This window comes from Polaribacter sp. BAL334 (assembly GCF_015767435.1).
Taxonomy (GTDB): Bacteria; Bacteroidota; Bacteroidia; order Flavobacteriales; family Flavobacteriaceae; genus Polaribacter.
Genome location: NZ_JADWOV010000271.1, coordinates 57,672 through 115,342 on the forward strand (window position 1 = coordinate 57,672; position 57,671 = coordinate 115,342).

At 31.5% G+C, this 57,671-nt stretch carries 59 protein-coding genes (2 of these 59 cut by a window edge); 31 read left to right on the plus strand and 28 right to left on the minus strand.

The window, feature by feature from the left end; genetic code table 11:
- Positions 1–21, plus strand: partial view of an aminotransferase class V-fold PLP-dependent enzyme gene (locus IU405_RS06665; protein ID WP_197437831.1) — the final stretch only. It extends 1,194 nt beyond the left edge of the window; 21 of the gene's 1,215 nt are visible here — the last part of the coding sequence; the start codon falls outside the window, past its left edge; its stop codon occupies positions 19–21.
- A 75-nt stretch (positions 22–96) separates the two neighbouring features.
- Here the strand turns inward: IU405_RS06665 and IU405_RS06670 are convergent, their stop codons facing one another.
- Both IU405_RS06670 and IU405_RS06675 read right to left on the minus strand, forming a co-directional pair.
- The gene (locus tag IU405_RS06670; protein ID WP_197437832.1) at positions 97–1,635 is read right to left on the minus strand and encodes a G-D-S-L family lipolytic protein; all 1,539 of its coding nucleotides are present in this window, start codon (positions 1,633–1,635) and stop codon (positions 97–99) included.
- 18 nt (positions 1,636–1,653) lie between these two features.
- Positions 1,654–4,452 carry a TonB-dependent receptor gene (locus IU405_RS06675; protein WP_197437833.1) on the minus strand — a complete coding sequence of 933 codons (2,799 nt, stop codon included), beginning with the start codon at positions 4,450–4,452 and terminating at the stop codon, positions 1,654–1,656.
- A 187-nt stretch (positions 4,453–4,639) separates the two neighbouring features.
- Here IU405_RS06675 and IU405_RS06680 point away from each other — a divergent pair, with 187 nt between their 5' ends.
- Together IU405_RS06680 and serS are read left to right on the plus strand one after the other, a co-directional pair.
- Positions 4,640–5,572: a bifunctional riboflavin kinase/FAD synthetase gene (locus tag IU405_RS06680; RefSeq protein ID WP_197437834.1), complete on the plus strand. Its 933-nt coding sequence runs from the start codon at positions 4,640–4,642 to the stop codon at positions 5,570–5,572.
- 57 nt (positions 5,573–5,629) lie between these two features.
- On the plus strand, positions 5,630–6,901 hold the full coding sequence (serS, locus tag IU405_RS06685; RefSeq protein ID WP_197437835.1) for a serine--tRNA ligase: 1,272 nt from the start codon (positions 5,630–5,632) through the stop codon (positions 6,899–6,901).
- Positions 6,902–7,024: 123 nt separating this feature from the next.
- Here serS and IU405_RS06690 read toward each other — a convergent pair whose 3' ends face one another.
- Positions 7,025–7,168, minus strand: a complete 144-nt coding sequence (locus tag IU405_RS06690; RefSeq protein WP_197437836.1) for a hypothetical protein — start codon at positions 7,166–7,168, stop codon at positions 7,025–7,027.
- Between the two features lie 121 nt (positions 7,169–7,289).
- Here IU405_RS06690 and IU405_RS06695 point away from each other — a divergent pair, with 121 nt between their 5' ends.
- From IU405_RS06695 to mgtE, 4 genes are all read left to right on the plus strand, one after another.
- The gene (locus tag IU405_RS06695) at positions 7,290–9,098 is read left to right on the plus strand and encodes a tetratricopeptide repeat protein (RefSeq protein WP_197437837.1); all 1,809 of its coding nucleotides are present in this window, start codon (positions 7,290–7,292) and stop codon (positions 9,096–9,098) included.
- Positions 9,099–9,194: 96 nt separating this feature from the next.
- On the plus strand, positions 9,195–9,521 hold the full coding sequence (locus tag IU405_RS06700; RefSeq protein ID WP_197437838.1) for a DUF4286 family protein: 327 nt from the start codon (positions 9,195–9,197) through the stop codon (positions 9,519–9,521).
- 3 nt (positions 9,522–9,524) lie between these two features.
- A complete protein-coding gene (rsmA, locus tag IU405_RS06705; RefSeq protein WP_197437839.1) occupies positions 9,525–10,328 on the plus strand; it encodes a 16S rRNA (adenine(1518)-N(6)/adenine(1519)-N(6))-dimethyltransferase RsmA in 804 nt (267 codons plus the stop codon).
- A complete protein-coding gene (mgtE, locus tag IU405_RS06710) occupies positions 10,318–11,667 on the plus strand; it encodes a magnesium transporter (RefSeq protein ID WP_197437840.1) in 1,350 nt (449 codons plus the stop codon). The genes rsmA and mgtE overlap by 11 nt, the downstream gene beginning before the upstream one ends.
- Here the strand turns inward: mgtE and IU405_RS06715 are convergent.
- Positions 11,656–12,186, minus strand: a complete 531-nt coding sequence (locus IU405_RS06715) for an RNA methyltransferase (protein WP_197437841.1) — start codon at positions 12,184–12,186, stop codon at positions 11,656–11,658. The genes mgtE and IU405_RS06715 overlap by 12 nt on opposite strands.
- 139 nt (positions 12,187–12,325) lie before the next feature.
- Between IU405_RS06715 and mutS the strand changes: the two genes are divergently transcribed.
- Positions 12,326–14,899 (plus strand): DNA mismatch repair protein MutS, encoded by a 2,574-nt coding sequence (mutS, locus tag IU405_RS06720; RefSeq protein ID WP_197438019.1) that lies wholly within the window; start codon positions 12,326–12,328, stop codon positions 14,897–14,899.
- 1 nt (position 14,900) lies between these two features.
- Here mutS and IU405_RS06725 read toward each other — a convergent pair whose 3' ends face one another.
- Together IU405_RS06725 and IU405_RS06730 are read right to left on the minus strand one after the other, a co-directional pair.
- Positions 14,901–15,122, minus strand: a complete 222-nt coding sequence (locus IU405_RS06725; RefSeq protein ID WP_197437842.1) for a PLDc N-terminal domain-containing protein — start codon at positions 15,120–15,122, stop codon at positions 14,901–14,903.
- Between the two features lie 97 nt (positions 15,123–15,219).
- Complete coding sequence (locus tag IU405_RS06730; RefSeq protein WP_197437843.1) at positions 15,220–15,711, minus strand: hypothetical protein; 492 nt, start codon at positions 15,709–15,711, stop codon at positions 15,220–15,222.
- A gap of 254 nt (positions 15,712–15,965) precedes the next feature.
- On the opposite strand from IU405_RS06730, the gene IU405_RS06735 reads away from it, so the two are divergent.
- A complete protein-coding gene (locus tag IU405_RS06735) occupies positions 15,966–16,247 on the plus strand; it encodes a twin-arginine translocase TatA/TatE family subunit (protein ID WP_197437844.1) in 282 nt (93 codons plus the stop codon).
- A 10-nt stretch (positions 16,248–16,257) separates the two neighbouring features.
- On the opposite strand, the gene IU405_RS06740 is transcribed toward IU405_RS06735, so the two are convergent.
- Genes IU405_RS06740 through IU405_RS06755 form a run of 4 tightly spaced genes read right to left on the minus strand, consistent with a single transcriptional unit; the run spans position 16,258 to position 18,265 of the window.
- Positions 16,258–16,899, minus strand: coding sequence for an O-methyltransferase (locus IU405_RS06740; RefSeq protein WP_197437845.1), 642 nt, complete (start codon positions 16,897–16,899; stop codon positions 16,258–16,260).
- A gap of 16 nt (positions 16,900–16,915) precedes the next feature.
- Complete coding sequence (locus IU405_RS06745; protein WP_197437846.1) at positions 16,916–17,188, minus strand: hypothetical protein; 273 nt, start codon at positions 17,186–17,188, stop codon at positions 16,916–16,918.
- 3 nt (positions 17,189–17,191) lie between these two features.
- Complete coding sequence (locus IU405_RS06750) at positions 17,192–17,758, minus strand: sigma-70 family RNA polymerase sigma factor (RefSeq protein WP_197437847.1); 567 nt, start codon at positions 17,756–17,758, stop codon at positions 17,192–17,194.
- Positions 17,759–17,791: 33 nt separating this feature from the next.
- A complete protein-coding gene (locus IU405_RS06755; RefSeq protein ID WP_197437848.1) occupies positions 17,792–18,265 on the minus strand; it encodes a nuclear transport factor 2 family protein in 474 nt (157 codons plus the stop codon).
- A 136-nt stretch (positions 18,266–18,401) separates the two neighbouring features.
- Here IU405_RS06755 and panB point away from each other — a divergent pair, with 136 nt between their 5' ends.
- From panB to IU405_RS06785, 6 genes are read left to right on the plus strand one after another with little or no spacing between them, the layout of a single operon-like run.
- Positions 18,402–19,220 (plus strand): 3-methyl-2-oxobutanoate hydroxymethyltransferase, encoded by an 819-nt coding sequence (panB, locus tag IU405_RS06760; protein WP_197437849.1) that lies wholly within the window; start codon positions 18,402–18,404, stop codon positions 19,218–19,220.
- A gap of 39 nt (positions 19,221–19,259) precedes the next feature.
- A complete protein-coding gene (locus tag IU405_RS06765; RefSeq protein ID WP_197437850.1) occupies positions 19,260–19,451 on the plus strand; it encodes a hypothetical protein in 192 nt (63 codons plus the stop codon).
- A 36-nt stretch (positions 19,452–19,487) separates the two neighbouring features.
- Complete coding sequence (locus IU405_RS06770) at positions 19,488–20,432, plus strand: 2-hydroxyacid dehydrogenase (protein ID WP_197437851.1); 945 nt, start codon at positions 19,488–19,490, stop codon at positions 20,430–20,432.
- Between the two features lie 13 nt (positions 20,433–20,445).
- A complete protein-coding gene (locus IU405_RS06775; RefSeq protein ID WP_197437852.1) occupies positions 20,446–20,901 on the plus strand; it encodes a DUF1801 domain-containing protein in 456 nt (151 codons plus the stop codon).
- 3 nt (positions 20,902–20,904) lie between these two features.
- Positions 20,905–21,291 (plus strand): VOC family protein, encoded by a 387-nt coding sequence (locus tag IU405_RS06780; protein ID WP_197437853.1) that lies wholly within the window; start codon positions 20,905–20,907, stop codon positions 21,289–21,291.
- Between the two features lie 16 nt (positions 21,292–21,307).
- Entirely contained in the window at positions 21,308–21,706 is a 399-nt protein-coding gene (locus IU405_RS06785) for a DoxX family membrane protein (RefSeq protein ID WP_197437854.1), read from the plus strand.
- Between the two features lie 142 nt (positions 21,707–21,848).
- Here IU405_RS06785 and IU405_RS06790 read toward each other — a convergent pair whose 3' ends face one another.
- Genes IU405_RS06790 through IU405_RS06805 form a run of 4 tightly spaced genes read right to left on the minus strand, consistent with a single transcriptional unit; the run spans position 21,849 to position 28,414 of the window.
- Positions 21,849–22,706, minus strand: coding sequence for a class I SAM-dependent methyltransferase (locus IU405_RS06790; protein WP_197437855.1), 858 nt, complete (start codon positions 22,704–22,706; stop codon positions 21,849–21,851).
- Between the two features lie 46 nt (positions 22,707–22,752).
- Entirely contained in the window at positions 22,753–24,630 is a 1,878-nt protein-coding gene (gene mnmG / locus IU405_RS06795; RefSeq protein WP_197437856.1) for a tRNA uridine-5-carboxymethylaminomethyl(34) synthesis enzyme MnmG, read from the minus strand.
- 44 nt (positions 24,631–24,674) lie between these two features.
- Positions 24,675–25,088, minus strand: coding sequence for an rRNA maturation RNase YbeY (gene ybeY, locus IU405_RS06800; RefSeq protein ID WP_197437857.1), 414 nt, complete (start codon positions 25,086–25,088; stop codon positions 24,675–24,677).
- Positions 25,089–25,090: 2 nt separating this feature from the next.
- On the minus strand, positions 25,091–28,414 hold the full coding sequence (locus IU405_RS06805; RefSeq protein ID WP_197437858.1) for a DUF4175 family protein: 3,324 nt from the start codon (positions 28,412–28,414) through the stop codon (positions 25,091–25,093).
- A gap of 128 nt (positions 28,415–28,542) precedes the next feature.
- On the opposite strand from IU405_RS06805, the gene gltX reads away from it, so the two are divergent.
- From gltX to IU405_RS06820, 3 genes are all read left to right on the plus strand, one after another.
- Positions 28,543–30,063: a glutamate--tRNA ligase gene (gene gltX / locus IU405_RS06810; protein ID WP_197437859.1), complete on the plus strand. Its 1,521-nt coding sequence runs from the start codon at positions 28,543–28,545 to the stop codon at positions 30,061–30,063.
- A gap of 3 nt (positions 30,064–30,066) precedes the next feature.
- Positions 30,067–30,603: a hypothetical protein gene (locus IU405_RS06815; protein ID WP_197437860.1), complete on the plus strand. Its 537-nt coding sequence runs from the start codon at positions 30,067–30,069 to the stop codon at positions 30,601–30,603.
- Positions 30,604–30,729: 126 nt separating this feature from the next.
- On the plus strand, positions 30,730–31,647 hold the full coding sequence (locus tag IU405_RS06820; RefSeq protein WP_197437861.1) for an SPFH domain-containing protein: 918 nt from the start codon (positions 30,730–30,732) through the stop codon (positions 31,645–31,647).
- 60 nt (positions 31,648–31,707) lie between these two features.
- Here the strand turns inward: IU405_RS06820 and tatA are convergent, their stop codons facing one another.
- The 3 genes from tatA to rnr all read right to left on the minus strand — a co-directional run bounded on the left by tatA (position 31,708) and on the right by rnr (position 34,907).
- Positions 31,708–31,896: a twin-arginine translocase TatA/TatE family subunit gene (tatA, locus tag IU405_RS06825; RefSeq protein ID WP_197437862.1), complete on the minus strand. Its 189-nt coding sequence runs from the start codon at positions 31,894–31,896 to the stop codon at positions 31,708–31,710.
- A 41-nt stretch (positions 31,897–31,937) separates the two neighbouring features.
- Positions 31,938–32,627: a head GIN domain-containing protein gene (locus IU405_RS06830; RefSeq protein ID WP_197437863.1), complete on the minus strand. Its 690-nt coding sequence runs from the start codon at positions 32,625–32,627 to the stop codon at positions 31,938–31,940.
- A gap of 84 nt (positions 32,628–32,711) precedes the next feature.
- A complete protein-coding gene (gene rnr / locus IU405_RS06835; RefSeq protein ID WP_197437864.1) occupies positions 32,712–34,907 on the minus strand; it encodes a ribonuclease R in 2,196 nt (731 codons plus the stop codon).
- A 187-nt stretch (positions 34,908–35,094) separates the two neighbouring features.
- Between rnr and IU405_RS06840 the strand changes: the two genes are divergently transcribed.
- From IU405_RS06840 to IU405_RS06850, 3 genes are all read left to right on the plus strand, one after another.
- Positions 35,095–35,268: a hypothetical protein gene (locus tag IU405_RS06840; protein ID WP_197437865.1), complete on the plus strand. Its 174-nt coding sequence runs from the start codon at positions 35,095–35,097 to the stop codon at positions 35,266–35,268.
- 541 nt (positions 35,269–35,809) lie between these two features.
- On the plus strand, positions 35,810–36,244 hold the full coding sequence (gene rpiB, locus IU405_RS06845) for a ribose 5-phosphate isomerase B (RefSeq protein WP_197437866.1): 435 nt from the start codon (positions 35,810–35,812) through the stop codon (positions 36,242–36,244).
- The gene (locus tag IU405_RS06850; protein WP_197437867.1) at positions 36,244–36,684 is read left to right on the plus strand and encodes a GNAT family N-acetyltransferase; all 441 of its coding nucleotides are present in this window, start codon (positions 36,244–36,246) and stop codon (positions 36,682–36,684) included. The genes rpiB and IU405_RS06850 overlap by 1 nt, the downstream gene beginning before the upstream one ends.
- 106 nt (positions 36,685–36,790) lie before the next feature.
- Here IU405_RS06850 and IU405_RS06855 read toward each other — a convergent pair whose 3' ends face one another.
- Positions 36,791–37,576, minus strand: coding sequence for an aldose 1-epimerase (locus IU405_RS06855; RefSeq protein ID WP_197437868.1), 786 nt, complete (start codon positions 37,574–37,576; stop codon positions 36,791–36,793).
- 115 nt (positions 37,577–37,691) lie between these two features.
- Between IU405_RS06855 and recA the strand changes: the two genes are divergently transcribed.
- Positions 37,692–38,696: a recombinase RecA gene (gene recA, locus IU405_RS06860; protein ID WP_197437869.1), complete on the plus strand. Its 1,005-nt coding sequence runs from the start codon at positions 37,692–37,694 to the stop codon at positions 38,694–38,696.
- A gap of 18 nt (positions 38,697–38,714) precedes the next feature.
- Here the strand turns inward: recA and IU405_RS06865 are convergent, their stop codons facing one another.
- The 5 genes from IU405_RS06865 to IU405_RS06885 all read right to left on the minus strand — a co-directional run bounded on the left by IU405_RS06865 (position 38,715) and on the right by IU405_RS06885 (position 42,677).
- A complete protein-coding gene (locus tag IU405_RS06865; protein ID WP_197437870.1) occupies positions 38,715–39,311 on the minus strand; it encodes a YceI family protein in 597 nt (198 codons plus the stop codon).
- An 87-nt stretch (positions 39,312–39,398) separates the two neighbouring features.
- Positions 39,399–40,667 (minus strand): hypothetical protein, encoded by a 1,269-nt coding sequence (locus tag IU405_RS06870; protein WP_197437871.1) that lies wholly within the window; start codon positions 40,665–40,667, stop codon positions 39,399–39,401.
- A gap of 42 nt (positions 40,668–40,709) precedes the next feature.
- Positions 40,710–41,288, minus strand: coding sequence for a YceI family protein (locus tag IU405_RS06875; RefSeq protein WP_197437872.1), 579 nt, complete (start codon positions 41,286–41,288; stop codon positions 40,710–40,712).
- 104 nt (positions 41,289–41,392) lie between these two features.
- Complete coding sequence (dut, locus tag IU405_RS06880; protein ID WP_197437873.1) at positions 41,393–41,827, minus strand: dUTP diphosphatase; 435 nt, start codon at positions 41,825–41,827, stop codon at positions 41,393–41,395.
- A gap of 4 nt (positions 41,828–41,831) precedes the next feature.
- Positions 41,832–42,677 carry an alpha/beta hydrolase gene (locus tag IU405_RS06885; protein ID WP_231749583.1) on the minus strand — a complete coding sequence of 282 codons (846 nt, stop codon included), beginning with the start codon at positions 42,675–42,677 and terminating at the stop codon, positions 41,832–41,834.
- Between the two features lie 92 nt (positions 42,678–42,769).
- On the opposite strand from IU405_RS06885, the gene IU405_RS06890 reads away from it, so the two are divergent.
- Genes IU405_RS06890 through IU405_RS06900 form a run of 3 tightly spaced genes read left to right on the plus strand, consistent with a single transcriptional unit; the run spans position 42,770 to position 45,740 of the window.
- On the plus strand, positions 42,770–43,765 hold the full coding sequence (locus tag IU405_RS06890) for an NAD(P)H-dependent glycerol-3-phosphate dehydrogenase (protein ID WP_197437874.1): 996 nt from the start codon (positions 42,770–42,772) through the stop codon (positions 43,763–43,765).
- Positions 43,766–43,808: 43 nt separating this feature from the next.
- On the plus strand, positions 43,809–44,468 hold the full coding sequence (locus IU405_RS06895) for a hypothetical protein (RefSeq protein WP_197437875.1): 660 nt from the start codon (positions 43,809–43,811) through the stop codon (positions 44,466–44,468).
- A 3-nt stretch (positions 44,469–44,471) separates the two neighbouring features.
- Complete coding sequence (locus tag IU405_RS06900; protein ID WP_197437876.1) at positions 44,472–45,740, plus strand: MFS transporter; 1,269 nt, start codon at positions 44,472–44,474, stop codon at positions 45,738–45,740.
- A gap of 1 nt (position 45,741) precedes the next feature.
- Here IU405_RS06900 and IU405_RS06905 read toward each other — a convergent pair whose 3' ends face one another.
- Positions 45,742–46,458, minus strand: a complete 717-nt coding sequence (locus IU405_RS06905; protein ID WP_231749585.1) for a DUF547 domain-containing protein — start codon at positions 46,456–46,458, stop codon at positions 45,742–45,744.
- 67 nt (positions 46,459–46,525) lie between these two features.
- Here IU405_RS06905 and IU405_RS06910 point away from each other — a divergent pair, with 67 nt between their 5' ends.
- Positions 46,526–47,230, plus strand: a complete 705-nt coding sequence (locus tag IU405_RS06910) for a TIGR04283 family arsenosugar biosynthesis glycosyltransferase (RefSeq protein WP_197437878.1) — start codon at positions 46,526–46,528, stop codon at positions 47,228–47,230.
- Here the strand turns inward: IU405_RS06910 and IU405_RS06915 are convergent.
- Together IU405_RS06915 and glpK are read right to left on the minus strand one after the other, a co-directional pair.
- Entirely contained in the window at positions 47,227–48,873 is a 1,647-nt protein-coding gene (locus tag IU405_RS06915) for a glycerol-3-phosphate dehydrogenase/oxidase (protein ID WP_197438021.1), read from the minus strand. The genes IU405_RS06910 and IU405_RS06915 overlap by 4 nt on opposite strands.
- A 25-nt stretch (positions 48,874–48,898) precedes the next feature.
- Entirely contained in the window at positions 48,899–50,383 is a 1,485-nt protein-coding gene (glpK, locus tag IU405_RS06920; RefSeq protein ID WP_197437879.1) for a glycerol kinase GlpK, read from the minus strand.
- 87 nt (positions 50,384–50,470) lie between these two features.
- On the opposite strand from glpK, the gene IU405_RS06925 reads away from it, so the two are divergent.
- Positions 50,471–51,946 (plus strand): Na+/H+ antiporter NhaC family protein, encoded by a 1,476-nt coding sequence (locus tag IU405_RS06925; protein ID WP_197437880.1) that lies wholly within the window; start codon positions 50,471–50,473, stop codon positions 51,944–51,946.
- 92 nt (positions 51,947–52,038) lie between these two features.
- On the opposite strand, the gene IU405_RS06930 is transcribed toward IU405_RS06925, so the two are convergent.
- Together IU405_RS06930 and pheS are read right to left on the minus strand one after the other, a co-directional pair.
- Positions 52,039–52,431 (minus strand): hypothetical protein, encoded by a 393-nt coding sequence (locus tag IU405_RS06930; RefSeq protein WP_197437881.1) that lies wholly within the window; start codon positions 52,429–52,431, stop codon positions 52,039–52,041.
- A gap of 114 nt (positions 52,432–52,545) precedes the next feature.
- Positions 52,546–53,580, minus strand: coding sequence for a phenylalanine--tRNA ligase subunit alpha (gene pheS, locus IU405_RS06935; RefSeq protein ID WP_197437882.1), 1,035 nt, complete (start codon positions 53,578–53,580; stop codon positions 52,546–52,548).
- Positions 53,581–53,788: 208 nt separating this feature from the next.
- Here pheS and gdhA point away from each other — a divergent pair, with 208 nt between their 5' ends.
- The 4 genes from gdhA to IU405_RS06955 form a co-directional block, all read left to right on the plus strand.
- On the plus strand, positions 53,789–55,132 hold the full coding sequence (gdhA, locus tag IU405_RS06940) for an NADP-specific glutamate dehydrogenase (RefSeq protein WP_197437883.1): 1,344 nt from the start codon (positions 53,789–53,791) through the stop codon (positions 55,130–55,132).
- 65 nt (positions 55,133–55,197) lie between these two features.
- Complete coding sequence (locus tag IU405_RS06945) at positions 55,198–56,040, plus strand: alpha/beta hydrolase family protein (protein ID WP_197437884.1); 843 nt, start codon at positions 55,198–55,200, stop codon at positions 56,038–56,040.
- A 33-nt stretch (positions 56,041–56,073) separates the two neighbouring features.
- Positions 56,074–57,156: a DNA polymerase IV gene (gene dinB / locus IU405_RS06950; protein WP_197437885.1), complete on the plus strand. Its 1,083-nt coding sequence runs from the start codon at positions 56,074–56,076 to the stop codon at positions 57,154–57,156.
- A 135-nt stretch (positions 57,157–57,291) separates the two neighbouring features.
- Positions 57,292–57,671 carry the beginning of an NAD(P)/FAD-dependent oxidoreductase gene (locus tag IU405_RS06955; RefSeq protein WP_197437886.1) on the plus strand. Its footprint extends 748 nt past the window's final position, so the window shows 380 of its 1,128 coding nt (coding positions 1–380); its start codon is at positions 57,292–57,294; the stop codon falls past the right edge of the window.

The following is a 57,671-nucleotide window of genomic DNA, read 5'->3' on the forward strand; positions in this document are numbered from 1 at the left end:
GCGGTGATGATGCTTTCTTAGTTTTTAAAATTATATCTCATAAAAAAAGGTTGAGAAAATTCTCAACCTTTTTTGTTATCATTTATTTCCTTAAAATTATCTCAATGCTGGTGAGTAATTTGTTGGATAATCTCCTGCTTTTGCCAAACCATTGGTTGCTGTAGTAAAGTTTGTACCAAATTTAGCATCCATAGCAGCTAGAATTTTATTTGCCATCAACGCATATCCTCTTGCCGTTAAATGCACACCATCCAAACTGATTAAACCACCAACTACAAGTTTTGTAGTCATAGTATAACCATCAAATTTGATTCCTGTTGAGGCTTCTTCTAAAACTGCTTTAAAATCAACCAAAGCTACATTTGGATTAGAATTTGCAATGGCAGTAATTGTTGTATTATAAGCATCAGTAGCCGTTTTGATGGCTGCTTGTTCTTGTGGTGTAATTACCCAACTGTCAGCTAATGGATATGTTACGCCAATTGTATTAAATGGTGCTGGCGCTTCGTTTGTTGATGTTCCTATAACACTAGATACTGGTAAAACAAATAAATCCGAAGGTGTTGCATGTCTTGCTTGTCCATATAGATTTCCCATTAATTGTGCTTGAGGAGCTGGAACTCCAGCTTGTTGCAAAGCTCCACTAATTTGAGCAGAGAAATTAACTAAATCTTCGTCTCTAATAAGTAATTTATTATTTGACGCTGCTTGCAATAAAGTAATTCTATTAGGCTGGCCTAAAGCTGTTAAAATTTGAATCACTGGCCCTAATAATTGTGTATTAAGTTGGGTTGCAGTTGCAGCATCCAAAGGAACAGGATTGTAAGGAACTGATGTAAAATGTGCTAAATTGGTAATGTAAGGAACTGTTGCAACAACACCTTTTGCACCTCCAGATGTTAATGTAGTTACCATACTGCTAAATACTTGAGCAAATACGTTTGGATCTGTAATATCACTACCTCCATAAGTGGCAGGGTTTAAATTTCCTGTTTGATCAACACCTGATCCACCAGAAAGCGCATATCCTAACACATCATTTCCACCAATTTCAGATAAAGTGAAAAAAGTAGGTGCTTGCGCAATGGCATCTCCCAAAACAGTTGCGTTGGCACTTGATGACATTCTTGCAAAATATGGATTTGCCAATCCTAATGGAACTCCTGCAGGATTTCCATAGCCTGGTGCAACTAAATGAAAACTTTTTGCACCTGGAATACCAAAATTGTGCAATGCTCCTGTCACTTTAGTTGTCACTTCAGTTGTTGGAGTTGCTGCTAAAGTAGCAGGTCCTGAACCATTAAAAAACAACCTTGGTCCTTGTATTACATTTCCTGCAAAAAGCAACCCACCAATGTTATCATTCATCATTGGTTGATTAAAATCTGTACCAAATTTGCTTGCTAAAATATTTGGAAATGAATTTTGTTGAGCTGCAATAAACAATGCATTATCGGTAAAACCAGCTGTAAAAGAGGCACCAATTGCAACGTATTTAGAAAAATTCAATCCATTTGTATTTAATTCAACTTCTGGTACAACCACTGCTGGGATATCATCTAAATCATTGTTTACATCACATGAAATGATGGCTAATGACGCTAGAAATAATCCTATATATTTATAATTTTTCATGAATAAAATGTTTTTTAATTAGTTATTAATTGTCCAAGAAATATAGTATTGTGAACCTATAGCACCAACTCCAGGGGCACTAAAATACTCTTGTCCACCAATATTTGCACCACCGATTTTAAATACCGATTTAAGTTTTGGCACACTATAATTGATTTGAGCGTCAATAACAGTTCGTCCGTCAACAGTAGCATCTAAAAAAGTTGATTCCCAAACAAAAGCATTTTGCCATCTTAAGTTTACATTGAATCCAAAGTTTTTAAATAATTCTGTATTCCCAAATTGTACTTTTACTTTGTGCTCTGGCGTATTAAATCCTGCTTCAAAATCAGGATCAGACGCTTGATCAAAATCAAACTTAGCATAAGTATAATTTAATCCAAAGTCAAAATTGTTGAATATTTTTGTGTTCAAACCAATAGAAGCCCCGTAAGAACTGATGTCAGCAGCTGAATTTGTATATGTTTGAAAAACAGCAATATCACTATTTTGTAAAGCCGCTAAAGAAAGTGAATTGTCTCCAACAGTACCATAGAAAGGAACAATTACATTTTTACCAGCGATAAAATCTTGGTAGCTATTGTAGTAACCACTTAAATCGATGGTGATATTTTTTTCTCCTGCTTTTACCAAACCTCTATAACCAAGTTCATAAGCTGTTACTTTTTCTGGTTTTACCAGAGCTACATCTGCTTTTGTTGGAGCTCCATTTGTAACTGATTCTGCTGAAAACGCATTTTCGTAAGCTGCTCTTCCTGAAACTCTTGTGGTTGGTGTGCCTAAAATTCCTTGTCCAAAACCACTAACAATTAACGGCTGAGTAAAATATCTATCTAAATTGTCTGGTGCTGAACCTACCAAATATGCCGCTCCTGCATTCAAACCAATGTATTGATCTTGAGTTGTTGGATTTCTAAATCCAGTTTGGAAAGAAGCTCTAAAATTTTGGTTTTTTCCTTCACCTGCTGCATATGCTAAAGATACTCTTGGAGAATAATTTCCTTGAAAGTTTTGAGCTTTGTCATAACGTAAAGAAGCTGTTAATTTTAAACGATCTTCTTCTAAAAATTTCTTTTGCATTTGAGTGTAAACACCATATTCATCATAATCAATTGGACCATCATAATCTGTAAAAATACTTCCATTCGAATTCAAAGAATACAATCTATATGAACCTCCAATTTGAAATTCAGCCCAATCAATGACATCTTGAAAATTGTAATTTGCATCTACGTGATATAATTTTGTATTGTCTTGGAATTTAGATCCTGTAACCAAATCTGGATCTGACGTAATTCTATCAAAAGCTTCTTGAAACTCTGTAGTTCCTGGTAAAAATCTTCCTGTTTCAGCAGTTTGTCTTGCAATTGCATGAGCTTGGTCTGAAGTTAAACCTCCTAAAGTTCCTTGAAAGTAAGCTCCAACATATTGTCCAAACCAAGTATTGTCATCTTTCCATGCTCTGTTAATATTGATTGCTGCAAAACGCGTATCATATGAGTTTCCTGCATCTTCATTGGTCATATAACCTCTTACAAAGAAATTTTTTCCTCTGAACTCCAATTTATGTTGCTCCATAAAGAAGTCTTTGATATTGTATCTATTGGTTCCTTGATAGATAGTATTTCCTACACCATATTTTGAATTCCAAATAATTTCTAAACGATCATCACCAAAAGGACGATAATTTAATAATCCTGAAAACTTAACACTTTTAGCTTCATAAGTCATTAAATCTCTTTCGTCATATCCGGTTCTACTGATATTTTCACTAGGTACTAAAGCTGCAGCTCCATTTGGTAAAATTCCCAATCTTTCTAATGATTGTGCTACTCCTCTAATGTTTGTTGAAACCTCATCACCATAAACATTTAACCCGTTATAATTTCTGTCAGAATTTCTATCTCCTGAAGTATAAGTTCCGTTTCTAGTATTTCTATAATCAGTTGCAAACCATTCTGTTCCATCTAAATAAGACAAGGTTGCTTTTGCAGCAAATTTATCAGAAAAAGCATATGCCATTCTGATGTTAAAATCGTTGTATGCATTATCGCCTGCAGCATCTTGACTCGTAATTCCTGTTTTTAAAGAAACACTAATTCCTTGATCTTTAAAAGGGCTTTTGCTAGTCATGAACATAATTCCATTAAAAGCATTTGCTCCATATAAAGCTGATGAAGCTCCAGGAAGTAATTCTACAGTTTCAACATCTAATTCAGACATTCCAAGTAAATTACCCAAAGCAAAGTTTAGTGCTGGTGAAGAGTTGTCCATTCCGTCAACCAATTGCATAAAACGAGTATTTGCAAAAGTGGCAAATCCACGAGTGTTTACAGACTTAAAAGTTAAACTGTTTGTGTTCACATCTACACCTTTTAGGTTCTCTAAACCGTCATAAAACGACGGAGAAGAGGTGTTTTTTATCTCTCTGATATCCATTCTTTCAACGGTTACTGGAGATTCCATGATACGTTCTGGAGTTCTTGAAGCAGATACTACAATCTCGTCTAGCGAAGTTTCGTTTTCTGATAAACTAACTTCTACTTTTTGATTTTTTTTAGTAATTTGAACTTCTTCCGTTTTGTATCCAATCATGGAAATTTCTATTGTAAATGGCGGATTATCAGTGGTTTTAAGTTCAAATCTCCCGTCGAAATCAGTACTTGTTCCAACAGATTTTCTTGAAACTTTTACATTCGCACCAGGAAGAAACTCCCCTGATTTTGCGTCTTTTACAGTCCCTGAAATCGTAGTTTGAGCCACCATAGACAAACTACCAAAAGCTATAAAAGCAATGAATAAAATCTTTTTTATCATAATTTGAATTATTAGTTAAGTAGCATGCAAAGTACAAAAAAATTTGAATTTCTGAATAGTTCTATAAAAAATTTATCATATTGTCAAAAACAACACTATTTAATTGGCAAATAGGCATATTAAAAAAGTGTTTTTCACTGAATTTAAAGCATAGAAATTGTACATTTGCACTTTGAAATTTTGCTTTTTGAAGACTATAAATAATACCTCAAATTTTATTTCTGACGAAGAAACATTCGTGACTATTGGCACTTTTGATGGTGTGCATTTTGGGCATCAAAAAATTATTGAAAAGCTGGTTTTTGAAGCAAAAAAAGCAGAAAAAAAATCAGTAGTCCTCACTTTTTTTCCTCATCCAAGAATGGTTTTGCAAAAAGATGCTTCTGTAAAACTTATCAATTCTATTGATGAACGCGCACAATTACTTGAAAAAACAGGATTGGATTATTTAATTATTCATCCATTTTCTGTAGAATTTTCAAGGATGACAGCCTTGGAGTTTGTCAAAGATATTTTAGTAAATCAACTAAACATATCTAAATTAATTATTGGCTATGATCATCATTTTGGCAAAAATAGAGAAGGAAATATTACGCAATTGACTGAATACAGTCATGTTTACGGTTTTGAAGTGGAAGAAATTCCTGCGCAAGATATTGATGAAGTTGCTGTAAGCTCTACAAAAATTAGACGTGCTTTAGAATCAGGAAATTTAAAAACAGCCAATCGTTATTTAGGATATCATTTCATGCTAAATGGAATCGTTGTTACTGGAAAAAAATTGGGGGGAAAAATTGGATATCCTACAGCAAATATTCACATTGAAGAATCGTATAAATTAATTCCAAAAACAGGTGTTTATATCGTAAAATCAGTCAATGAAAATGCTGTTGTTTTTGGAATGATGAACATCGGAAATAGACCCACTGTTGATGGAAATTACCAAACGATTGAAGTTCATTTTTTTGATTTTAATCAAGATTTGTATGACAAAAAAATCACTGTTGAATTGCTTTATTTTTTGCGAGATGAACAAAAGTTTGACTCGGTTGATTTGTTGGTAAATCAATTAAAAAAAGATGAAGAAAACACGAAAATGTATCTAAAAAACAATCTATAATTCTGCATTGCTTAAGTCTAAGGCTTCCACTATATTTGCGGAGTAAAACAACCCAAAATGTTACAAGTAAACTTTATCAGAGAAAATAAAAAAACGGTTTTAGATGGATTGGCAAAACGAAATTATGCAAATGCCGAAAACATTATAAATCAAGTAATTACTGCTGACGAAAATAGACGTGCTACTCAAGTGATTTTAGACAATACGTTGGCTGAAGCAAATGCCATTTCAAGAGAAATTGGTCAGTTTTTCAAATCTGGTGAAGTTCAAAAAGCGAATATCTTAAAACAAAAAACCGTTTTGTTGAAAGAACAAACCAAAGAACTTTCTGACAAACTTACGTTATATGCTGAAGAATTAGAATCCCTTTTATATTTGATTCCAAACATTCCACATGAATCTGTAAAAGCTGGAAAATCAGCTGATGATAATGAAGAAATTTTTTCTGACGGTATCATTCCTAATTTAGGCGAAAATGCCCTTCCTCATTGGGAATTGGCAAAAAAATATGATATTATTGATTTTGATTTAGGCGCAAAAATCACTGGTGCAGGTTTTCCTGTGTATAAAGGAAAAGGAGCCAAATTGCAACGTGCTTTAATCAGTTATTTTTTGGATAAAAATACAGCTGCAGGTTATCAAGAAGTGCAAGTGCCACATTTGGTAAACGAAGCTTCTGGTTTTGGAACGGGTCAATTGCCTGACAAAGAAGGTCAAATGTATTTTGTAACTGAGGACAATTTGTATTTAATTCCAACTGCTGAAGTGCCAATAACCAATTTATTCCGTGGAAATTTATTACAAGAAACTGAGTTGCCAATTGCAATGACAGGCTACACACCTTGTTTTAGAAGAGAAGCAGGAAGTTATGGTGCTCATGTTCGTGGATTGAACAGATTGCATCAATTTGACAAAGTAGAAATTGTGCGCATTGAACATCCCTCAAAATCGTATGAAGTTTTGGAACAAATGGTGGAACATATAAAAAACATTTTAAACGAATTGAAATTACCTTACAGAATTTTACGTTTGTGTGGAGGAGATATGGGTTTTACATCCTCTTTAACGTACGATTTTGAACTGTTTTCAACAGCGCAAAACAGATGGTTAGAAATCAGTTCTGTATCTAATTTTGAAACTTTTCAAGCAAATAGATTGAAATTACGTTTCAAAAATGGTGAAGGAAAAAATGAATTGGTTCACACGTTGAATGGAAGCTCATTGGCTTTGCCTCGTGTTTTAGCAGGAATTTTAGAAAATTATCAAACCGCAGAAGGAATTCAAATTCCGGAAGTTTTGATTCCTTATTGTGGATTTGATAGGATTTAGTTTGGAGTTCAAAGTTCAGGGTTCAATATTCAGAGTTTAAAATTCAATGTTTAGAATTCAAACTTTTTTTATAAAGATATTTTCTGAAAACTGAAATTGACCACTGAGACTGAAAACTGAATACTAATTCGCAATTACTGCATTCATCAATCTTTTGTATTTATTCATTTCTAAAAGTGCATTTACATAAGCACTTATTTGTCCGTTTTTCATGAAATCGTTCGCATTTTGTCTAGCAATTTCATATTGGTTTGATAGTTGGTTCATGATGTAATAATGTTAATTATTTCTCTTAAGACAATTTCTGTGCCAAAACGTTACAAGAAGTGTTTCAAAATTTAAATCGTTTCACATAATTTTAACATCATTCTTGCTATATTTGAGGATTATGAAGCAGTTTTTCACTCTTTTACTTTTTTTATCTACCAGTTTTTTGGCTTGTCAAGAAATTTCTGAGAATGAATTTTTCTTAGCAGAAAATTATTTTAGAGAAGGTGAATATGAAAAAGCGACGCTGATTTATAAAAAATTATACGAACAAAGTCCTTTCAATAGTTCTTATTTATACAGATTAATCACTTGTTATCAGCAAACGTCATCCTTTGAAACTGTTGAAAATTTATTGATTCAACGTCTTCAAAAAGATGCTTCACAAACCTATTTACATGTTTTTTTAGGATACAATTACAGCAAAATTCAAAAAGAAAATTTGGCTGAAATAGAATATCAAAAAGCATTACAATCCATAGAAAAAAATAGCCCTTACACCATTACAATTGCTCGTGCATTTAGTGATTACAATTTACTAGATTATGCCATTTTAGCTTATGAAAAAGCTATGAAAGTAAATCCGAATGCTAATTTTGGATTTCAAATTGCCCAGATTTATGGGGAAAAAGGAGCATATCAAAAAATGTTTGAATCGTATATTGATTTGCTTGATGCTAATGAACGCTATTTGAATTTGGTTCAACGTTCTGTAAGCAAATACATTACAGATGATGCTGAAAATGAAGCAAATGTTTTATTCCGAAAAACAGTTTTGCAAAAATCAGTAAAAAACCCAAAAAACGAATGGAATATTCTATTGAGTTGGCTATTTATCCAACAAAAAGAATATGAAAAAGCATTGGTTCAAGAAAAAGCATTGTTCAATCGAAATCCAACAGATATTTCCATGATTTTTGAATTGGGACAAATCGCTTTTGAAGATAAAAACTATGAAACTGCTCAAAATTGTTTTGTTTTTATCATTGAAAAATCATCTCAAACTGAAGAAAAAATTGAAGCAAATTTATACCTCATCAAGATTGCCATCGCAACAAAAAATCCAGAAACCTTCACCATTTTTGAAAAACTATTTACTGAATTTGGCATCAATGCTGCCACCATAAATCTGCAAGTTGCGTATGCTGATTTTTTAACGTTTCAAAAAAATGAACCAGAAAACGCGATTGCTATTTTAGAAAAAGCAATGACATTTTCAAATTCAAAATTTGAAGAAGCACGCATCAAATTAAAATTGGGTGATGTTTTTGTTTTTACGGGAAATTTCAACAAAGCGTTGATTTATTTTTCTCAAATTCAAACGCAATTAAAAAATCATGAATTGGGTCAAGAAGCGCAATTTAAAGTAGCGCAAACGAGTTATTTTAAAGGTGATTTTGATTGGGCAAAAGCACAATTGAAAGTGCTAAAAAGCGCCACATCACAATTAATTGCGAATGATGCTGTGGAATTATATTTAAAAATTATTGACAACGAACCTGTAGATTCCATTCCTTCAGGATTGAAAGAATTTGCCAAAGCAGAGTTATTAGCCTATCAAAATAAAGATGAGGAAGCTTTGCGTGAAATAAATAATTTATTTTCATCAAAAGAACTTTTTGTAAACGGATTAACTCCTGGCGAAGTAATTTATGATGATGTGTTGTTTTTTCAAGCGAAACTTTTTATAAAACTAGAAAAATACGAAGATGCAATTGTTAGTTTGTCCAAAATTATTGCTGCAGATAACCAAGGTATTTTGACAGATGATGTGTATTATATCATGGCAGAAATGTATAATAACAACCTAAAAAATCTGGAAAAAGCTAAAGAATATTATCAGAAGATTATCTTTGAGCAACCTTCAAGTATTTATTTGGTGGATGCTAGAAATAAATTTAGAAAATTACGTGGCGAAATCATTAATTAAACAATATAACAATTAAAAAATGTATCAATTAGGCTTTTTTTAAATCCAATTATTTATTGCTACATTAATTCATTGATTCATTAACTCATTAAAAATATGTACATATACAACGTAACCATCAATATTGAAGAAAGTTTGCATGATGAATGGCTGAATTGGATGGAAAGTCATATTGCAGATGTATTGAATACTGGAAAATTTACTGCAGCAAAACTCACAGAAGTGTTAGCAGAAAATGAATCTGGAAGAACTTATTCTGTGCAATATTCAGCCAATTCACGAAAAGATTTAGACGATTATTATCAGTTTGATGCAGACAAATTGCGAGCGGAAGCCATCAAAAAATTTGGCAATAAAATGCTGGCTTTTAGAACAGAATTGAAATTAATCAAAGAGTTTTATCCAATGAATACAAGCAATTAAAAAATGACTGTAAAAGCAAAAAAACATTTAGGACAGCATTTTTTAACAGATGAAACAATTGCTCAAAAAATAGCAGATTCTTTATCAGAAAACGGATACAATCAAGTGTTGGAAATTGGTCCTGGAATGGGTGTTTTGACAAAATATTTATTGACAAAAAAATCAAAAATAACTGTTTTTGAAATTGATAGAGAGTCAGTAGCCTATTTGAAAGACACTTTTCCAAAAGAAAATTTTCAGATAAATACTTCCAAAGAAAAGTTTGAAATTATTGAAGGAGATTTTTTAAAGAAGAATATCAGTGATATTTTTAAGAAGGAACAAGTAGCTATTATTGGAAACTTTCCATACAATATTTCGAGTCAAATTGTTTTTAAAGCCATTGAAAACAGGGAATTTGTTCCTGAATTTGCAGGCATGTTTCAAAAAGAAGTTGCCATGAGAATTGCTGAAAAAGAAGGAAGTAAAATCTATGGAATTTTGTCGGTATTGACTCAAGCTTTTTTTGATGTTGAGTATTTATTTACAGTGCCGCCAACGGTTTTCAATCCACCACCAAAAGTAGATTCGGGAGTAATTCGTCTCATCAGAAAAGAAAATTTTACACTTCCTGTTGATGAAAAATTATTTTTTACGGTTGTAAAAACAGCGTTCAATCAACGAAGAAAAATGCTGCGTTCGAGTTTAAAATCTTTGAATTTTTCGGATTCTATAAAAGAAGACCCTATCTTTGCAAAGCGTCCTGAACAATTATCGGTTCAAGAATTTATTTTTCTGACCCAAAAAATAGCAAATCATGATATTTGAAATCACTTCAGAATTTCTTGAAAATCTATCAAAACTGATTGAAATCAAAAAAGATTCAGCCATCAAAAAGCTGTTTGAAGAGGTTCATTATGCAGATATTGCTGAGGTTTTGGATGAAGTAAATTTTGAAGAAGCCATTTACATCATCAAATTATTGGATAGCGAAAAAACATCCGAAATTTTGACTGAATTGGATGAAGACACGCGTACTCGAATTCTTGAAAATTTATCAGCCAAAGAAATTGCTGAGGAAATTAGTGAAATGGACACAGATGATGCTGCTGATATTATTGCAGAACTATCTGAAGAACGTCAAAAAAACGTAATCAACGCACTTGAAGACATTGAACACGCAGCAGATATCAAAGAATTACTTTCTTATAAAGACAATACTGCAGGCGCTTTGATGGCAAAAGAATTGGTAAAAGTGTATGAAACTTGGACAGTTGCAGGTTGTTTGCGCAGAATTCGTGGTCAAGCAAAAGAAGTAAGTAGAGTTCACTCCATTTATGTTGTTGACAAAAAAGAAAGATTGGTTGGTAGACTTTCTTTAAAAGATTTGATTGTAGCTAAAAACGATCAAAAAATTGCGGATATTTATATTTCTGCAGTAGATGCTGTGAATGTAAATGAAGATGATGAAGAAGTGGCAAAAATCATGTCAAAATACGATTTGGAAGCCATTCCTGTAGTGGATGACAACAATGTTTTATTAGGAAGAATTACGATTGATGATATTGTGGATGTTTTGAAAGAAGAAGCAGACAGAGATTATCAATTGGCAGCTGGTTTAACGCAAGATGTTGATTCTGATGATACCATTTTTGTACTTACAAAAGCGCGTTTGCCATGGCTTTTTTTAGGATTGATTGGTGGTGTTGGCGCTTTTTTAATCATGGAAGGATTTCAAGAAGTTTTTTCAAAATATGCTGCATTGTTTTTCTTTACACCTTTAATTGCGGCAATGGCTGGAAATGTGGGTGTACAATCTTCTGCAATTATTGTGCAAGGTTTAGCAAATGATGAAGTGAAAGGAAGTATCAATAGTCGTTTGCTGAAAGAAATGCTTTTAGCGACGTTGAATGGTGCTATTTTAGCCATTTTCTTGTTCGCTTTTGTTTGGATCTATGAAGGAAAAATTGACACAGCATTGGCCATTGCAGTTTCATTGGTTGTGGTGATTATCATGGCTGGTTTGATTGGGACTTTTGTTCCCTTATTTTTAGATAAAAGAGGCATTGATCCTGCAATTGCGACAGGTCCTTTTATCACAACTTCGAATGATATTTTCGGAATTTTAATCTATTTTCTGATTGCAAAACTGATTTTAGGAATTTAGTTTTACAAAAATATCCCACAAAACGATTCCTGCACTTACTGAAATGTTTAAAGAATGTTTGGTTCCTAATTGTGGAATTTCAATACACAAATCACAAGAATTCACCACTTTTTGCTGAACGCCTTTTACTTCATTTCCAAAAATAACGGCATATTTTTGATCTTTTTCAGGGAAAAAAGTATCCAATTTTGTGCTGTTTTCAGCTTGTTCAATCGCTAAAACTTTCACACGTTCCTCTTTCAATCTTTTGACTACATCAATCGTATTTTCAACAAATTCCCAATCTACAGAATCTGTTGCGCCCAAAGCAGTTTTGTGAATTTCTCTATTTGGAGGCGTTGCAGTAATGCCACATAAATAGATTTTTTCAATCAAAAAAGCATCACTTGTTCTAAAAACGGAGCCAATATTATTCAAACTTCTAATGTTATCCAAAACCACAATCAAAGGTGTTTTTTTAACTACTTTAAATTCATCAATAGTCAGTCTTTCTAACTCTGTGTTTTTTAATTTTCTCATAATCTCTTTTATCCTTTGAATTTTTTTCGACTTTGGACTTTGAATTTTAAATATTGAACTTTCTTTTTCTATCTTCGCAAAACTAACGCAAAAAACCGAAAACTTGTCAAAATCCGAGAGTAAAAAGGAAACTCCATTAATGAAGCAATACAATGCCATCAAGAAAAAATATCCTGATGCCATGTTGTTGTTTAGAGTGGGAGATTTTTATGAAACTTTTGGGGAAGATGCTAAAAAAGCGGCACAAGTTTTAGGAATTATTCTCACAAAACGTGGTGCAGGAAGTGAAACAGAAACTGCTTTGGCCGGTTTTCCTCATCATTCTTTGCATACGTATTTACCGAAATTGGTAAAAGCAGGAATGCGTGTAGCAATTTGTGATCAATTGGAAGATCCAAAGATGACAAAAACGATTGTAAAACGCGGTGTTACAGAATTGGTAACTCCTGGTGTTTCGTTAAATGATGAGGTTTTACAATCAAAAACAAACAACTTTTTAGCAGCTATTCACTATCAAAAAAATCAATTGGGAATTTCTTTTTTAGATGTTTCAACAGGCGAATTTTTAGTGGCACAAGGAACCGTTTCCATGATTGATAAATTGCTGCAAAATTTTTCTCCAAGTGAAGTTTTGGTGCAAAAACAGTTCAAACAACTCTTTTTAGAACAATTTGAAAATAGATATCACAGTTTTTATTTGGATGATTGGGTTTTTCAAGAAACTTATGCTTTAGAAACATTGCAACAGCATTTTGAAGTAAAAAGTTTGAAAGGTTTTGGAATTCAGGAATTGCATCATGGAATTATTGCAGCAGGAGCTGTTTTATATTATCTGTCTGAAACACAGCATAATAATTTAAAACATATTCAAACCATCAGCAGAATTGCAGAAGATAATTATGTTTGGATGGATCGTTTTACCATTCGAAATTTAGAATTGTACAACCCAAATGCTGTGAATGCTGTAACGCTTTTGGACGTGATTGACAAAACAATTTCTCCCATGGGAGGAAGGCTTTTGAAACGTTGGTTGGCTTTGCCCTTGAAAAAAATTGATGACATCAAAAATCGTCATGAATTGGTGAAATTTTTTATCAATTCTGAACGCTATTTTGAAATTGTGAATTATCAAATCAAACAAATTTCTGATTTGGAACGATTGATTTCAAAAGTAGCAACTTCCAAAGTTTCGCCAAAAGAAGTGATTGATTTGAAAAACTCATTGAAAGCGATTTTACCCATCAAAGAAGCCTCCGAAAAAAGCAATAATAGTACTGTTCAAAACTTGGGAAAACAGTTGCATACTTGCACAAATTTGATTGAAAAAATCAGTGAAATTTTGTTTGAAAATGCGCCTGTAAATATCATAAAAGGAAATGCCATTGGAAAAGGCGTTCATCAAGAATTGGATGATTTGCGCGCAATTTCAACCTCAGGAAAACAATATTTGGATGATATGCAAACTCGCGAAACCCAAAAAACGGGAATTTCGAGTTTAAAAATTTCTTTTAATAATGTCTTTGGATATTTTATTGAAGTACGAAATACCCACAAAGACAAGGTTCCTGAAACCTGGATTCGCAAACAAACATTGGTGAATGCAGAGCGTTATATCACAGAAGAATTGAAAGAATATGAAACCAAAATTTTAGGTGCTGAAGAAAAAATTCAGGCTTTAGAACAACAAATTTTTTCAGATTTAATTCAATATATCATTCAATTTATTTCGCCAATTCAAGAAAATGCACAAACCATTGCACAATTGGATTGCTTATTATCATTTGCAAAATTGGCAATTGACAACAATTATGTGTGTCCAATTATGGATGAAAGTACAGATTTAGAAATCAAAAACGGACGTCATCCAGTAATTGAAAAACAGTTGCCTGTTGATCAACAATACATTGCCAATGATGTGGTTTTGAATAGAAATCAACAACAAATCATCATGATTACTGGACCAAATATGTCTGGTAAATCTGCTATTTTAAGGCAAACTGCTTTGATTGTTTTATTGGCACAAATGGGAAGTTACGTTCCTGCACAACATGCAAAAATTGGCATTGTTGATAAGATTTTTACGAGAGTTGGTGCCAGTGACAATATTTCTATGGGCGAATCTACTTTTATGGTAGAAATGAATGAAACTGCTGCCATTTTGAATAATATTTCTGAACGAAGTTTGGTGTTGTTGGATGAAATTGGACGTGGAACGTCAACTTATGATGGAATTTCGATTGCTTGGGCGATTGCCGAATTTTTACACGAACATCCTTCAAAAGCAAAAACGCTGTTTGCAACACATTATCACGAATTGAATGAAATGACAGCCACTTTTGAGCGAATTAAAAACTTTAATGTTTCTGTAAAAGAGTTGAAAGACACCATTATTTTCATCAGAAAATTGGTTTCAGGAGGAAGCAATCACAGTTTTGGAATTCATGTAGCAAAACTGGCAGGAATGCCAAGTATGGTAATTCATAGAGCGAATAAAATATTGGCACAATTAGAAAAAAATAACAGAAATGCGAATGTCAAAGAAGTATTAAAACAGTCTCAACACCAAGAAATGCAATTGAGTTTCTTTCAGTTGGATGATCCTCTGTTAGAAAATATTCGCGAAGAAATATTAGCCACAAATATTGATACGTTAACTCCTATTGAAGCATTAATGAAATTGAATGAAATCAAACGAATGTTGGTAAAAAAGTAAATTAGCTTACTCCTCTTTCTGCTATTTTTTTACTTGTAAAGTGTTTTATCAAATAAGAAATAGCACCAATAAAAGGGAAAAATAAAATAACTCCAGCCCAAATTAAAAAATGAAATCGTGTTTCGTTTTTTGATGCAAGCACTAATGCGCTAACAACAGTTATAAGTAACAATGCTAAAAAAGTAATAATTTGAAAGGGGGAAATAAATAATGAAGGTATCATAGGAATTTTGTTTTTACAAATATAATAAATACTACCAAAAAAGTCAACAAGAATTTCTTCTCATTGACTTCTCCCTAATTCAAAAACTAAAAATACTTTATAAAGATCTGTCTAAATTTAACAATTTGTTTGTTGAATTTATATAGCTATTGTAAACTGTTTCATTCTTGATAAGTTCACTAAAACAATAGTCACCTGAGTTTGAGTTTCCAACAATTTTATCGCCATTTTCAAGAGTTGTAAACTCACAATCTCTAGTTGGAATCTCATAATCCAACGCAATCATATCTTTATGAAATGGCACAGCAACATTCTCAGAAGCTAATAAATTGTATTGTCCTGTTTCTCTGTCCATCATATAAACACGAGCATTTACAGTATTAAATCCTCTTGATTTCTTAACCAATGAAGATTCTACATAAAACAGAAAATCAGAGTTTGGTCTACAAGATACACCTTGATTAGAAAGAATTTCTAAAGCGTTGATATTATCGATATTTAATGTGGGTGTTGGCTTTTCAGATTTACTAAATGAAAGAATGCCAATTAGAGGTATTGCTATAAAAGCAATGATTTTTAGGGGTTTCATAATGTAGGGGTTTATTATGTTGTAAATATACAAAAAAATATTAAATTTTAAACACTTAAAAATCAATTGGTTAAAAAAAAGTTAGAATTTTTATAAAACATATATAATGTTATGATTATCAATACTTTAACATTATACTTTAAATTATACAAATTTCAAAAAATCTGTTTCACAATTAAAATTACCCAACAAATACTATTATCTTTGCAATGAAAATTTAGGGTTTTTTAAAGACATTTCTTAGTTACAATTCAATGAATACAACTTTTTTATTTATTAGCGGTCAAGAAATTTTTTTCATTATGATTATTGTTGTGATGTTTTTTGGTGCAGATAAAATTCCTGAAATTGCTCGTGGATTAGGAAAAGGAATGCGTCAAATTAAAGATGCAACTAATGATATTAAAAATGAAATCAACGAAAGTGCTAAGAATAACACAGTAAATATTGATGTTCCTAAAAGCATCAATGAAAATGTAACAGAAGTAAAAGATACTATTGAAGAAATTACGGGTCCAATAAAAAGAAATATGTAATTTTCAGCAATTATTTTACCCTACTAATTGTCAATCCATCTCTGATTGGAAGCAACACAGTTTCCAATCTCTCATCAGAATTTAATAGTTTATTATAGCTCAACAGCGCTTTTGTATCTTCATCTTTTGGGTCTAATTCTTCCACAATTTTCCCACTCCAAAGCACATTATCGGATAAAATAATTCCACCTGAATTCATTTTTTCAATCACTAAGTGAAAGTAATTTTCATAGTTAACTTTATCCGCATCAATAAAAACCAAATCAAATTTTTCATCAATTGTTGGAATAATTTCCAAGGCATTTCCTACTTTTTGTATAATTTGATTTCTATATCCTGATTTAGAAAAATACTTGTTTTGTAAGGTTTCTAACTCTTCATTTTTGTCAATGGTAATTATTTTTCCATTTTTTGATAAACCTTCTGCAAAACAAAGTGTTGAATACCCAGTAAAAGTACCTATTTCTAAAATCATTTTTGGCTGAATCAACTTAGAAATCATCGACAATAATCGTCCTTGAAATGCACCACTCAACATTCTTGGATTCAATACTTTTTGCCAAGTTTCTTTGCTAAGAGCAGCTAAAATTTCAGGTTCTTGTTGGGAATGTTCCACAACATAATGGTCAATGTTTTCAGGTAAAAAATTCATAAAAAAATGCTTTACGCTACAAAAGTTCTTTTTTCGCTTTTTCCAAAGATTCTTTTAAGGCTTGCTTTTCTTCTGTTGAAATACAGAAAGAGTGTTTTTTGCAGTCAGATGCTTTTGATCTATAAAGTTTTGTCAAAAAATTATTTTGCTTGGAGTATATAGCGCAAACTTTACAAAATATAAAATGAAGTTTCAATTGAATTATTTCGAAAAAACTTGCTTCTTTATACTGACTTTTATCGCAAATGGTAGTTGCTTCATCGCAACTTATAAAAAATTTATGTGCCATTTTTTACTTTTTAAACCAATTATCTTCCATACATTTTCTGAGTTGTGTTCTAGCTCTATGAATCATTACCCATAAATTGGACGCTGTAATATCTAATTCCTTACAAATTTCCTCAGTTTCAAACTCTTGGATGGTTTTCATCCTAAATACGATTCCATATTTTTCAGGCAATTTTTCTAAACAAACATCCAGTTGGCTTTTTAACTCCTCATTTTCTATGGCTTTTTCGGTATCATTATTCCAGTTTTGTGGCACGCGTTCTTCAATCCAATTTCCTTCATTTTCACCATCTTCATAAAAATTCATTCTCACTTCAGCTTGGCCTTTTGTCGAGTTTATTTTTCGATAATGATCAATCACTTTTCGTTTCAAAATAGAAACCAACCAGGTCTTTTCAGATGCTTTTCCTTCAAAATTTTTAGCAGATTTTAATCCGGCAAAAAAAGTTTCTTGCACCAAATCTTTTGCCAAATCATAATTATTTACGCGGGCAATTGCATAATTGAATAAATAATCAGCATACTTATCAATCCAAAGATCTGGGTGTAAAGAATGTTGTTGCTCTGACATGTTTGAATTTAAAAACCCAAATATAGCATATTTTTATTTCTGTAAATAAGAACAGTCATCTCTTCTTCTCATATCCACCAAAAAAATAATTTCCCAATTTCCGTTATTATTGAAAAGCTGAAAAGAATTTGCGCCACAATGACTAAAATTATCATTGTAGTAAAACTCATAAGGTGTCCAAACAGAGGCTAAATTTCCATCAATTTTGATGTCATAAGAAAGGAGTTTTTCAAACAATTTTTGTGTTGGTTGTATTGATGAAATTGCCTCGAGAAGTTGCAATCTGGTTTCATCTTTCAAGATTTTTGTACCTTCTTTAGAGGTATTTGTTGTTTGAATTTTTACATTTTTGTGCAATGTTTTTGAAACAATGGCACTATCTCCTTTATGTAATCCTTCAAAAAAAGTATCAATGACATTCTTTACAATTATTTCCTCATTTTTTTCTTGAGATGATGCAGCTAAATTCAAGAAAAAAAGCGCTAGTACTAAAAATATTTTTTGCATAATTGATTGATTTTGATGCATTAAAACTAGTCTTTTTTTGCATTTGTGATAAAATGACTTCTAAGATTAACGAAATATTAACTTGTTAAAAATCTGATTAGATTTCTTACTTTTACCGATACTAAAAATAAAAAATATGTCAATAGCAAAAAAACAGTATAAACGAATTACTGTAAAGTCATTAGTAGAAATGAAAGCAAATGGTGAAAAAATAAGCATGCTTACTGCTTATGATTATACAATGGCAAAAATTTTAGACAATGCTGGTTTAGACGTGCTTTTAGTGGGTGATTCTGCATCAAATGTAATGGCGGGTCATGAAACAACGCTGCCAATTACATTAGATCAAATGATTTATCACGCAAGTGGTGTAGTAAGAGCTATTGAACGAAGTTTGGTTGTGGTTGATTTGCCTTTTGGAAGTTATCAATCTGACCCAAAAGAAGCCTTGCGTTCTGCGATTCGAATTATGAAAGAAAGTGGTGGACATGCCATCAAATTAGAAGGAGGAAGTGAAATCAAAGAATCCATCAAGCGAATTTTGAACGCTGGAATTCCTGTAATGGGACATTTGGGTTTAACGCCACAATCCATATACAAATTTGGAACATATACAGTAAGAGCCAAAGAAGAAGAAGAGGCTCAAAAATTGATGGAAGACGCTTTATTGCTAGAAAGATTGGGTTGTTTTGCAATCGTATTGGAAAAAGTTCCTGCAAAATTAGCTGAGAAAGTAGCGAAATCATTAACCATTCCTGTCATTGGAATTGGAGCAGGAAATGGTGTTGATGGTCAGGTTTTGGTTACTCATGATATGATTGGAATGACACATGAATTTCATCCTCGATTTTTGCGTCGGTATTTGGATTTGTTTGCGGACATGACAAAAGCTTTTGAACAATATGTTTCAGATGTAAAAAGCAAAGATTTTCCGAATGAAAATGAGCAGTATTAATAATCCCATCCTAACCTTCCTAGAGGGAAGGAACTTATTATGAAAAAAGCACTTAAAATAATTGCCGATATTTTGCTTTTAATACTAACAATAGTATTTATCGGAAGTATCTTTTCTGAATTAGCTATTTTTAATAATTCAAAAATAAAATTTTCATTATTACTATTTTATCTTATTTCTAAACTAATTTTATATAAAATTGATAGTAAAGATGTTCAAAAAGAAAATTGAATTTTTTAGAAAATCCTGAAATCTAATAATCTCTTCATGAAAATCCTTCACTTAGATACAAATCACCCATTATTACTCCATCAATTGAATGATGTGGGATTTCAAAATGAGGAAGATTATACCTCTTCAAAAAGTGATATTGAAGCAAAAATTCATTTGTATGATGGCATTATCATCAGAAGTCGATTTTCGATTGATAAATATTTTTTAGAAAAAGCCACCCATCTAAAATTTATTGGAAGAGTTGGAGCTGGATTGGAAAACATTGATTGTGAAGTTGCAAGGTCTAAAAACATTCATCTCATTGCAGCTCCTGAAGGAAACAGAAATGCTGTTGGAGAACATACATTAGGGATGCTTTTGTCGCTTTTTAATAAACTGAATAAGGCCAATAATGAGGTAAAAAAAGGGATTTGGCTGCGAGAAGAAAATCGCGGTATTGAATTGGATGGAAAAACTGTGGGTATTATCGGTTATGGAAATATGGGAAAATCATTCGCTAAAAAACTGAAAGGTTTTGATGTTGAAGTCCTATGTTATGATATTACAAAAAATGTTGGGGATGAAAATTGCAGACAAGTTTCTTTACAAGAATTGCAAGAAAAAGCAACAATTTTGTCTTTACACACACCTCAAACTGCACAGACCAAAAATATGGTCAATGCCGATTTTATCAACCAATTTCAACATCATTTTTGGTTGTTAAACACAGCTAGAGGTTCTGCTGTAGTAACGAAAGATTTGGTAAATGCGTTACAATCAGGTAAAATTTTAGGAGCTGGTTTGGATGTTTTAGAGTATGAAAAATCATCCTTTGAAAACTTTTTTTCAGAAGATTTTCTTCCAGAAGATTTTAAATATTTGATAGAAGCTGAAAATGTTTTATTAACGCCACATGTTGCAGGTTGGACCATAGAAAGTCATGAAAAATTGGCACAAACCATTGTAGATAAAATCAAAAATATATTTTTAAATTATTGATATTTAGTTATTTATGATTTCTAAAGCAACCACAATCCCTGAATATTTAGCAGCAATTCCTGAAGAAAGAGCTGTAATCATTGAAAAATTAAGGAATGTAATTACTAAAAATCTTCCAAAAGGTTTTGAAGAAGGTATGCAATATGGAATGATTGGTTATTTTGTTCCCCACAAAATGTATCCAAATGGCTATCACTGCAATCCAAAAGAACCTTTGCCATTTATGAGTATTGCATCTCAAAAAAATTCCATAAATATATATCACATGGGATTGTATGCAAATAAGGAATTGTATGATTGGTTTGTAACTGAATATTCCAAACAGTTTTCTAGAAAATTAGATATCGGAAAAAGTTGCATCCGATTTAAAAAAGAAACGGATATTCCATTTGATATTTTAGAAAAATTGGTTCAAAAAATACCTGTTGAAGAATGGATTTCAACCTATGAATCATCTATAAAAAAATAAAATATGAAAAAAAGAGTCACTGGAATTGGTGGATTGTTCTTTAAAACAACTGATGCAAAGGCAACCAAAGAATGGTATCAAAAACATTTAGGATTTAACACAGATGAATGGGGATCAACTTTTAAATGGAAAGACGATTCAGGAAAATTGTGCACAACTCAATGGTCGCCATTTTCTGATAAAACGAATTATTTTGAACCTTCTGATAAAGATTTTATGTTCAATTATAGAGTTGAAAATTTGGAAGAATTACTTCAAGAATTGAAAAAAGAAGGAGTTCCCATTTTAGGGGAAATTCAAGAGTTTGAATACGGAAAATTTGGTTGGATTTTAGACAACGATGGAAATAAAATCGAACTTTGGGAACCAATTGACGAAAAATTATTTTAATAAAAAATAAGCAACTATGAATTTATTAAGCAATTATCCAACAGAGATTTTAATCCTTCTTTTTTTGATTGTCACTTTTTTACAATCTGGAATTGACAAATTATTGGATTGGAAAGGAAATGTTTCCTTTATAAAAGAACATTTTAAAAACTCACCTCTCAAAAACAAGGTGCCTTTTTTATTAGGAATAATTTTATTGATAGAAATCATTGCTTCCATTTTAATGAGTATTGGAATCTATCAACTGTATGTTTCTGGTGAAAAAGAAATCGCACTTTTAGGAGTTGAACTGAGTGCAATCACATTGATTTTTTTATTAATTGGTCAGCGATTGGCAAAAGATTATGCAGGCGCCATGTCTTTGACGGTATATTTTATTTTAACAGTTTTTGGTGTTTTTTTACTGCATAACTAAAAACTATTCTTACAAAATTATTCTATAAGAATTCCCTATAAAATCCGACCAAAAATAAAGCGTTTTAAGGGGTTTTTTAAAAGCGCCTTAGCGTTTGCCTGTTTTTTAAATTTTCGTCCGATATCAGCTTTTAAAAACGATTTTAGTCCTTTTTTATGATGTAAATCAAAGAAGAGTACTCTGAAGTTTTGCGAGCTTTCCAATTTGAAACAAAACCTCTCCAAAAGCCAATCAAAAAATTCAATTTACCTGTTTTGTATTTCTCACTCAACATAGAAACATAAAAAGAATCAAACTTCATGGGGAGTATTTTTTGCACTGACATATTTTCATTTTCAAACAACAAATGAATAGACTTTTGAGAGAAATGCCACAAATGTCTTGGCACATCATAAGCTGCCCAAAATTCTTTGTAATGTTTTGCATCATCACTTTTAAAATTTGGAACCGCTACAATCAATTTCCCGTTTTCGGAAAGTAGATTTTTTAATTGAGAAATAAATTCTGATACGTTTTCAACGTGTTCTAACACATGCCAAAGTGTAATGACGTCAAATTTTTTATTTGAAAATTCTTGCAAATCATTTTTCAAAAACAGTTGTTTTTGTTTTGCAATTTCTCTTGCTTTTTGATTAGGCTCTGTTCCAAAAACTGTCCAATTATTTTGCAAACACACTTTTAAAAAATCACCTGTTCCTGCTCCAACATCTAAAATTGATTTGTTTTCAAATCCAAAAGAATTGATTAAATCAACCTTTTTTTGCAACGTATAGTTTTTTACAAACTGATAAATTTTATCAAAAAAACCTTTTTTACTATCTGTATGAGAAATGTATTTTTCACTTTTATAATAATCCTCTAAATTTTTAGGAACAGGAAAAGTAACCAACATATCATAGGTGTGATTTCTTTTTACATCAAATAATTGCTCAGAAACTGTGTAATCTTTGCATTGCAAAAATGACTCTAAATTGGCGTAAAAATCAGGTTGTTTTTTCATTTTTATGGAAATGTTCCTCGTGGAACATTTTAAAAAATTGCATCAATTATCTTCCCATATACACTAACAATACAGAAATATCGCTTGGAGAAACCCCGCTAATTCTGCTTGCTTGTGAAATAGAAGTTGGTTTGATTTTAGTTAGTTTTTGTCTTGCTTCAATTGACAGACTATTTAGTTTATGATAATCAAAACTTGACGGAATTAATACATTTTCTAATCTATTTAATTTGTCTGCATTGTTTTTTTCCTTGTCAATATATCCAGAATATTTTAAGTGAATTTCAGCTTGTTCAATAATTTCTTCATCAATTGCATTCGCATTAACAAACTCTTTTAATGTAGCTATATCTTTCAAATCATCAAAAGATAATTGTGGTCTAGTAGCGATTTTGAACAACTTTAAAGATTGAGAAACCAACGCCAATTCTTTTGACTCAAGAATTGGATTTATCTCTTCTGGTTTTACGCTTGCATTTTCTAAAAAAGCAATCAATAAATCCGTTTTACGTTGCTTTTCTAAAACTCTTTCCATTCGTTCTATGGATGCCAATCCAATTTCAAAACCTCTTGGAGTTAAACGTAAATCGGCATTGTCTTGGCGCAACAACGTACGATATTCAGCTCTTGATGTAAACATTCTATAAGGCTCTTCCGTACCTTTTGTAATTAAATCATCAATCAAAACACCAATATACGCTTCGTTTCTTTTTAAAATAAACGGTTCCTTTCCTTGGATTTTTAAAGCTGCATTTACACCAGCCATCAAACCCTGAGCAGCTGCTTCTTCATAACCTGTTGTTCCATTTATTTGACCTGCAAAAAACAAGTTTTTAATCAACTTAGTTTCTAAAGAATGTGTTAATTGTGTTGGCGGAAAATAATCGTATTCAATAGCATATCCATATCTAAAAAACTTTACATTTTCAAAACCTTCAATAGCTCTGATTGCTTTGTCCTGAATGTCTTCTGGAAGTGATGTTGAAAAACCATTTACATAAATCTCAACTGTATTCCAACCTTCAGGCTCTACAAAAATTTGATGTCTTTCTTTGGTTGCAAAACGATTGATTTTATCTTCAACAGAAGGACAATATCTTGGACCTGTAGATTGAATTCGTCCATTGAACATTGGCGAACGATCAAAACCTTCACGTAACAAATCGTGTACTTTTTGGTTCGTATAAGTTAAATAACATGAACGTTGTTCAGTTAGTGGTTTTGTAGTTGGCAAGTATGAAAATTTCACAGGAAATTCATCTCCTGGTTGCTCTTCCATTTTTGAATAATCTAAAGAACGACCATCAACTCTTGGAGGTGTTCCTGTCTTCATTCTTCCTGCTTCAAAACCTTTTTTTACCAAATCTTCTGTAATTCCTGTTGAAGAACTCTCTCCTGCTCTACCACCACCAAATGTTTTCTCTCCAATATGAATCAAACCATTCAAAAAAGTTCCTGCAGTAATCACAACTGCTTTCGCTTTAATTTCGATTCCAAGTGCCGTTTTTACTCCAACAATTTTATCTTCTTCAAACAATAATCCATTTACAGAATCTTGAAAAAAATCTAAGTTCTGTGTTTGTTCTAGCATCATTCTCCAACATTCTGCAAATTGCATTCTATCAGATTGCGCTCTTGGACTCCACATTGCAGGACCTTTGGATTTGTTTAGCATTTTGAACTGAATCGCAGTTTTGTCTGTTACAATTCCGCTATAACCTCCAAGAGCGTCAATTTCTCTAACAATTTGTCCTTTGGCAATTCCTCCCATTGCAGGATTACAACTCATTTGAGCTATATTTTGCAAATTCATTGTGATTAACAATGTTTTTGCGCCCATATTTGCAGATGCAGCAGCAGCCTCACTTCCTGCATGACCACCACCCACTACAATTACGTCATATGTTGTTGTAAATAAACTCATTTTTTAATGTTTCACGTGAAACTTTTATTGTAATTAATTGTATATCAATTATTTAATAGCGATAAAGCATGATTTTCTTCAAATCTCATTATTTTTTCATCATCAGGAGTTTTATCTTTAAAACCCAAAAAATGTAAAATTCCATGAATCATTACTCTATGCAATTCTTCTTCAAAAGGAACTTTAAAATCAATGGCATTGTCTTTAACTCTTTCTACAGATATGAAAATATCTCCTGAAATTAATTTTCCTAAAGAATTATCAAAACTTATGACGTCTGTTAAAGTATCGTGTTGTAAAAACTCTACATTCAATTTGTGTAAATATTCATCATCACAAAAAATAAAATTGATTTCACCAGGCTCAAAACCTTTGTTTGAAATAATCATCTCAACCCAAGTTTCTAAGGCTACTTCATCAGAAAGTTCAAAATCGGTTTCGTAATTAAAGGTTGTCATTCTTATTGTTTTTTTTCTTCAGAAAAATACTCTCTGACCTTAATTTTATAAATTTGCTGCAAAGGTAATGATTGTCGATTTAATATTTCTATCTGATTGTAAAACTGCTTTTTAAATTCTAACGCTTTCAAATTATTTCGTTCATTGATCATTTGATTTGTATTCGACTTTCTTGAATTGTCTTTTCCTTGATTCAAAGTAGCTTTCTCCAACTTTAATAATTCATAATTTAATTGCTGCATTTTTTGTAAAACATCCGCATTAAAACCTTTTTCTAAAATTTCATTTTCCAATTCTTCCATAGTTTTTAAAGCCTTTTTTGCGTTACCTCCTCCAGGCTTATCTGATTCATTGTCTTTTATAGCTTCTTGTATTTGTTGTCTTAATTCACTTTGTTGTTTAAATATTTCATACAATTCTCCATTCAAATCATCATTCTGATTTCCTTCTCCTTGACCTTTTTTTTGTCCATTTTTTTGATCTCCTTCTTTTTTTCCGGATTCATTTCCCTTTCCTTTTTCTTCTCCTTTTTTCATTCCTTCTTCCATTTTTTTTGATAACCCTTCTTGCTTTTTTATCAAATCTGGTAAACTAAATTCTGAGGATTGACCATTTTTTCCTTGCTTCATTTGCATGGACATATTTTGTTTCATGTTATTCAAAACATTGCTTAAATAATCTGATAAATTATTAGTGGCAGTCATCACATATCGTTGATTAGAAATTCCTTGAGAGAAACGATTTTCAGAAAAATTATCTAACGATTGATCTAAATTATAATGAGCTGTTGACAATTCATTTTGAATTTTCGTAGATATGGTTGGCACTTTCATAGAAAGCACATACAAACTATCATCAATATGTTCAAAATAGGTTTTTATTTCATTTTGCTTTTTTAAATCCTTTCCAAAATCAGGATGAGAAGTAGAAATCTGATTGAACTTATTCATCAACTTTTCTTGTTCTTGTGAAAAAAGGACTAAGTTTTCTAAAATTTTTCGCAAGTCATCCATATTTTGTTCCATAGATTCTCCTTGCATTTCCATCATCGATTTTTGCATTTTTGCACTCATTTCTTTCATTTTTTGAGCACTTTTCTGCTGATTTTTTTTTGCCTTTGACGTTTCCTTTTTTTCTAGATTTTGTTCAGTATTCTGCAATTCTTTACTGATATTTTCAGATTCCTCTTCAACATCAGGCAATTCCATAGGATCTTTTAATTTCTCATTGTCTTTCTTCACCTCTTCCAATTCTTTTTCAATGTCTTGAAATTCATTTTTAATCTCTTTTTGCTTTGTATTTGCATTCGTAGAATCTTTAGAAACTGCCTCTTGTTTTTTTGCTAATTCATCTACTTTTGATGCAATTTGCATCGTTTTTTGTTCCACATAAAAGCGTTTTACCAATTCTAATGTTTTTTCCAGACTTCGTTGTTGCTGTTTATTTTGTTGCGCTAATTCTTTTGCTTTTTGAACCAAATCTTCTTTGTTCAATTTTTCAGCCATTTTTTGAATTTCGTCCAACAATTTTTGTTGTTTTTCAGTATTTTTTAATTCTTGAATGCGTTCTTTTAAAGTTTCTTTTTTGTCTTGCAATGATTGATTTTGTTCCTTTTTTTCATCTAAATTTTCTTGCAATTTATCCGTTTGGCGTTCCATCATTTCCTTGTATTGCTCTTGACGTTTGATGAAATTTTCTATTTTTTTCTGATCATTCCAATTCGTGTTCTTTTTTTGTTGCAAATCTTGCTGTAAAGTTTCGATTTGCTTTTGTTCCTTTTTTTGAATTTGGACAGTATTTTCTAAATTTTGAATTGTATTTTTTTGTTCTTTCAACAATTCTTCTTCAATTTCTTCAGAGGATTTTTGTCGATATTGAAACACTTTTGAGGTTGATTTTTTTGAACCATTTACACCATCATTATCAAAAATCTGAAAATAGATTTCATAATTCACACCTTCAGCCAAAGAAATTCCATTCGGAAATTGATAAAAAAAAGTTTGAATAATCTCAGAAGCTATTGGAATGTCAATAGTTTTTTTGGCGTTTGGATTTGACTCATCATAATACACCAATTGTAATTTTTTCAAACCATAATCATCCGAAATTTGTCCTGCAAATTGAGCATTTCCTCTAGAAATACTATCAATATTAGAAACAACAGAAATTGAGGGAAATTCATCAGAAATGACATTTACAGAAAATTGTAAGTTTTCAAAATCAGTCAAATTTTTATTGGAAGATGAAATTTGATAGTTGAACGGTTGTAAAACTTTCTTAGAAAACTGAAAATTACAGGAAGCAATTTTATTGAAAATGATTCTTTGTTGATTTTCAATAAAAGCCAATTTATCAGTATTTGAAGTGTTTACTTTCCAAACAATAGTTGTGCCTTCAGGGACAATATTATTTCCTGAATTTTGAACGATTTCATTCTTTTTACCAATATAGGATGGATATAAAAGCTCTAAAAAAACATTGTTTATAATCGGAGACTGAATTACCTGAATTTGATACACTTCTGATTCAATTCCATTGGCTGAAATCTGAAAATCAATAGCTTCTTTTACATCCGAAAAAGTATAAGAAAAAGTGGCATTTCCTGTTTCTTGCATAAAATATTGTTGTTCATTGAAAACAATTTTTACCTCATCAGGAAGGAAAGAACCAACCACTTTAAAAGCCACTGTTACATCATTTCCTTGTACAACTTGTAGATTTTTCGAAACCAACAAAAACGCAAAAGGTGCTGGAGGTGAATAGGCAGTTTTATAATTTACAACGCGTTCCAAACTTTTAGTCAATGCGCCATTTGTGCCGGAAATAAAGCTCAAAAACCAAATAAAAACCGGAATCAAAGCATATTTCAAATATTTTTTATTTTTTGAAAAATCAATCGCTTTTACAAAAGGAATGGGTTGCAAAGCAGCTGATTTTTGATCAATACTTGCCAATAATAAATCGGATTGATGTGATTGTTTATGCAACTGTAAAATATTCAGCAATTTATCTTCCACCTCAGGAAAATGATTTCCAATAATTTTAGAAGATTCTTCAAAGGAAATTCCCTTTTTTAAACCAATGATTTTAAAAATTGGAAATAGAATAAATTTGGTCAATAAAAAAAGTTCTACCAAAACAAAAAGCCAAAATAAAATGGTTCTTGATACAGGTTTTAACCACAAAAAATACTCGATAAAAAGCGTAAAAAACAAGTATAAAATCCCAAATGAAAGGAATAAAATACTTCCTCTAATCAATTCATTGGTATAGAATTTTAGAGAAAATTGCTGTAATTTTTGGGTTATTTTGGTAAATTCATTCATAATCAACTCATAAAAATACAGTATTTGAACTAAAACACAATCAAATATTTGTTAAAACCGATTTTGGAAGGTTTTGGTTTTAACTCGGAATTAAAAAAAAGTATCTTTGCAGCACAAAAAACATTCAAATGAATTCAACAGTTCGTGTTCGTTTTGCGCCAAGTCCAACTGGACCTCTTCATATTGGAGGCGTAAGAACAGCTTTATATAACTATCTTTTTGCGAAAAAAAATAACGGCACTTTTATTCTTAGAATTGAAGATACAGACCAAACACGCTATGTTGCAAATGCTGAAAAATACATTATTGATTCGTTGAATTGGTGCAATATTCCATTTGATGAAGGTCCAGGAAAAAATGAAAAATTTGGTCCTTACAGACAATCTGAACGAAAAGAAATCTATAAAAAATATGCTGAAATTCTCCTTGAAAAAGGATGGGCTTATTATGCTTTTGATACTGCTGAATCATTGGATTTATTGAGAAAAGAACATGAAGAAAATGGGAAAACATTTATTTATAATTGGCACAATAGAAGCAAAGGAAAATTAATAAATTCATTGGTTTTGACTGAAAAAGAAGTTCAAAAAAGAATTCAAAATGGTGATGATTTTGTGATTCGTTTCAAATCTCCTCAAGACGAAATCTTAGAAATGGAAGATGAAATCAGAGGAAAAATCAGTATTGATACCAATACTTTAGATGACAAAGTGTTGTTCAAATCTGATGGAATGCCAACCTATCATTTGGCAAATATTGTAGATGACCATTTGATGGAAATTACACACGTCATTCGTGGTGAAGAATGGCTTCCTTCCATGGCTTTGCACGAACTTTTATACAAAGCTTTTGATTGGAAAGCTCCAAAATTTGCACATTTACCTTTGATTTTAAAACCTGTTGGAAAAGGAAAATTAAGTAAACGTGATGGAGATCAATTAGGATTTCCGGTTTTTCCATTGGCATATAAAAATGAAGGAACAGGAGATATTTCTAGAGGTTATAAAGAAGATGGTTATTTTGAAGACGGATTTATCAATATGTTGGCATTATTAGGTTGGAATCCTGGAACTGAACAAGAAATTTTTTCTTTGGATGAATTAATTCAAGCATTTGATTTAAAGAGAGTTAGCAAATCTGGCGCAAAATTCAATCCTGATAAAACAAAATGGTTCAATCAGCAATACATGCAACAAAAAACTGTTGCTGAATTGGCAAATTTATATGCTCTAATTTTGAAAGAAAAAGGAATTATTGCTGAAAAAGAAACCATTGAAAAAGTAATTTCACTGATTAAAGAACGAGCTGTTTTTGTAGCTGATTTTTGGGAATTATCAAACTTCTTTTTTGAAGCACCTACAACTTTTGATGAAAAAGCAGTTGCAAAAAATTGGAAAGAAGACACCAATAATTTGATGGAACAATTATTGATTGAAATTAGAAAAATAGATGACTTTTCATCACAAAATACAGAATCAATTATCAAAGATTGGATTACTAAAAACGACATTGGTTTTGGAAAAGTGATGCAACCTTTGCGTTTGAGTTTGGTAGGCGAAATGAAAGGACCTCATTTATTTGACATCATGGAAATCATTGGAAAACAAGAAACTATACAAAGAATTGAATCCGCAATTAAAAATTTTTAACTTATGAAAAAAATCATTTTCTTACTATCAATCATGACTTTTTGCAGTGTAAATGCACAATTTATGAATGGAGGATTGCAAAATCAACGTCAAAGACAAATGATGCAAACTCCTGAAAAAGCTCCTGAGCCAAATTTTGATGTAGATCAATATTTGGGAATTGTGATTTATGATATTGAAAAAGCTGCCAAAAAATCAAGTATAAAACTAGATTCTGAAGAAGGAAAATCGTTCTCAAAAATACTGACAGATTACAATAATAAAATCAAACAAATCAGAAGAATCAATTCATTTACACTGAACAGTTCAAAAGAAATGGTTGAAAATTTTCAAAGAGCTGTGATTAAAAATAGAGATTATTCCAATCAAGTAGAAGTTCAAAAAAAATTGGCAGAAGATTTAAAACCAATTTCAGAAACAATGAAAACGGAAGATCAAAAATTGGATGAAGAAATCAAAAAAATTCTCACAGAAAAACAATATGAAAAATGGCTGAAATTCAATAAAAGCTTGAACAAAACTTTTTCAGAAGAAAAATAACTTCATTTTTCAAAAACATCATTGAAATCCTGATAAAATACTATCAGGATTTTTTTTGTAACTTATTAAAATAAATACGTCAAATAAATCGTATATTTACGATAAATCAATTTAAAAAAAATTAATATGTTTCCTATTCCATTAATTATTATTGCCCTTATTGTCCTTATTATTTTTGCATCTTATTTTATTGTAAAACAGCAAACAGCTGCAATTATTGAAACTTTCGGAAAATTTACGAGCATTCGTCAATCCGGATTTCATTTAAAAATTCCTGGAGTACAAAGAATTGCAGGAAGATTAAGTTTAAAAATACAGCAATTAGACGTTATCATAGAAACCAAAACACTGGATGATGTTTTCGTAAAATTGAAAGTTTCTGTGCAATATAAAGTAATTAAAGACAAAGTGTATGACGCTTTTTACAAGCTTGATTATCCTCATGATCAAATTACTTCCTATGTTTTTGACGTAGTAAGAGCTGAAGTTCCAAAGATGAAATTGGATGACGTTTTTGTAAAAAAAGATGATATTGCGATTGCTGTAAAAACAGAATTGAATGACGCAATGATGGAATATGGATATGATATCATTAAAACATTGGTAACAGATATTGATCCTGATGCACAAGTAAAAGCAGCAATGAACAGAATTAATGCTGCTGACAGAGAGAAAACAGCTGCGCAATATGAAGGAGATGCACAACGAATTTTAATTGTAGAAAGAGCCAAAGCTGAAGCTGAAAGCAAGCGTTTGCAAGGACAAGGTATTGCTGATCAACGAAGAGAAATTGCGCGTGGTTTAGAAGAATCTGTGGAGGTTTTAAATAGAGTTGGCATTAATAGTCAAGAAGCTTCTGCGTTGATTGTAGTAACACAACATTATGATACGTTACAATCATTGGGAGAGCAAACCAACAGTAATTTAATCCTATTGCCAAATTCGCCTCAAGTAGGAAGTAATATGCTAAATGACATGGTTGCAAGTTTTGCCGCAAGCAATCAAATTGGCGAGGCAATGAAAAACAACAAGAAAAATAGTTAAAATTAAAAAGCTCTGTAAAAAATTTTACAGAGCTTTTAGTTTTATAAATAATAAGAATCTTTACTTTTTATCTTCTATTTTATCGTTAGATTCTTCTTTTGTAGCGTTTTTAAATTCTTTGATTCCATTTCCAAGACCTTTCATTAATTCTGGAATCTTTTTTCCACCAAATAAAACCAACACAACTACCAAAATGATGACTACTTGAGTGCCACCAACAAAACCGAAATGCATTAATAAGTTTTTCATAAATAAAAATTTAACACTGCAAAGATACAAAAAGGTTTTTATTAATTTCTTTTTTGTATTATACCTCCTATTACTTTTTTATCTTTTATGATTTCAGGTTCTCCTTTATAAAAAATAGACCCTCCAAAGCTAACTTTTGCATCCAAAGATTCACCTGCAAAAATTTCGGCTTTTGCACCAGTTCCTGCTTTTACAGTGGTGCTTGAACTGCACTCTAAATTAAATCCATTGTAAACACCATATAAATCCAAATCAACGTTTTGATTTTTTGTTGTACCAGTAAGTTTAATTACTCCTCCTGATGAAGCTCTAACTTCTAAATGTTTTACTGCAAGAACCAAATTTATAAACGCTTTTTCTTGAGCATTTACTTCTAATTTATCTTGTTTAATTTCTTTAGCAGTAATTGTTGATGCTTCATTTGCATCAATCACATCAATATTTTTATTGTAATAAATGGTCACTAAAACTTCATTTTTTGCTAAATTATTATCAGGATTTAATGAAAAAGGTAATGAAATCTTCAACGTGTTATCGATATTTTTGATGCTAACACTTTCTGATTTTTCTCCCGTAATTTCAATTTTTTGCTCTGAAGATTTAATCAACTCTACTTCAATTCCATTATATACTTTTAAAATTGAAAAGTCTCCCAAATTTTTTGTTACTGTGGTTTGAGCATTCACTACAAATGCCACAAATACAAGGATTGTAAAATTTATTTTTTTCATCTTTTTATATTGAATCATTTCTAAATCAAAACACATACCATTTCTTGATATATCTTAAAATACAACGAAATATGTAAGTAAAAATTACTCTTCAATCAAGTTAAAATCCAAATGTTTTCGTTCTAAATCTGTTTTTTTCACCTGAACTTTAACATCATCTCCTAATTGATAGAGTTGTTTGGTTGATTGTCCTACAATGGCATATTGTTTTTCATCAAACAAATAATAATCGCTTTTGATATCGCGAATACGAACCATTCCTTCACATTTATTTTTGGTGATTTCCACATAAATTCCCCATTCTGTAACTCCCGTAATGACACCTTCAAAAATCTCTTCTTTATGATTTTGCATGTATTTTACTTGCATGTATTTGATAGAATCACGTTCCGCTTTTGAAGCCAATTCTTCTCTTTTGGAAGAATGTTTGCATTTTTCTTCGTACAATTCTGCTTTTGGAGAACTTCCTCCATCTAAATAATGTTGCAATAATCTGTGTGTCATGACATCAGGATAACGTCTAATTGGCGATGTAAAATGGCTGTAATAGTCAAAAGCCAATCCATAATGGCCAATGTTTTGAGTAGTGTAGACAGCTTTGCTCATAGAACGAATGGCAAGCGTTTCAATCATATTTGATTCCGCTTTTCCATGAACATCAGCCAACAATTGATTCAAAGTTGCAGAAGTTGTTTCTCTAGTATCAGTATTGATTTTATACCCAAATTTGCTGATGATATTCTGCAAAGAAGCTAATTTTTCGGTATCAGGTTCATCATGAACTCTGTAAACAAAGGTTTTTCCTGATGGTTTTTTGTTTTTTTCACCAATGAATTCTGCCACTTTTCTATTCGCAAGCAACATAAATTCTTCAATCAATTTATTAGCATCTTTTGCTTCTTTGAAATACACACTTGTTGGATTTGCGTCTTCATCTAAATTGAACTTTACTTCTACTCTATCAAATGAAATCGCACCTTGATTCATTCTGCGTTTTCTGAGAATTTTTGCCAATTCATCCATTTTCAAAATGGCTTCTACAATGGCTTCATCAACAGTATAATCATGTCCTGTTAATGAAACATTTGCAGGAACCACATTTTCTTTGGTTTCAATAATTACTTGTGCCTCTTCGTAAGCAAAGCGTTTGTCCGAAAAAGTTACAGTTCTTCCAAACCATTGATTGATAACTTCTGTATTTTCATTCAATTCAAAAATCGCTGAAAAAGTTAATTTTTCTTCTTCAGGACGCAAAGAACAAACACCATTACTCAAAATTTCGGGCAACATGGGCACTACTCTATCTACTAAATATACTGATGTTGCACGTTCGTACGCTTCATCATCCAAAATTGTTTTAGGTTGCAGATAATGAGAAACATCTGCAATGTGAATTCCTATTTCATAATGACCATTTTCTAATTTTTTAAAAGAAAGTGCATCATCAAAATCTTTTGCATCTTTTGGATCAATGGTAAAAGTGAGTGTATTTCGAAGGTCTTTTCGTTTAGAAATTTCTTCTTTTGTGATTTCTATGGAAAGATGAGATGCTTCCTCTTCTACTTCTTTTGGAAACTCATAAGGCAAATCATATTCCACTAAAATAGAATGCATTTCTGTATTTTGATTACCAGGTTTTCCTAAAACAGTGGTGATTTTTCCAAAAGGGTTTTTTGAATTTTCTGGCCAATCAAGAATGGTAGCTTGCACTTTATCTCCATGTTCTGCACCATTCATTTTGTTTTCGGAAATGAAAATATCAGCATACATTTTATTGCTATCAGGAATTACAAATCCAAAGTTTTTGCTCTTTTGTAACACACCAACAAATTGTGTTTTTGCTCTTTCTAAAACTTCAACAACATCTGCTTCAAGTTTATTGCTTCTACGTTTTTTATACACATAGGCTTTTACCAAATCATTATGCAACCCTTTGCCTAAATTGATATTTGGCACAAAAACATCATCTTCATAATCTTCTGTGATAAAATAGCCATTTCCATTAGAAGTGATATCTAATTTTCCAACAGAATATTTGCGCTCTTCATTTACTTGATATTTTCCTCTATCAACTTCTTTTAATTTTTTAGCAGCCGTTAATTCTGCCAACTTTTGAATAATTTGATTTTTTCCTTCAGTATCAGTAACACGAAGTTTCGCAGCAATTTGTTTGTAATTAAATTGTTTTGATGCGTCTTCTTTTAAAATTTTGAAGATATTTTTAGTTAAATCTTTAATGATATTGCCTTTCTTTTTGAATATTTTTTTCTTGTTGGCCATTTTATTTCTTTTCTTAAAATATGGAATTACTAAAATACACTATTTTACAAAGGTCGTGTATTAAAATTGGTTATAATTTTTAAAAATTAGGAAATGAGAATAAATAACTAATTGTTAAAAAAAACTTAATTTTTTTGTAACGAATTGAAAATTAAAGCGTCTATATAATAGTTGAAACCAAACTTAAATGAAAAATCTTAGAAAAATAATCGCTTTATTTCTTTTCATTTTCTTCACAGGAATTTTTGTGACAGTTAAAACTGTGCAGAAAACATTACGTAAAAGTGAACTTCCTCAAAAAACGGTTGACGCAAAAAAAGATTCCATCAATCTATATAAAAATAAAAAATCTACAGTGTAATTTTTATTCTTTCAAAACTTATAAACAACTATTATAATTCTATTTCTTTTTTAAAATTTTTAAAAATTCTTTTGGTGTTAATTATTGTTTGTTAATAGCTAGTATAAATTTTTTAAAATAAATTTTGATTTATGAGTTATTAAAATCTATTGACATTTTATAAGTAGCTTAATTATTTAAAAATCAATTCAATTTAGGACTTATTAACAATACTTATAAACAGTTATTAACCTATTTGAACTGATAAGTTTATAAAATTTCAATGTAAATAAATTGTAAATTTTATGTTGATAAACTTTTATTAAAAACTGATAATTTTTTATTGATTATTCAAAGAACCTTCTGTATTGTAAAAAAAATACAAACAACCAAAATTAGTTATGAGATTTTAACCATAAGTTCTTAACATTCTCTTAATATAGGTAAAAGCTTTATTTTGAATTACTTATTAAAAAAATATAAAATTTGATTGTTGATAACTGTAGAAACGAGTTAGAATCTTTATTTTTGTAGTTCATAACATCATTAAAATCAATCTACTATGACTATTGCTATCGGAAATGATCACGCAGGAACTGAATATAAGTTTGAAATTATTAAACATTTAGAAAAATTAGGACATTCAGTTTTAAATTTTGGCACAGATTCCAATGATTCCATGGATTATCCTGATGCAATTCATCCAACTGCATTTGCTGTAGAAAATGGAAAAGCAACTTTTGGAATCATTTTATGTGGAAGTGGAAATGGCGCTCAAATGACTGCTAATAAACACCAAGGAATAAGAGCAGCTTTGTGCTGGAACAATGAATTAGTAGCACTTACAAGACAACATAACAATGCAAATGTATTAACGATTCCTGCACGTTTTGTTTCTTTACAACAAGCATTAGGTTTTGTAGATATTTTTCTTTCCACGGATTTTGAAGGAGGAAGACATGAAGGTAGAGTGAATAAAATTTCGTGTTCAAATTAATGGAATTTCATGTAAAATCATTTTCTGAATTAACTGTTTCAGAACTATATCAAATCTTACAATTGCGCTCTGAAGTTTTTGTTGTAGAACAAGATTGTGTCTATCAAGACATAGATTTTAAAGACCAAAAAGCGCTGCATGTTTTAGTGTATAAAAACAATACAATCATCGCTTACACACGAATTTTCAAACCAGGTGATTATTTTGAAAATGCAAGTATTGGAAGAGTTGTGGTGAAACAATTTGAGCGAAAATATGGTTATGGACATGAATTAATGAAAGTTTCTATTGAAGCTATAAAAGATTCATTTCATCAGGAAAAAATCACGATTTCTGCACAATTATATTTGAAAAAATTCTACGAATCTCATGAATTTATTCAAGTAGGAGAAACCTATTTAGAAGATGGAATTCCTCACATCAGAATGGATAAAAATTAAGACTTATCTTTTTTATTCATTTTATAAATTAGATAGCCAAAACCAACCATAAAATGTAGCAGAATAATAGCTGCTACAATATAAATTATAGTATTTGAATTGTCATTCATTCCAGTACTTTTAGCGTTACAGAAAAATTATTAATTCCTTTCGATAATTTCATATTTTCCTCTGAAAACACTTGATTTGTATATGACGTGTATTGCGTAATTGGTTCAATACACAACATATTCTTTACCTCTGTCCAAAGCATAAAATTATGAAACCCTTTCGTGATGATTTGCAGATTTTTCTTGTGGTTATTTATCAATACAATTTCATCTGAATTCAACACAGGAAATGCATTTGAACCCGCATTCAAAACATCTGTCAACGTAATTTTTTGATTATTTGCCATCAAAGTTTCTTCACCAGTATCTGACAATAAAAATGCAGGATGATATCCCAACATAAATGGCATTCCTTCTTCAGATTGAATGGTAAAATCAATAACTAAACTGTCATTTTGAAGTGTAAATTTCTTTTCAAAAGTAAAATCAAATGGCCAATACAAGAATTCTTCAGTAGATTTTGAAGGGTATTTGCTGTTTTTAACCCAAGTATTTTTTTTATAATTTTTTATAAATTTTACTTGATTTTCACTTTCAGAAAGCAAATAATAATTCAATTCTCTCAATAATCCATGCTGGTCTTGAATGGCATCACCATTTTTGGTGTGTACCACAAAATCGTTTTTTTCAGTAGGACCAATGATAGGAAACATTTCGTCATCTGATTTTCGCCAACCTTTATTTCCTTTTTGATGGATGTATTCTTGTCCGTCAAAAACATAACTCACCAATTCTCCTTCATCAATTGCAATTGCACTTTTACTATTTTTTATTTGTATCATAATCAATCAATTTAGGTTGATAACAATATTACAAAATTGTAGGGTATTTTCTGAATTTTTAAGAAGACTTTTTTGTAACTTGCTTGCTTTAAAAAAATTTAGAAAACCAAGAAATATGTCAGAAGATAAAGAAAAATTAGCGAAATTAAAAGCCTTACAACTTACACTAGATAAGCTAGATAAGACCTATGGAAAAGGAGCAGTAATGAAAATGGGAGATGTTGCTGTAGATGATATTGAAGCCATTTCTTCAGGATCATTAGGATTGGATTTAGCACTCGGAGTTGGAGGTTATCCAAGAGGAAGAGTGATTGAAATTTATGGACCAGAATCTTCAGGAAAAACAACCTTATCATTGCATGCAATTGCAGAAGCTCAAAAAGCAGGTGGAATTGCAGCATTTATTGATGCTGAACACGCTTTTGATCGTTTTTATGCAGCAAATTTAGGAGTTGATATTGATAATTTAATCATCTCTCAACCTGATCATGGAGAACAAGCTTTAGAAATTACAGAGAATTTAATTCGTTCAGGAGCTATTGATATTGTTGTGGTGGATTCTGTAGCTGCATTGACTCCAAAATCCGAAATTGAAGGAGAAATGGGTGATTCTAAAATGGGGTTACATGCACGTTTAATGAGTCAAGCTCTAAGAAAATTAACAGGAACTATTTCTAAAACAAAATGTACCGTAATTTTTATCAATCAGTTGAGAGATAAAATTGGGGTAATGTTTGGAAATCCTGAGACGACTACAGGAGGAAATGCATTGAAATTTTATGCCTCAGTTCGTTTAGATATCAGAAGAAAAACGCAAATTAAAGATGGTGAAAAAGTGATTGGAAACAGCACTAAAGTAAAAGTGGTAAAAAACAAAGTAGCTCCACCTTTTCAACAAGCAGAATTTGACATCATGTATGGTGAGGGAATATCGAAAGTTGGTGAAGTTTTAGATATTGGTGTTGAACTTGGTATTGTTAAGAAAAGCGGTTCTTGGTTTAGTTATAGTGATACAAAATTAGGACAAGGAAGAGATGCTGTAAAAGGTGTGATCAAAGACAATCCTGAGTTGATGGATGAAATAGAAGCAAAAATAAAAGAGACAATTGCAAATCAATAAAAATAAAAAAACACCTTACTAAGGTGTTTTTTTATTTACAATCGATTCTAAATTTATATCGACGACAATGGTGTCTTTAACTTTAATCAAACCCATTAATTTTTTAGGCGTTGTCAAATTAAAATCTTGCAAACTCAAAGCAATACTTCCTTTAAAAATCATTTTGTTGTGCTGATTTAAAATAGAAATTGGTACTGTATAATTTTTGGTAATTTCACAAATCGTAAAAGAAAGTTCAGCATTTACAGTATTTTTACCTGATAAAGCTACTTTTTTTAGATTCATTTTTATGTGTGGGAAATCTTTTGTTTGTAATAATTTATGAAAATCTTTGTTAATTCCTCTTCCTCCACAATCAAATTCCGTTTTTTCGAGAAGTAACTGAGTATTCTCAAAAACAATCATATTATCATGTTTCTTAAAATTTACTTTCAATGAATCTGATAATTCATACGTATTGTAATCGCATGCAAATTCATGAACGTTTGATTTTCCTTTAATGATTAATGTACTTTTTGGCGTAAATGAAAGTGTTACAATCTCTTTTCTAGCAGAAGAAAAATAAAAGTTTGACAGTATAAAAAGATTCCCAAGTATAATTAATAAAGGTCTCATAAAGTTTTTGGTTTTAAAAATAAAGGTCTCTAGTGACGAATAGAGACCTTTAAATTACTAAAAAAACATTGAAAAAATTATCTTTTTTTAGAAACTAATAACAGTTTCTAACATAAATCCATCAAATTTACCTCCATCAAAGATGCTTGCTGCGTTGTATCCAGAGTGTTTTTGGCTAACATACTCCATTTTTAGCAACATGTTTTTAGTTAAAAACCATCCACCAGAAAGGTTAAATCTACTGATTTCAATATTGTCTCCATTTCTTTCTTCAGAATCTACAGTGTTGTAACGAGCACCAATGTATAGGTTTTCATCTTTTCCAAATCTGTAAATAGATTCTAAAGCCCATTGAGTTGCAGTTCTATTATCTGCTTCAGCAGCATTTTTACCAGTTGCATTTTCGTATGTTCCAAAGAACTCCCAACCTTTATATCTAACAAAAGGGTTGATCATGATAGCACGGATTTGATTTGTTAATCCTGGATTGTAACGACCTGATCTAAAATTTGCAGCAGGTGTAGCTGTTTCAGGTTCTAAAACTAAATAATATCTTGATCCAGCTCTATCTGCAGAGTATAAGTAAGAAGTTCTAACTCTACCAGTGTTGTATAAAGATCCTGTTAATCTGAATCTAAAATCATCATTGATTTGTTTGTCATAACCAAATTTTGCTAAGAAAGAAGCTCCTCCAGTATCAGGATTTGCAACATCTTGATTCAATTTACCATTAGAAATACCAACCATAGAGATGAATCCATTTTTACGGTAATAAAACTCAGCACCAACTTCGGTTGTGAATGCATCCATAATTAAGTTTCCAACAAAAGGGTTGAATAAAGCTTGGGCATTATCTGAACGTCTAAAGTGAGCATCACCATAGTTGTTTTCCATGTGACCAATTTTTACGGTAGCATGTTTCATAAAGTTTTCCATGAAACCTTCTTTGATAAAATCTAAATTATCAATTTGAATATAACCACCTTTTACATATGGCTCTGGGTGGTGTCTTGATGATAAATAGGTACGTAAGTGCATACGTAATCCTTTTCCTAAAACTACATCCATGTCTAAGTTTGCAGTAGCTAAGTTGAAGTTTCCTCCAATTTCTTTTAAAGGAACTACACCTGAGTTACTGTGAGATAATGATTGAAATTGCAAGGCAGATGCACCACCCATTCTTACATATACACCATCAAATTTTGATAAAACGGTATCTTTTGGAGCCTCAAAAACATTGATTCCACGTTTGTCTGGATTTCTGTAATTATCCAGGTCTCTCTGTGATTTTTGAGAGAACAAACTCATATTAGTTAACACGATAACTAAAAAAACTATTTTTGCTAAATTTTTCATATTAATATTGATTTTGAATTATTGTTTGTGTTTGTTTTAAAATTAATTTTTGAATATTGATTTAAATTTGACTTCTATTTCGTCACCTGTTTTTATTGTTCCAAGCAAAGCTTTTGGTGGTGCAATTCCAAAAGTGGTCATCAAAAGCTTATGAGATCCTTCTAAAATGTACACTTTTTCATTTTTTTCAATTGAAAACTTTAAAGTAATTGGTTTTTTAACTCCATTTATAACTAAGTTTCCTGAAGCAGAAATTTCATAACGTTTTTCTGTTTTTTTATTGACAGCTATAACTTCTGTTAATGAAAATTCAATTGTTTTAAACTTTTTTGTGTTTAATGCTTCAAAAGTTTTTTTGTCCATGGCTAATTTTCCACTTTTCAAACTTTCACTTTCTACAGAGAATGTAAGTGAACTAATTGCAAATTTATCTGCATCAGAAAAAATCATGCTGCCACTTTGCTTTTCAGCTTGTACATGCCAATCATGCAAAGAAGAAGTTCCTAATACTTGTAAAAAAGAGGTTTCGTTATCTAAAGTTAGTTTCTGAGCCTGAACGAAAAAAGGCGTTGTCATAAAAACGAATAACAACAGATAGGGTAGTAATTTTGTTTTTTTCATCATAATTGTGTTTAATTACGATGCAAAGATTGAGCAATATTACATATCAAAAAATGATATTTATCATGTTCACATTTTTCCAAAAAAAATGCAACAAATAAGTTTTATTTCAAGCCAGTACTACCAAAACCTCCCGAACCACGTTGCGTTTCTGATAATATTTCTACTTCATTCCACTGAATTCTTTCGTGTTTTGCGATGACCAATTGTGCAATTCTTTCTCCATCATTGATTAAAAAATCTTCGTTTGATAGATTTACAAGGATTACTCCAATTTCCCCCCTGTAATCAGCATCTACAGTTCCTGGAGAATTTAAAACTGTGATTCCTTTTTTAGCAGCCAAACCACTTCTAGGCCTTACTTGCGCTTCAAATCCTTGAGGTAAAGCAATATACAACCCTGTTTTTACAATCGCTCTTTCTAATGGTTTTAGATTGATTGTTGTTTCAATATTCGCTTTTAAATCCATTCCTGCAGCACCTTCAGTTTCGTAGTTTGGAATGTCGTGTTTTGATTTATTAATGATTTGTACTATCATATTATTATAATTTGAATAAAAAATTTAGTGTTTCTAAAAATTCAGATTTCCAAAAAGCTTCATTGTGTTTGCCTTCTGGAACTATTTTTAATTTCATTTTTTTAGAGGGAAATCCTATTTCTGACAAGGTTTTTACCATTTTTTCAGTGTCAGGAACCATCATTTCTCCTTCTTTTCCTCCTACTAAAAAGTAAATTTTTAGATTTTTTTGATTTCCTTTTTCTTTAGCAAAACCATAAATTTCATCAGAAAACCAAAATGAGGTAGAAAGTGCGCCTATTTTTCCAAAGACTTTTGGGTATTTCAAACCTCCATAAAACGAAATTAAACCTCCCAAAGAACTTCCAATAATTGCCGTATTTTTTGCGTTGGTTTTTGTCCTGAAATTTGCATCAATATAAGGTTTCACTTCATTGATTATAAAATCAATATAAAGAGTTCCTTTTCCTCCTCCATATTTTTCATTTTTGAAAGGGGTATATTCGTCAATTCTTTTAGCACCTGAATTTTCAATTCCTACTACAATAAATCCTTTTCCTGTTTTTTGAAATACATCATTCAGTGTTTCATCAATACCCCATTCGCCAATATATGAAGTTGCATCATCAAACAAGTTTTGCCCATCATGCATATAAATTACTGGAAATTTTTTGGATGATTTTTCATAATTTGGAGGCAAATACACCCAAATTTTATGCGAAATGTCCAAAGATTTCAGTTCAAATTCTTTCTCTAAAATTGGAACATTAGAAGCTTTTGTACTTGTTTTTTGATTTTTTTCTTGCGCTTGCAATCCCCAAAAAATAAAGTAAAAAAGAATAAATTTTATTAAAATAGTCTGCGAATTCAAATTTTGATTGATTTTTTACAAATATAATAAATGGCGTAAGTATTCTTGAAAAGTTAATACTTTTCTTACTTTTGACACTCAAAATTATTCTTATGAGTGAACAGCAAAAAATTGCAGTTTTTGGAGGTGGAAGTTGGGCAACTGCAATTGTAAAAATGTTATCTGAAAATTTAGAAAATGTTGGTTGGTATATGCGTGATATTCAAACAATTGAACATATCAAAGAGAATCACCACAACCCAAAATATTTAAGTTCAGCAGAATTAGATGCAAATCGTTTAGAATTGTCTGCGGATATTAATGATATGGTTGCAAAATATGACGTTCTTATTTTTGCAATTCCTTCTGCTTTTTTGGTAAGCGAATTGAGCAAATTGTCCATTTCTTTGGAATATAAAATTATTTTTTCTGCCATCAAAGGAATTGTGCCCGAAACAGGTTTGATAGTTGGTGAACATTTCAATAGAGAATACCAAATTCCACTTGAAAATATTGGTGTAATTACAGGACCTTGTCATGCTGAAGAAGTTGCTATGGAACGTTTATCTTATTTGACAATTGCGTGTCAAGATGAAGAAAAGGCGAAAAAAATGGCTAAATCTTTAGAAAGTTGGTATATCAATGCAAAAACTTCTGACGATATTATTGGGACAGAATATGCAGCTGTTCTGAAAAATATTTATGCGGTCGCAGCCGGAATTGCCCATGGTTTGGGTTATGGAGATAATTTTCAAGCAGTTTTGATGAGTAATGCCATTCGCGAAATGAAACGTTTTATCAGAAAAGTGCATAAAATGAAACGAAACATCAATAATTCAGCGTATTTAGGTGATTTGTTAGTGACAGGATATTCCACATTTAGTAGAAATCGCCATTTTGGAAATATGATTGGAAAAGGATATACTGTAAAATCGGCACAATTGGAAATGAGTATGATTGCTGAAGGCTATTATGCTGCGAAAAGTGCTCATAAAATTTCTCAAGAAAACAAAACAAAAACTCCCATTATTGATGCTGTTTTTGCCATTTTATACGACCAAAAAAATCCAAAAAAAGAATTTAAGAAGTTGACAGATAAATTGGATTAATTGTTTAATTTTGCACAATTAATTTTAATTTTCAACTTTAAGTATGAAAACAATACAAGAAGTCGTTGAAAGCACTGTTAGAAAAACTCCTTTTATAGAAGAAGCGCTCAACGAAAAACTCATCAATGTTTCTTCATTAGCAAGAATTATTTTGCCAGAAGTTGCAGCAGCTCTCAAAAAAGACGTAAAGGTGGGCGCAGTGATGATGGCAATAAATAGATTGTCTCCTGCAAGTGAGTTGAGAATCAGAAAAAACATCAAAAAATTAGCATTGGATTTGGGCGATGTGATTGTTCGTTCAGATTTATGCGATTTTACATTCAAAAACACGCCTTCATTATTGAAAGAAATTTCAAGAATTTTAAACAAATCTTCAGAAAGTGCTGATTATTTTCTAACAGTTTCTCAAGGAATTTTTGAAACAAATATTGTTACAAGTAAAAATTTAAGACCTTTTGTAGAAGAAATTTTTGAGAAGGAAACGTTGTTAAAAAGCATGTTAGAATTGGCATCAATTACCATCAAATTACCCAAAGACAACCAAGAACAATCTGGGATTTATTACTTTATTTTGAAGCAATTGGCTTGGGCAGATATTCCATTGCAAGAAATTATTTCTACGACCAACGAAATGACAATTGTGGTCAAAGAAAAAGACATCAATCAAACTTTTGCGATTTTAATGGATATGAAATTGAGCTAATTTATGGCAAAAACAAATCCTTATGCAGCATTGAAAATAAAAGAATTCAACATTTTTTTATTGATGCGTTTTTTACTTGTTTTTGGTTGGTCAATGCAGTTTATCGTGATTGAATGGCAAGTATATAGCATTACAAAAGACCCGTTATCACTAGGAATTATTGGATTGATGGAAATAATTCCAGCTTTTTCAATGGCGCTTTTTGCAGGACATATTGTTGATCAAAAAGAAAAACGAAATTTATTAGCGCTCTGCATTGCCACTTTTTCACTCATCAGTTTAGGTTTGTATTTTTTAACAACTGACAGTATTTTAGAAAGTTGGTCAACAAATAAAATATTATACGGCATTTACGGATTGGTTTTTTTTGGTGGATTTTTACGTTCTTTTTTTGGCCCTACAATTTTCTCTTTGGTGGCATTGATTGTTCCCAAAAAAATCTATCACAATGCTGCAACTTGGAGTACAAGTACATGGAAAACAGCATCAGTATCAGGAGCATTATTTGCAGGATTTTCAATAAGTTGGATGGGAGTTGCAAACACATTATTGTTGGTTTTTGTACTAGTCATTTTATCCTTCATTGTTGTTTTTTTCATTAAAAAGAAACCCATTTTAAATACTAAAATTGGAGAACCAATCAGAGAAAGTTTGAAAGCTGGAGTCACTTTTGTATTTCAAAACAAAGCGATTTTAGGGGCTTTAACGTTAGATATGATTGCGGTTTTATTTGGAGGAACTGTTGCCATTTTATCCGTTTTTGCACAAGATATTTTGAAAGTTGGGAGCGAAGGTTTTGGAATTCTAAATGCCTCAATTTCATTGGGAAGCATTGTAACAATGTTTATCACAACCTATATTCCTATCAATAAAAATACAGGAAAAAAATTGTTAGTTGCTGTTTTTATTTTTGGATTGAGCATCATTGCTTTTGGATTGTCTTCCATTTTTTGGGTGAGTATTTTAGCCTTATTCATAAGTGGAGCTGCAGATGGAATTTCGATGGTCATTCGTCAAACAATTTTACAAATCAAAACTCCTGATGAAATGCGAGGAAGAGTTTCATCAGTCAACTCAATGTTTGTTGGTTCTTCTAACGAATTAGGTGCTTTTGAAAGTGGTTTGGCTGCAAAAATTATTGGACCTGTTGCTGCTGTTGTTTTTGGTGGAACTATGACTTTATTGACAGTAGGCGCAACTGCCATTATAAATCCAACTTTGCGCGATTTAGATTTAACAAAAGATATTGAAGAACACGAAAATGCAGAATAAATTAGTTCGGAATTGTTCTATAATTACCTAAAAAAAGCGTCCAATCATACGTTTTATAGTCCAAATTTTTGGGTTTTTCAGGTGTTATTTTATATGTAAAAAGAATTTTTTTAGCACCTTTTTTTCCTCCGAAATCACCTCTAAACCAAGACAATAAAACCGAAGTTGAAGCTGTTTTTGATGTTTTATTATACGAAGTTTGCTCTTCTAAATATGCTTTAGTCATAAAATCTAGTTGATTGTCTAAATTTTCAACATCATAAATGGCAACAGGAGGACAACTTTTTGCGCCACAATTCAATGCAAAATGGATGCGCCAATCTACTTTGTCAACACGCAATTTGCGTTCCCATTTTGGACGAAACCATTTTCTCAAATAACCCAAACTAATTTTTATTTTCGATTTTCTGAGTATTCCATGCTCAATATCATCAAAAGAAAGTGTTTCTCCTCCAATTTTGATGCGCTTTTCACTAAAAAAAAAGGCTTTATTTTCATACAATTTTGGATTTTTAGACAGTGAAATTTGAATAAAAGCATTGTAAATATTTACCCAAAAAGCAATTTTTTGATTGTCAGTTTTAAGTTCATTTGTTAAGGCTGTTAAGTTGCTTTCTGACAATTGTTTACGTTCATTTTCTGTTGATTTATTATCTCGAATATTGGTTAATAAATTTTCCGATAATTTACCAAAATTTACTTTTTCTTGAGAATTCAAAAAAAAGGATGATAAAAAAATAATACTGTAAAAAAACTGTTTTGTGTAAAATTTCGTATGTTTAAGCATGAGAATTTCTGTAATTATTCCGGTTTATAATGAGCAAGAAAACCTTGTAAAAAGGTTGTCGTTTTTATGCGAACAAGCTAACAAATTTTCCATAGAAATTATTGTTTCCAATTCTCCAGAATCGTTTGATGAAACTCCAAAAGTTTGTGAAAATTTTTCAAATATACGTTTTATAAACAGTCCTCAAAAAGGCAGAGCTGCACAAATGAATTTCGGCGCAAAACAGGCAATAGGTGATGTTTTACTTTTTTTACATGCAGATGTTTGCTTGCCAAATAATTTTTATGAGGAAGTAACCAATGCCATTAAAAATGGATTCAAAGCCGGATTTTTTGCCTATAAGTTTGATAAAGAAACTCGATTATTAAACCTGAATAGTTCATTCACTAAAAACGATGGAATTTTTGCTGGTGGAGGAGATCAATGTCAATTTTTCACCAAAGAAACTTTCGAAAAACTCAATGGATATAATGAGGGATATTGTATTATGGAAGATTTTGAAATGATTGACAAAGTGCGTAAAATGAAAATTCCCTATACAATTATCCAATCAAAAGCGACAGTTAGTGCCCGAAAATATGATCAAAATTCTTGGCTAAAAGTGAATTTAATTAATGGTTATGTTTTTTTAAAATACAAATTTGGAGTGCATCCAACAAAATTGAGGAAAACTTATAAAAGCTTGTTGAGAGAACAGGTTTAAACAAAATTTGTTACCATTTTTAATTGATGTTCCAATTCAGATTCATGCATTTCAGTGGTTTTTTCATCCCAAAGAAACTGTTCTTTAAAAAGCTCTACAACAAGATTTTTATATAAAATCACGCTGGGCATATCAAAAAATACTCTTCCTGTTCTTCTCATAAAAAAATCTGTTGGATTGCAAGCCATTTCATAATTGATGGAAAACCAAACTTCTGCTTTTATCAATTTTTCTTCTTGGTTTTCATCAGTGAATTCATCAAACTTTTTCAGAATAACATCCGTTTGTTTTCCATAATTGTGCACTAAATATTCAGCATCTTTTTGAGAAAAGTCAACCTCATTGATTCGATTGTAAATGGCATCTGAATAGCTTTTTACTTCTTCTATATTTTTGAAAGTTTCTCCACAAAGTGTGATATTTTCTGTTTTTATAGCATCGAATTTTTTATCAAAACGCTTTTCATATTTTTTGGCAACCAAATCAACAATTCGTTCCGCCATTTTTCTATAGCCAGTTAATTTGCCTCCTGCAATAGAAATAAGTTCCGTTTCAGATACAAAAATTTCATCTTTTCTTGACAATTCTGAGGCAGATTTTCCTTCTTCATGAATCAAAGGTCGCAAACCTGCCCAAGAAGATTGAATATCATCTAAAGTAATATGTATCTTAGGAAACATATTGTTAACGGCTGATATTAAATAAGTTGCGTCAACAATGTTTGTGTTTACAGCGTCTTTATCTTCTTGATAATTGGTATCTGTAGTTCCAAAATAGGTCACTTTTCCTCTTGGAATGGCGAACATCATTCTTCCATCAGGAATGTCAAAATAAACAGCTTGTTTTACGGGTAATTTTTCGAAAGGAACCACCAAATGAACGCCTTTGGTGAGATGTAAACGTTTGCCAATTTTCGAATGATTTATCTGACGCAATTCATCCACCCAAGGTCCTGCAGCATTGACAACATATTTAGATTTTATCTGAAAATATTCTCCTGAAATAGCATCCAAAACTTTTGCGCCAACAACCCTATTTTCTTCATAAATAAAATCGTTTGCAGCTACATAATTTAGCATTTTTGCTTTATAATTGAAAGCCGTTTTTAGGATTTCAATCGTTAAACGCGCATCATCAGTTCTATATTCTGCATAAAAACCTGCAGCATTTAAAATGCTTTCTGGCAACAAAGGTTCTTTTTCTAAAGCTTCTTTTTTAGATAGCATTTTGCGTTTGTCTTCACCTTCTACAGATGCCAAAATATCATATACTTTTAGACCAACAGAAGTCAACCAAGAACCATAAGTGCCACCTTCAATCAAGGGTAAAATCATTTTTTCAGGAACCACCAAATGTGGTGCTAATTTATGCACAATAGCGCGTTCTGTGCCTACTTCTTTTACCAACCAAAAATCGAATTGTTTCAAATAGCGTAAACCACCGTGAATTAGTTTTGTTGATTTGCTTGACGTTCCTGAAGCAAAATCGTTTTTTTCTATCAAAGCAACTTTCATTCCGCGCGAAGCTGCATCTAAAGCAATGCCAGCGCCTGTAATTCCACCACCAATTATTAAGAGATCAAATTCCGTGTTTTTGAAATCAGAAATGAGTTGATTTCTCTGGAAAAAGGAGAAGTTTTTCATAGCTTTTTTTAGATTTTTCGTTAAATTAATCAATCCAATTTTTAGTGCGTTCAATCGCTTTTAACCAATTTTTATACAAATGTTCTCTTTTTTCTGAAGTGAATTTTGGGATGAATTCAACATCAATTTCACGATGAATTGTCAACTCATTTTGTTGCCACAAACCCACACAAATTCCCGCTAAATAGGCAGCGCCCATAACAGTTGTCTCTGTAATTTTTGGACGCTCAACAACCGTATTTAAAATATCTGCTTGAAACTGCATCAGCAAATTATTGGCACTTGCTCCACCATCAACTTTCAATGATTTTAGTGGAATTCCAGCATCTTCTTGCATGGCAATCAACACATCTTTTGTTTGATACGCCAAAGATTGTAAAGTTGCTTTGATCAAATGATTTTTGCCTGTATCTCTGGTCAAACCAAAAATAGCACCTCTTGCATACATGTCCCAATAAGGAGCGCCTAAACCTGCAAATGCAGGCACTACAATCACAGGATTTTCATCACCTACATTTTGTGCGAAAAACTCACTTTCTTCAGCAGATTTTATAATTTCTAAACCATCTCTCAACCATTGAATGGCTGCTCCAGCTACAAAAACGCTTCCTTCTAAAGCATAATACACTTTATTATTGATTCCCCAAGCAATCGTTGTTAACAAGCCATTTTTTGAAAACTGTGGTTTTTTTCCAGTATTCATCAATAAAAAACAGCCAGTTCCATACGTGTTTTTGGCATTTCCTTTTTTGAAACACGCTTGTCCAAACAAGGCAGCTTGTTGATCTCCGGCAATTCCTGCAATCGGAATTTTTGTTCCATTCAATATAAAATCACCAAAATGAAAAGAAGATGGCTTTACTTTTGGAAGCATTTTTTGATCAATATTCAATGCTTTTAAAAGCGTTTCGTCCCAACACAATTTGTTGATATCAAACAACATCGTTCTTGAAGCATTGCTATAATCGGTTGCATGCACTTTTTTATCGGTCAAATTCCATAATATCCACGAATCAATAGTTCCAAAAAGTAAATTTCCTTTTTGAGCTTCTTGTTTTGCATTGGGAACATTTTCTAAAATCCAATGAATTTTGGTAGCTGAAAAATAGGCGTCAATGACCAAACCTGTGGTTTGTTTTACATGATTTTCTAAACCTCTTTTATTTAAATCTTCACAAATTTCAGCTGTTCTTTTGTCTTGCCAAACAATGGCGTTATAAATGGGTTTCCCCGAATTTTTATCCCAAATAACAGTAGTTTCTCGTTGATTGGTGATGCCAATTCCTACAATTTTATCCGCAGTAATATTTGCTATTTCTATTACTTTTTGCAAGGTTGAAAGTTGCGTTTCTAAAATCACAAAAGGGTCATGCTCAACCCAACCAGATGCTGGATAAATTTGTTCAAATTCCTCTTGAGCAATCGCAACAATCTTCCCTTTTTCGTCCACCAAAACCGAACGCGAACTCGTGGTTCCTTGGTCTAAAGCTAAAATATATTTTTGTGCCATAAAACTGCAAATACAAATAGCAATTTACAAAATTACCCGAAATAATATGGATAAATTAGTACCTTTCCGAAAATTAAAATCATTTCTATGGATTATGGATTTCTGTCAGTAATACCTCCTGTTGTTGCTATTATTTTGGCTTTAAGAACTAAGCAAGTGTATATTGCTTTGCTATTTGGAATTTGGTTTTCATGGCTGATTATCAAAGGTTGGAATCCACTTGATGGAACAATTGCCATGATTGAAGCCATGGTTGATGTGTTTCAATCGAAAGGAAATACCAGAACAATCATGTTTAGTGCTTTGGTGGGTGCTTTGCTGATTTTCATTCAATATTCAAAAGGAGTAGAAGGATTTGTCAATTATTTGAATAAGAAATTAGTAACATTAGAAGCAAAAAAATCAGGATTTGCGAGAATTATGGTTCAGATTTTGGCGATGTTTACAGGAATTTTATTGTTTGTTGAAACCAGTATCAGTTCCTTAACTGTAGGAACATTGTATCGTCCAATTTTTGATCGATTAAAAATTCCGAGAGAGAAATTAGCATATATTGCCGATTCAAGTTCTGCACCTTCCTCAATTCTGATTCCTTTTAATGCTTGGGGTGCCTTTATTATGGGATTGTTGTTGACACAAGGAATTGACAAACCATTTTCTATGATGATGGCATCTATCAAATATAATTTTTATCCATTATTAGCGATTGTGATTGTTTTTGTAGTGATTTTATCCAAAAAAGATATTGGATTAATGAAAAAAGCCGAGAAAAGAACGCTGGAAACAGGAGCTATACTAAATGAAAATTCCACGCCAATGGTTTCTGATGAGGTGACATCATTTCCGCCAAAAGAAGGAATAGAGGCAAAAGCGTATAATATGGTTGTGCCACTTTTGGTGATGGTTTTAATGATGCCCATCAATCTAATTTTTACAGGTTGGAATGCTGTAAAAGAATCCAATTCTTTCTTAAATCATGTGTCACAAGCCATTGGTGAAGGGTCAGGTTCTTCCTCTGTTTTATATGCTGTTATTACCGCAATTTTAGTGGCAATTTTGATGTATTTTATTCAAGGAATTTTAAAACCTAAAGAAGCAATAACGCTAACATTAAAAGGAATTAGTGAATTAATGCCCTTGGCTTTATTGATGTTATTAGCGTTTGCTATTGGTGATGCTTGTAAGGAATTAGAAACAGGAATGTATGTTGCGAATGCCACAAAAGGCTGGTTATCAGCAGAATTGTTGCCAGCAGTAGTTTTTGTAATTAGTTCGTTTATTGCATTTTCTACAGGAACTTCGTGGGGAACTTTTGCAATTATGTTGGCAATTTCTATTCCAATGGCAACGATTCATGGAGCTGATGTAACGATTATAGTTGCAGCAACTTTAGGAGGAGGGATTTTTGGAGACCATTGTTCGCCAATTTCAGATACAACCATAATTTCCTCTATGGCTTCAGCTAGTGATCATATTGATCATGTAAAAACCCAATTACCGTATGCAATTATTGGGGGAATTATCACCACAATTTTATATTTGATTATTGGGTTTTTTGGATGATTCTAAACGCAAAGACACAGAGTTTTCGGAAAGAGCGCAAAGTTAATCTTACTGAACTTTGCGAAGAAACTTTGCGCTCTTTGCGTTTAAAATTAAGCTAAAATTCCACGTTTTCCCAATTCAGGAATCATACGTAAAGCACCCTCTTTTATGGTATTTTCTTTAAAAACAAAGGTTTTTTCAAACAAGGTATTTCCTTCAAAAAAAGTAACTTGAAAACGATTGTTTAGTTTGAATAATTCTGGTTGAATCAATTCAATTTTTGCAAAGGAATTTGCGGGCAAAACATCCAATTTTTTACGAAATAAAGAAGTGGTTTTTACATCAGAAAATCCTTGTGAGACAATTACAACCAATTCTAAATCAACCGATTTTTTATTAATGATATACACATTCCAATCATCAGTTTTGTAAATATCATTGTATTCAAAAACAACGGCAATTGCTATATCAGAAACTTCAGGAATGTGAATGTCTTTTTTCATTTTGATCAATGGTTCAGAGTTACATAGTTGCAAAGGTTCAAAGTGAGCGTTTGTGCAAGAAGAAATTTAAATTTTCAAACCTTTGCCACTTTGTTTCTTTGCTACTTTGCCACTCTAAATAATAGACTTAAACTGCTCTAAAAAACGCTTGTCATTTTCATAAAACATTCTGATATCAGGAATTTGATATAACAACATGGCAATGCGTTCTATACCCATTCCAAAAGCGTAACCAGAGTATTTTGTGGGGTCTATATTGCAGTTTTTCAACACATTAGGATCCACCATTCCACAACCCATAATTTCTAACCAACCAGTTCCTTTGGTGATTCTGTAGTCAATTTCAGTTTCTAATCCCCAATAAATATCCACTTCAGCACTCGGTTCTGTAAACGGAAAATAAGAAGGTCTCAAACGTATTTTTGATTTTCCAAACATCTCTTTGGTAAAGTACAAAAGTGTTTGTTTCAAATCAGCAAACGAAACATTTGTATCTATATACAAACCTTCCACTTGATGAAAAATACAATGTGCTCTCGCAGAAATATCTTCATTTCTAAAAACTCTTCCAGGAGAAATGGTTCTAATTGGAGGCTGATTTTTTTCCATATAACGCACTTGTACTGAAGACGTATGAGTTCGCAATAATAGATCTGAATTGAATTTTCCTCCAGCTTGTTCTATAAAAAAAGTATCTTGCATGTCTCTTGCAGGATGATATTCTGGCAAATTTAATGCGGTAAAATTGTGCCAATCATCCTCAATTTCTGGTCCTTCAGAAACAGTAAAACCAATCCTGTTAAAAACTTCAATAATTTGATTTTTAACAATGGATATTGGATGACGAGATCCTAGTTCAATGGGTTCTGCAGGTCTAGTTAAATCGCCGTAAATTGACTTTTCCTCAGTGGAATTTTCTAAAGAAGTTGCTATTTCAAGTACTTTTTCTTCAGCAGTTTTTTTCAATGTATTCAATGCTTGCCCAAAATCTTTACGCAAATCAGCATCCACATTTTTAAATTCAGCAAATAAGTCTTTTAATAGTCCTTTACTTCCTAAATATTTAATTCTGAAAGTTTCTAATTCCTCTTTTGTTGAGGCGTTAAAATGACTCACTTCAACAATCAATTCTTTTACTTTGTCTAACATTTTGTGCGAAAATTAGATTGCAAATTTACAGTATTTTAAAGAGTTTTTCGGATGATTTTTTTAGCTTTCTAAATCACACAACGAAATCGATTGAAAATTGGGGTTAAAACGAAAATATTCACAATTTTTTAATTTTGCGATATTGAAAAATTCATATCTTTGTGGCACGAAAATTTTATTAATATCATAAAAAAATATGGAAGAAAGTATGAAATCCAAAATAGATGGGTTTATGGAGCTCGTTGAAAAACGCAACAGTCATGAACCTGAATTTTTACAGGCTGTAAGAGAAGTGGCAGAAACTGTAATCCCTTATATCATTCAACACGAAATTTATAACGGAAAAAATATTTTATTAAGAATGGTAGAGCCAGAAAGATTGATTTCTTTCAGAGTTTCATGGGTTGATGATAGTGGTGAAATTCAAGTAAATAGAGGCTATAGAATTCAAATGAATTCTGCAATTGGCCCTTATAAAGGAGGTTTACGTTTTCACCCAACAGTAAATGCTAGTATTTTAAAGTTTTTAGCTTTTGAACAAGTATTTAAAAATTCCTTGACCACATTGCCAATGGGTGGTGGAAAAGGAGGTTCTGATTTTGATCCAAAAGGAAAATCAGACAATGAAATCATGCGTTTTTGCCATGCATTTATGACTGAATTATTCAGACACATTGGTCCAAATACGGATGTTCCTGCAGGAGATATTGGAGTTGGCGCAAGAGAAATTGGTTTTATGTTTGGAATGTATAAAAAACTAAACAACGAATTTACAGGAGTTTTAACAGGAAAAGGACAATCTTGGGGAGGTTCATTAATCAGACCAGAAGCAACAGGTTATGGAACAGTGTATTTTGCACAAAACATGTTACAGCGTAAAAACGAATCGTTCTCTGGAAAAAAAGTAGTGATTTCTGGTTCAGGAAATGTGGCTCAATTCGCAGCAGAAAAAGCCATTGAATTAGGCGCAAAAGTTTTAACACTTTCTGATTCAAGTGGTTATATTCACGTTGAAAATGGTTTTTCTACAGAGCAATTGAAACATGTAATGCATATCAAAAATGTAAAACGAGGAAGAATTAGTGATTTTCTAGATGCATATCCTTCAGCAAAATTTGTAAAAAACCAAACTCCTTGGGAAGTTGCTTGTGATATTGCTTTGCCTTGTGCTACTCAAAACGAATTGAATGGTGATGATGCAAAAATGCTTATTAAAAACGGTTGTATGTGTGTTTCTGAAGGTGCAAATATGCCTTCAACTCCTGAAGCGATGCACGAATTTCAACATGCAAAAATTTTATTTGCGCCAGGAAAAGCGTCAAATGCTGGTGGTGTTGCAACTTCTGGATTGGAAATGAGTCAAAATTCATTACGATTGAGCTGGTCAAGAAAAGAAGTGGATGAGCGTTTGAAAGAAATTATGGAAAATATCCATAATTCTTGCGTGCAATATGGTCAAAATGAAGATGCATCCATTGATTATGTTAGAGGAGCAAATATTGCTGGTTTTGTGAAAGTTGCAGATGCCATGTTAGCGCAAGGAATTATTTAACATCATTTTTCATATTAAATCAAGAAAGCACATCAATTTTGGTGTGCTTTTTTTATTTTTATAACATGAAAATGATCAAAAATCAAATTATTACTGGAAGCTGTGAAAAACCTATTTTGGTTGATGTTTTTTTTAATGAAAACAGCCAACCAAAACCAATCGTTATTTTTTGTCACGGTTACAAAGGCTTTAAAGATTGGGGCGCTTGGAATTTAATGGCGGAAACTTTTGCAAATTCAGACTTTTTCTTTCTGAAATTTAATTTTTCTCACAATGGAGGAACTGTTCAAAATCCAATTGATTTTCCCGATTTAGAAGCCTTTGGGAATAACAATTATACCAAAGAATTGGATGATTTAGAAAAAGTTATAGATTGGATTTCCACAAATCAAGATTTTAAATATGAAGCAAAAACTGATGAAATTTCTTTGATTGGTCACAGTAGAGCTGGAGGGATTGTTCTTTTAAAATCCAATGAGGATACAAGAATTCAAAAAGTAATTACGTTGGCTGGAGTTTCTGATTTTAGTAAAAGAACAGCCACAATTGGTGATTTAGAAGAATGGAAAAAAGAAGGAGTAAAATATGTTTTAAATGAAAGAACCAAACAAAAAATGCCCCATTTTTATCAATTTTATGAAGATTTTATCAGAAATAAAGAACGCTTGAATATTCAAAAAGCAACAGAAAGCATACAAATTCCGCATTTAATTATTCATGGAGATCAGGACAATGTTGTTTCTATTGAAGAAGCAAAAAACCTTTATAAATGGAATCCAAATGCAACGTTTACTGTGATTAAAAACGCAGATCATGTGTTCAATGTGTTTCATCCTTGGGAAAAAAGTGTGGTTTCAGATGAGTTTCTTGAAGCAATTGAAAAGTGTATAGAATTTTTAAAAGCATGAGATAAATTCTAAGGATTTCCGTACTTTAGAAACATGGAATTGCGACCTCCTTTTCGTAAAATTATTCACGTTGACATGGATGCCTTTTTTGCATCTGTTGAACAATTAGACAATCCTGATTTGAAGGGAAAACCAATTGCTGTTGGCGGAAGTGAAGCAAGAGGTGTTGTTGCAGCAGCAAGTTATGAAGCGCGAAAATTTGGCGTTAAATCTGCTATGAGTGGTGTTTTAGCGAAACAAAAATGTCCTGATTTAATTTTTGTAAAGCCGAATTTTTCGAGATATAAAGAGATTTCTCATCAAATTAGAGAAATTTTTTATGATTATACGGATTTGGTGGAGCCACTTTCTTTAGACGAAGCGTATTTGGATGTTACCGAAAATAAAGTTGGAAATCCGTCAGCAAGTTTGATTGCGAAAGAAATCAGAAATCGGATTTTTAACGAATTGAATTTGACAGCCTCTGCAGGAATTTCTATCAATAAATTCATTGCAAAAGTTGCTTCGGATATCAACAAACCTAATGGACAAAAAACCATCAATCCTGAAGAAGTAATCTCTTTTTTGGAAAATTTGCCCGTCAATCAATTTTATGGAGTTGGCAAAGTTACCGCTTCAAAAATGTATAATTTAGGGATTTTTACTGGCAATGATTTAAAACAAAAATCATTGGAAGAATTGGCAAATTTGTTTGGGAAATCTGGAGCACATTATTACAATATTGTTCGAGGAATTCATAATAGCGAGGTAAAGCCTGACAGAATTCGGAAATCTGTAGGTGCAGAAACCACTTTTTTTGAAAACATTTCTTCGGAAATTTTTATGATTCAAAAGTTAGAAAAAATTGCTGATGAATTGGAAAAAAGGATGAAAAAAAGTGATACTAAAGGAAAAACAGTGACGCTAAAAATCAAATATTCTGATTTTACATTGCAAACCAGAAGTAAAACCATTGATGAGTTCATCCAACAGAAAAAAGAATTTTTTCCAATAGTGAAAGAATTGTTGTATCAAGAAAAATTGAAAAATTCAGTTCGTTTGTTAGGCATTTCTTTTGCAAATTTAAATTCCGAGAAAAAAACACCAATTTGGGTGCAATTGAAATTTGATTTTTAATGATGATTTTGCCACGAATTCAAGAATTATTGCAAGTAACTTCTTATAAATTTTAAAAAAGGACATTAAATAAATGGTGATTGCTTCTAAAAATTCGAGATAATTGGTGAAATTAGTGTCCAAAAAAAATAACTCATGAATTTAAGCTATTGGGAGTTAAAAGAATGGTTTTCCAACATCGATTTTACGATTGTTGGTAGTGGAATTGTGGGCTTAAATTGTGCCTTGCAATTGAAAAAAATGCATCCAAAAGCTACAATAATTATTTTAGAAAAAGGCATGCTACCTCAAGGAGCAAGTACTAAAAATGCAGGATTTGCTTGTTTTGGGAGTTTGTCCGAAATTTTAGATGATTTGCAATCTCACACTGAAGAAGAGGTTTTTCAATTGGTAAAAAAACGTTGGGAAGGATTGCAATTATTACGCGCTACTTTGGGCGATAAAAACATCGATTTTCAGCCAAATAAAGGTTTTGAATTGTTCAAAGAAAAAGAAATTTTCGAAGAATGTTTGCA

Coding starts and splice junctions, on each gene's coding strand:
- IU405_RS06670 (WP_197437832.1), bottom strand. CDS start 1,635: ATGAAAAATTATAAATATATAGGATTATTTCTAGCGTCATTAGCCATC.
- IU405_RS06675 (WP_197437833.1), bottom strand. CDS start 4,452: ATGATAAAAAAGATTTTATTCATTGCTTTTATAGCTTTTGGTAGTTTG.
- serS (WP_197437835.1), top strand. CDS start 5,630: ATGTTACAAGTAAACTTTATCAGAGAAAATAAAAAAACGGTTTTAGAT.
- IU405_RS06690 (WP_197437836.1), bottom strand. CDS start 7,168: ATGAACCAACTATCAAACCAATATGAAATTGCTAGACAAAATGCGAAC.
- IU405_RS06695 (WP_197437837.1), top strand. CDS start 7,290: ATGAAGCAGTTTTTCACTCTTTTACTTTTTTTATCTACCAGTTTTTTG.
- IU405_RS06700 (WP_197437838.1), top strand. CDS start 9,195: ATGTACATATACAACGTAACCATCAATATTGAAGAAAGTTTGCATGAT.
- rsmA (WP_197437839.1), top strand. CDS start 9,525: ATGACTGTAAAAGCAAAAAAACATTTAGGACAGCATTTTTTAACAGAT.
- mgtE (WP_197437840.1), top strand. CDS start 10,318: ATGATATTTGAAATCACTTCAGAATTTCTTGAAAATCTATCAAAACTG.
- IU405_RS06715 (WP_197437841.1), bottom strand. CDS start 12,186: ATGAGAAAATTAAAAAACACAGAGTTAGAAAGACTGACTATTGATGAA.
- mutS (WP_197438019.1), top strand. CDS start 12,326: ATGAAGCAATACAATGCCATCAAGAAAAAATATCCTGATGCCATGTTG.
- IU405_RS06725 (WP_197437842.1), bottom strand. CDS start 15,122: ATGATACCTTCATTATTTATTTCCCCCTTTCAAATTATTACTTTTTTA.
- IU405_RS06730 (WP_197437843.1), bottom strand. CDS start 15,711: ATGAAACCCCTAAAAATCATTGCTTTTATAGCAATACCTCTAATTGGC.
- IU405_RS06735 (WP_197437844.1), top strand. CDS start 15,966: ATGAATACAACTTTTTTATTTATTAGCGGTCAAGAAATTTTTTTCATT.
- IU405_RS06740 (WP_197437845.1), bottom strand. CDS start 16,899: ATGAATTTTTTACCTGAAAACATTGACCATTATGTTGTGGAACATTCC.
- IU405_RS06745 (WP_197437846.1), bottom strand. CDS start 17,188: ATGGCACATAAATTTTTTATAAGTTGCGATGAAGCAACTACCATTTGC.
- IU405_RS06750 (WP_197437847.1), bottom strand. CDS start 17,758: ATGTCAGAGCAACAACATTCTTTACACCCAGATCTTTGGATTGATAAG.
- IU405_RS06755 (WP_197437848.1), bottom strand. CDS start 18,265: ATGCAAAAAATATTTTTAGTACTAGCGCTTTTTTTCTTGAATTTAGCT.
- panB (WP_197437849.1), top strand. CDS start 18,402: ATGTCAATAGCAAAAAAACAGTATAAACGAATTACTGTAAAGTCATTA.
- IU405_RS06765 (WP_197437850.1), top strand. CDS start 19,260: ATGAAAAAAGCACTTAAAATAATTGCCGATATTTTGCTTTTAATACTA.
- IU405_RS06770 (WP_197437851.1), top strand. CDS start 19,488: ATGAAAATCCTTCACTTAGATACAAATCACCCATTATTACTCCATCAA.
- IU405_RS06775 (WP_197437852.1), top strand. CDS start 20,446: ATGATTTCTAAAGCAACCACAATCCCTGAATATTTAGCAGCAATTCCT.
- IU405_RS06780 (WP_197437853.1), top strand. CDS start 20,905: ATGAAAAAAAGAGTCACTGGAATTGGTGGATTGTTCTTTAAAACAACT.
- IU405_RS06785 (WP_197437854.1), top strand. CDS start 21,308: ATGAATTTATTAAGCAATTATCCAACAGAGATTTTAATCCTTCTTTTT.
- IU405_RS06790 (WP_197437855.1), bottom strand. CDS start 22,706: ATGAAAAAACAACCTGATTTTTACGCCAATTTAGAGTCATTTTTGCAA.
- mnmG (WP_197437856.1), bottom strand. CDS start 24,630: ATGAGTTTATTTACAACAACATATGACGTAATTGTAGTGGGTGGTGGT.
- ybeY (WP_197437857.1), bottom strand. CDS start 25,088: ATGACAACCTTTAATTACGAAACCGATTTTGAACTTTCTGATGAAGTA.
- IU405_RS06805 (WP_197437858.1), bottom strand. CDS start 28,414: ATGAATGAATTTACCAAAATAACCCAAAAATTACAGCAATTTTCTCTA.
- gltX (WP_197437859.1), top strand. CDS start 28,543: ATGAATTCAACAGTTCGTGTTCGTTTTGCGCCAAGTCCAACTGGACCT.
- IU405_RS06815 (WP_197437860.1), top strand. CDS start 30,067: ATGAAAAAAATCATTTTCTTACTATCAATCATGACTTTTTGCAGTGTA.
- IU405_RS06820 (WP_197437861.1), top strand. CDS start 30,730: ATGTTTCCTATTCCATTAATTATTATTGCCCTTATTGTCCTTATTATT.
- tatA (WP_197437862.1), bottom strand. CDS start 31,896: ATGAAAAACTTATTAATGCATTTCGGTTTTGTTGGTGGCACTCAAGTA.
- IU405_RS06830 (WP_197437863.1), bottom strand. CDS start 32,627: ATGAAAAAAATAAATTTTACAATCCTTGTATTTGTGGCATTTGTAGTG.
- rnr (WP_197437864.1), bottom strand. CDS start 34,907: ATGGCCAACAAGAAAAAAATATTCAAAAAGAAAGGCAATATCATTAAA.
- IU405_RS06840 (WP_197437865.1), top strand. CDS start 35,095: ATGAAAAATCTTAGAAAAATAATCGCTTTATTTCTTTTCATTTTCTTC.
- rpiB (WP_197437866.1), top strand. CDS start 35,810: ATGACTATTGCTATCGGAAATGATCACGCAGGAACTGAATATAAGTTT.
- IU405_RS06850 (WP_197437867.1), top strand. CDS start 36,244: ATGGAATTTCATGTAAAATCATTTTCTGAATTAACTGTTTCAGAACTA.
- IU405_RS06855 (WP_197437868.1), bottom strand. CDS start 37,576: ATGATACAAATAAAAAATAGTAAAAGTGCAATTGCAATTGATGAAGGA.
- recA (WP_197437869.1), top strand. CDS start 37,692: ATGTCAGAAGATAAAGAAAAATTAGCGAAATTAAAAGCCTTACAACTT.
- IU405_RS06865 (WP_197437870.1), bottom strand. CDS start 39,311: ATGAGACCTTTATTAATTATACTTGGGAATCTTTTTATACTGTCAAAC.
- IU405_RS06870 (WP_197437871.1), bottom strand. CDS start 40,667: ATGAAAAATTTAGCAAAAATAGTTTTTTTAGTTATCGTGTTAACTAAT.
- IU405_RS06875 (WP_197437872.1), bottom strand. CDS start 41,288: ATGAAAAAAACAAAATTACTACCCTATCTGTTGTTATTCGTTTTTATG.
- dut (WP_197437873.1), bottom strand. CDS start 41,827: ATGATAGTACAAATCATTAATAAATCAAAACACGACATTCCAAACTAC.
- IU405_RS06890 (WP_197437874.1), top strand. CDS start 42,770: ATGAGTGAACAGCAAAAAATTGCAGTTTTTGGAGGTGGAAGTTGGGCA.
- IU405_RS06895 (WP_197437875.1), top strand. CDS start 43,809: ATGAAAACAATACAAGAAGTCGTTGAAAGCACTGTTAGAAAAACTCCT.
- IU405_RS06900 (WP_197437876.1), top strand. CDS start 44,472: ATGGCAAAAACAAATCCTTATGCAGCATTGAAAATAAAAGAATTCAAC.
- IU405_RS06910 (WP_197437878.1), top strand. CDS start 46,526: ATGAGAATTTCTGTAATTATTCCGGTTTATAATGAGCAAGAAAACCTT.
- IU405_RS06915 (WP_197438021.1), bottom strand. CDS start 48,873: ATGAAAAACTTCTCCTTTTTCCAGAGAAATCAACTCATTTCTGATTTC.
- glpK (WP_197437879.1), bottom strand. CDS start 50,383: ATGGCACAAAAATATATTTTAGCTTTAGACCAAGGAACCACGAGTTCG.
- IU405_RS06925 (WP_197437880.1), top strand. CDS start 50,471: ATGGATTATGGATTTCTGTCAGTAATACCTCCTGTTGTTGCTATTATT.
- IU405_RS06930 (WP_197437881.1), bottom strand. CDS start 52,431: ATGAAAAAAGACATTCACATTCCTGAAGTTTCTGATATAGCAATTGCC.
- pheS (WP_197437882.1), bottom strand. CDS start 53,580: ATGTTAGACAAAGTAAAAGAATTGATTGTTGAAGTGAGTCATTTTAAC.
- gdhA (WP_197437883.1), top strand. CDS start 53,789: ATGAAATCCAAAATAGATGGGTTTATGGAGCTCGTTGAAAAACGCAAC.
- IU405_RS06945 (WP_197437884.1), top strand. CDS start 55,198: ATGAAAATGATCAAAAATCAAATTATTACTGGAAGCTGTGAAAAACCT.
- dinB (WP_197437885.1), top strand. CDS start 56,074: ATGGAATTGCGACCTCCTTTTCGTAAAATTATTCACGTTGACATGGAT.